Raw genomic sequence first — 57,487 nt, forward strand, 5'->3', positions numbered from 1 at the left:
CACAGCGTCCTCGCTGTGTCGCCTACCAGCCCCCCAAGGGACCGGCAGGACTTTCAAAGGAACCGCGTCCCAGCCATGCGGCTGGAGACGGGGTATTTTATAGTCTGGCGTTGACTTTTGGCACGCTGTTGAGTTCTCAAGGAACGGACGCTTCCTTCGTACTCACCCTTTCGGGCTTTCCTCCGGGCGCTTCCCTTCGGTGTTTCCAACCTTACCAGATCCGTTTTCCGTTCCGTTTCCGGTCCGAATCACTTTTCCGGCCCCCTGTTGGAGCGGGGTTTTGCCTTTCAGCTTTCGCTTTCCGGCGGTGTCCCCGACTTTATCAGACGCTTTCCGGCCGAGCTAATCGGCTTTCCGCTTTCCGATAAGGAATCGAGGTGCTCGGAGCGAATCCCGTTCGCACCCAGAGCGCTATAGACACTAACCGCTGCTTGGGAGCCTGTCCAGCTCCCCCGGCAACCGTTCGAATCTACCTCCCCACTCCTCCCGTGTCAACAGGTCTTGTGAGGCGAAGAGGACAGTACCAGGCTGACCTGGCCCTCCGCACATCGAGGCACCGCACGGGCACCTCAGGTGAACGCCGACGGCGGGCTGTCCAGGTCCTCCAGCTCGATGCCGGGTGCCGACAGGACCACGTCGCCGGCCAGGTTCACCGTGTGCTGCTCACCGGTCTCCAGGTCGCTGACCTGGTACTCGTCCACCTGAAGCGGGCCGTTGTCAGTGGCGTGTGCTGTCCTGCTCACCAGGGCCCACGACTGGTCGAGGGTCCGGGGGGCCAGGACGGGGGTGGTGAAGCCGACCAGCCGGATGCGTGTGGCGCCCGCGCCCGGCGTCAGGCGCAGGGCACGCGACAGCGCGACGTAGAACGCGGGGGACGCGCCTGTGAAGGCGCGCGCCTGGGGGACATTGCCCTCCGCGGCGTGCTCCCCGGACGGGTCCGTACGCACCCAGGTCACTCCGTCCAGGGCCGCGCCGCGCACCTGCCAGTCCGCGGCCTGGAGCTGCAGGCGGATGGGGCGGCCGAGGTCGTCGAGGGTGAGGTCGACGGAGCCGGCGTGTGCGCCGGCCGGAGTGGTGAGCTGCGAGACGTAGCGCCAGCCGGAGGGGCCGGTGGCGCAGTGGAAGTGCTCTTCACCGAGGGGGGTGTGGTCGTGCGGATCGTGGAGCGAGTAGCGGCCGCGGGGCATGGTGGGGTCCTCGACAGAACGGGGACAGGCCCCTGCCTTCCCGGCAGGGGCCTGCTACCGATCGCTGTTCGTGTTGCTCTTCGTGGTGCGGTTCGTCTTGCTGGTCGTGTTACTGGTCGTGCTGCATCGGTGTCAGTAGCGGTAGTGGTCCGGCTTGTACGGACCCTCCACCGGGACACCAATGTAGGCGGCCTGCTCCGGGCGGAGCGTGGTCAGCTTGACGCCCAGCGCGTCCAGGTGGAGCCGGGCGACCTTCTCGTCCAGCAGCTTCGGCAGGACGTAGACGTCGGTCGGGTAGGACTCGGGCTTCGTGAACAGCTCGATCTGGGCCAGGGTCTGGTCCGCGAACGAGTTCGACATCACGAACGACGGGTGGCCGGTCGCGTTGCCCAGGTTCAGCAGGCGGCCCTCGGACAGCACGATCAGGACCTTGCCGTCGGGGAAGGTCCAGGTGTGGACCTGGGGCTTGACCTCGTCCTTCACGATGCCGGGGATCTTCGCCAGGCCGGCCATGTCGATCTCGTTGTCGAAGTGGCCGATGTTGCCGACGATGGCCTGGTGCTTCATCTTGGCCATGTCCGAGGCCATGATGATGTCCTTGTTGCCCGTCGTGGTGACGAAGATGTCGGCGGTCTCGACGACCTCGTCCAGGGTGGTGACCTGGTAGCCGTCCATCGCCGCCTGCAGCGCGTTGATCGGGTCGATCTCGGTGATGATGACCCGGGCGCCCTGGCCGCGCAGCGACTCGGCGCAGCCCTTGCCCACGTCGCCGTAGCCGCACACGACCGCGACCTTGCCGCCGATCAGCACGTCCGTGGCGCGGTTGATGCCGTCGATCAGCGAGTGGCGGCAGCCGTACTTGTTGTCGAACTTCGACTTGGTCACCGCGTCGTTCACGTTGATCGCGGGGAAGAGGAGCGTGCCCTCGCGCTGCATCTCGTACAGGCGGTGGACGCCGGTGGTGGTCTCCTCCGTGACGCCGCGGATCTCGGACGCCAGCTGGGTCCACTTCTGCGGGTTCTCGGTGAGGGTGCGGTTCAGGACCTTGAGGATCTCGGCGTACTCCTCGCTGTCCGCCGTCGAGGGGTCGGGCGCGGAGCCCGCCTTCTCGAACTCGACGCCCTTGTGGACGAGGAGGGTGGCGTCACCGCCGTCGTCGAGGATCATGTTCGGGCCGCCGGTGGCGGTGCCCGGCCAGGTCAGGGCCTGCTCCGTGCACCACCAGTACTCCTCCAGGGTCTCGCCCTTCCAGGCGAAGACCGGCACGCCCTGCGGGTTCTCCGGGGTGCCGTTCGGGCCGACGGCGATGGCGGCGGCGGCGTGGTCCTGGGTGGAGAAGATGTTGCAGGAAGCCCAGCGGACCTGTGCGCCGAGCGCCACGAGGGTCTCGATCAGGACGGCCGTCTGGACCGTCATGTGCAGCGAGCCGGTGATGCGCGCACCCGCCAGCGGCTGCGCCTCCGCGTACTCCTTGCGGATCGCCATCAGACCGGGCATCTCGTGCTCGGCCAGCGTGATCTCCTTGCGGCCGAAGGCCGCCAGCGAGAGGTCCGCGACCTTGAAGTCCTGGCCGGGGGAAGTGGTGGTCATACGGGCTGCTCCTCTGTGAAGGGCGAGCGAGGGTGGACACGGCCGTGCATGCGGTCGGGCTGCCTGAGCAGCTGGACACACGAGACACACCGGTGCCCCGACCGCAGCGCAGTCCGTCGGAGGCCCTCTCTCCCTCGGCCGGTCCGTCGTGCGGGCCGCCCGACCGCCATCAGCAGCGACGTCTGGCTCGTCCACGAATCTACACCGGGGTGCCTGCCGAACCCCACCCCCACCGGCGCCCGATCCTCCGGAACGTCAGATTCCGTCGAACTCCCGGCTGCTGACCCTGGAATGTCCTTGTTTCCTGTGCAGGTCAGGTGTTGCAGGATGCGATCAGCGCGAGGACGCGGCAGGCCGCCGCGAGCGATCCGTTGTGAGGAGGCCCACGTGGCCAGTCCAGCCAGTGCAGCCGGCCGGGGGCTCAAGCTGCTCGCGGTGACCGCCTGTCCGACGGGGATCGCGCACACGTACATGGCGGCGGAGAAGCTGGCCGGGGCCGCGCGGGAGCTCGGGCACGCGATGAAGGTCGAGACGCAGGGGTCGATCGGGGCGGAGAACGTGCTGTCCGAGCGCGAGATCGCCGAAGCGGACGGCATCATCGTCGCCGCCGACAAGGACGTCGACCTCAGCCGCTTCGCGGGGAAGCGGGTGCTGTCGGTTGCCGTCGCGGAGGGCATCCACCATCCGGAGCGGCTGATCCGGGACGTGCTGAACGCGCCGGTGTACCGGGCGCGGGGAGCCGGCGGCGGGGGTGGGGGCGGCGGCGAGCTGTTCGGTGGTGCGGGCGGCGCCGGCGGCAAGGAGCGCGGCTCCGTCTACAAGGCGCTGATGAACGGCGTCTCGTACATGATCCCGTTCGTGGTCGTCGGCGGTCTGCTGATCGCCGTGTCACTCGCCCTGGGCGGGCGCACGACGCCGCAGGGGATCGTCTTCGACAGCTCGTTCTGGCAGTCCGTCAACGACATCGGCGTCATCGGCTTCACGCTGATGATCCCCGTCCTGTCCGGCTACATCGCCTACGCGATCGGCGACCGGCCGGCGCTCGTGCCGGGCATGGCCGGCGGATGGATCGCGAGCCATGGGGAGCTGTACGGCAGCAAGGCGGGGGCGGGGTTCATCGGGGCGATCGCCACGGGGTTCCTGGCGGGCTACCTGGTGGTGTGGATCAAGAAGGTCAGGGTGCCGGACTTCGTCCGGCCGGTCATGCCGGTCATCGTGATCCCGGTCGTGGCCACGACGTCGCTCGGCCTGTTCTTCGTCTACGTCATCGGCCGGCCGATCGCGTGGGTCTTCGAGCACCTCACCGGCTGGCTGGGCGGGCTGACCGGGACGAGCGCCGCCCTGCTCGGCGTCGTGCTCGGACTGATGATCGCCTTCGACATGGGCGGGCCGGTCAACAAGACGGCGTTCCTGTTCGGCGCGGGGCTGGTCTCGAAGAACCCGGAGATCATGGGCATGTGCGCGGCCGCGATCCCGGTGCCGCCGCTCGGGCAAGGGCTCGCGACGCTGCTGCGGCGGGGGCTGTTCGGCGCGCAGGAGCGGGAGACGGGGCTGGCGGCGCTGTTCATGGGGTGCTTCGGCATCACCGAGGGCGCCATCCCGTTCGCGGCGGCCCGTCCGGCGCGGGTCATTCCGGCGAACATGGCCGGCGGCGCGGTGGCCGGGGCGGTGGCCGGGCTGGCGGCGGTCTCGGACAGCGTGCCGCACGGGGGACCGGTGGTGGCGGCGCTGGGGGCGGTCGGCGGGGTGCCGATGTTCTTCGTCGCGATCGCCGTCGGAACGGTGGTGACGGCTCTGACGACCGTCACCTTGATGACGGTGGGGAGGCAGGCCTCCGTTGCGGTGCCGGGGGCAGCGGCTCCGGAGGCGAAGGCAGAGGCGGAGCCCGGGCCTGAGCCGGGGCCCGTAGAGGCCGCTTCGGCGCTCTCCGGGTATCTCACCGCCCGGACCGTGCGGCCGCGCCTCGCGGCGCGCGGAAAGGAGGCGGCGATCCGGGAGATGGCCGGGCTGCTCGCGGCGAGCGGTGCGGTGTCCGACGTGGACGGTCTGGTGGCGGCGGCGCTCGCGCGGGAGGAGCTGGGCACGACCGGTCTCGGGGAGGAGATCGCGATCCCGCACGCGAAGACGGATGCGGTGTCGGCGCCGGTCGTGGGCTTCGCCCGGTCGGACGAGGGGATCGAGTGGGGGGCGCTGGACGGGACGAAGGCCCGGCTGGTCTTCATGATCGCCGTGCCGGGTGCCGCCGCGGGCGACGAGCACCTGCGGATCCTGGCCATGCTGTCTCGGAAGCTGATGGATCCGGGGTTCCGGGAGCGGTTGCTGTCGGCCGAGGGGGAGGCGGAGGTGCTCGTGAGAGTGCTGCAGGAGGTGCGGTGACCGGGCCGGTCCGGCCCGGTCACCGCGCGCGGGCGGCCGGCGCTCAGCGCGGGCCCGGGCCGCCCGGGGTCGCTGCCGGGTCCTCTCCGGCTGCCGCGGCCTCCTCGCGGTAGACGTCCGGCTCCAGGTAGATGACGCGGGCGATCGGGACCGCCGCGCGGATCCTGGCCTCGGCCGCGTCGATCGCGTTCGCGATCTCGGTCGCCGTGTCGTCGTGCTGGACCGCGATCTTCGCCGCGACGAGGAGCTCCTCGGGGCCCAGGTGGAGGGTGCGCATGTGGATGACGCGGGTGACCGTCTCGCCGTCGACGGCCGCGGCGCGGATCTTCGCGACCTGCTCGGGTCCCGCCGCCTCGCCGAGCAGCAGCGACTTCGTCTCCGAGGCCAGGACGAGGGCGATCAGGACCAGCAGGGCGCCGATGCAGAGGGTGCCGATGCCGTCCCAGACGCCGTTGCCCGTGATGATGGCGAGGCCGACGCCGCCCAGGGCCAGGACGAGGCCGACGAGGGCGCCGAAGTCCTCCAGGAGCACGACGGGCAGCTCGGGGGCCTTGGCGGTGCGGACGAACTGGCGCCAGGACTGCTTGCCGCGCAGCTCGTTGGATTCCTTGACGGCTGTGCGGAAGGAGAAGCCCTCCGCGATGACCGCGAAGACGAGGACGCCCACGGGCCAGTACCAGTTGTCCAGCGCGTGCGGTTCCTTGATCTTCTCGTAGCCCTCGTAGAGCGCGAAGACGCCGCCGATGGTGAAGAGGACGATCGAGACGAGGAAGCCGTAGATGTAGCGCTCGCGGCCGTAGCCGAAGGGGTGTTCCTCGCTGGCCTTGCGCTGGGCCTTCTTGCCGCCGAGCAGGAGCAGCGCCTGGTTGCCGGAGTCGGCGACCGAGTGCACTCCTTCGGCGAGCATCGACGACGAGCCGCTGAACCCGAACGCGACGAACTTCGCCACGGCGATGGCCAGGTTGGCGCCGAGCGCCGCGACGATGGCCTTGGTTCCGCCTGATGCACTCATGTGTGCGGGGTGTCCCTTCCGCCCTGCTCTCCGCCCCGGTCCTCGCCGGACACCGGACCGCCGGGCTTTGCGCTTCCTTTACTGCTACGGCGGGTCATTGTTGCAGCCGCCGGGCGGGCGGGGGCTCAGACGGCGACCGTGGCGCGGAAGACCCGGGCGTCGTCACCGGCGAGCGCGACCGGCTCGGCTGCCCGTACGAAGGCGGACTCGCCCCGGCGCAGGCGCAGCTCCTCGCCGGTGTCCGTCCGGCGCAGGACGGCGGTGCCCGAGGTGCACAGGAGGATCTGGGGGGTGCCGGTGGGCAGGGCGGCCTCGGCGCCGGGCGCGAGGTCGAAGCGGGAGAGGCGGAACTCCTCGACGGGGGTTCCGTAGACCTCCTCGCCGCCGGGGTCGGCCTCCGGGCGCAGGACGGCGGGGGCGGTGCTCTCGAAGCGGACGACCTGCAGGAGTTCGGGGATGTCGACGTGCTTGGGCGTCAGGCCGCAGCGCAGCACGTTGTCCGAGTTCGCCATGATTTCGACGCCGAGGCCGTCGAGGTAGGCGTGCGGGACGCCGGCGCCCAGGTAGAGGGCTTCGCCGGGCTGGAGGCGCACGTGGTTGAGGAGCAGGGCGGCGATGACGCCGTGGTCGCCGGGGTAGTGCCGGGCGAGGGAGGCGCAGGCGGCGTACACCTCCCGGTGCGGGCCCTCCTGCGCGGCGAGGCGTTCGGCGGCGGCGGCCGTCTCGGTGACGGTGCGGGCCATGTCCGTGTGGTCGGCGGCGAGGACCGCCGTGAGGACCTCGCGCAGGGCGTCCGCCTCCGGTTTGGCGTGCAGGAGGTCGGCGTACGGCTTGAGGGAGTCGACGTCGAGCGCGGCGAGGATGCCGGCCGTCTCGTCGGGGGCGCGGAAGCCGCAGAGGCCCTCGAAGGAGGTGAGGGCGCACAGGAGTTCGGGCTTGTGGTTGGTGTCCTTGTAGTTGCGGTGGGGGGCGTCGAGAGGGACGCCGCGGGCCTCTTCCGCGGCGTGGCCGGCCTCGGCCCGGCTGAGGTCGGGGTGGACCTGGAGGGAGAGCGGGGACGCCGCCGCGAGGACCTTGAACAGGAAGGGCAGCCGGGGGCCGAAGCGCTCGACGGTCCGCGGGCCGAGCTCGCCCTCGGGGTCGGCGGCGATGACCTCGGACAGGGGGCGCAGGTCCGCTCCGTCGCCACCCCGGGCCACGCGGGAGGGGGCGCCGGGGTGGGCGCCCATCCACAGTTCGGCCTGCGGCTCACCGGTCGGGGCGGTGCCCAGCAGCTCGGGGATCGCGGTGGCGGAGCCCCAGGCGTAGGGGCGCACGGTGTTGACGAGGCGGTCCATGCAGGCGGTTTCCTGACTGTCGGGTGCGTACGGCGTCGGCGGCGTGACGGGGCGTGACGTGCCGTGACGGGTGCATCACGTGCGTCACGTGTGCGTCGTCTCTACGTCTACGGGGTCGAGGCGAGGGCCAGGTAGACGGCGGCGAAATCCGTGATGGCCAGCAGTTCGGCGGCGGTCTGCAGGGGGCTGTCGGCGTCCGTCGGCTCCAGCTCGCTGACGGGAGTCTCGCGCTGCAGGGCGAGTTCGCGGGCGGCGGGGGCGGGTGAGGTGACGCCCGGCTCCTGCTCGCGGAGCAGGACGACGCGGGCGTGCAGGGTCTCCGGCTCCTCCACGCGGTCACGGAAGAAGTCCTCCGGGTCGGCGCCGGCGGCGAAGTCGCCCGAGAGGAGGGTGCCGTGGGCGGTCAGGGCCTCCGGGAGCTCGGCGGCGAGGGCCGGGCGGCCGGCGAGGGCGGCGAGGACCGTCGCGAAGTGCCGGCCGGCCGCGGCGGCCAGCTCCCCGTCCGTCCAGATGAGGGGGACGGTGCCGGCCAGTTCGGCGGCCAGCGTCTTGGCGGGGTTGCTGTACGTGGCGATGGCCGGCCCGCAGCGCTCGGCGACCTGGTCGAGACGGTCGGCGAGGGCCTCGACGGCGGAGGGGTCGGCGGCGAGCAGCCCTATGCGGTCGGCGAGGACGAGCAGGGGCGTCAGCAGGGACCACAGCAGGCCCGGGCCCGCGGGCAGCGCGGGGCGCTCTCCGGCCGGCCGGTCCTCGCTGCCGACGGCGGGCTCGCCGCCCGCGCGGGCCTCGCTCGGCGACGTCGTCAGCGGGACGGCCAGGCCGCGGGCCTGGGCGGTGGCGTCGGCGAGCGGGGAACCGGCCGGGGTGACGCAGACGACGGAGCAGCCCCGGCGGTACGCCTGTTCCAGCAGGATCGCGAGGCCGGGCTCCGTGCCGTCCGGGCTGGCCACGAGCAGCAGGTCGAGGGGGCCGGTCCAGCCGGGGAGCGTCCAGCGCAGGGCGCCGGGGGCGGGGGCCACGCCGGTCGGCCGGATCAGGGTGACGGGGGCGCTGCCTCCGGCGAGCGCGGTGAGCAGGTCCGCCGTGCAGCCGGCGGCCGGGCCCGGCCCGGCGACGAGCACCGCGCGGGGGCGGCCGTCCGGGCGGAGCGCGGTGACGCCGGCTTCCGCGGCGTTGCGGGCGGCCGTGCGGACCCGGGCGCCCGACTCTGCGGCGCCGCGCAGGAGGCCGTGGAGGTCGGCGCGGGACAGGGCGTCGGGATCATCGAGGAGTGACTCGTCGAACACCGTGGATCAGCCTCCGGGTCGCCGTCGTGTACGCCGTGGTGTACGCCGTGCGGGGCGCCCTCCCGGCGGGGCCGGGGGACGGGTCGGGCGGTCGGGCGGGCGCCTGCGTCAGGCCGGGCGCCGGGCCTCGTCCACGAGCAGGACGGGGATGCCGTCCCGGACGGGATAGGCCAGGCCGCAGCCGTCGCCCTCGCACACCAGCTCGGGGGACTCCTCGGAGGCGGACTCGTCGCGCAGAGGCGCGTGGCACGCCGGGCAGGCGAGGATCTCCAGGAGACCGGCTTCGAGCGGCATGAGGGTTCCCTTCGGGATGTACGTCTCTGTGCGGCCAGAGTACCTTCGCGCTCCGCCGGGGGAAGCGCGGCATGCGGGGCGCGCGGGCGCGCGGCCCCTTCCGCCCGTGCGGGGCGCCGGCGTCGCAGCGGCCCCGGCCGCCCTGCCTGCCCGTGCCGGGCACCGGCGGGGCGGGATCCGGCCCGGGCCGGGACGGCACCGCCGGAAAGGCCGGATTTCGGTTGCTCGCCGTTGCGGCGGACTCAGGGGGCCGAAGCCGGCTCCGGCGCCTCTCGCCTCGGCGGCGCCCGCCGCGACGACGCGCACCGGCGGTGCGGGACCCGGCCCAGGCCGGGACGGCACCGCCGGAAAGGCCGGATCCGGTTGCTCGCCGTTGCGGCGGGTTCAGGGGGCCGAAACAGGCGTCCAGTCCTGTCGGCTCCGGCATCTCTCCCGCCGCCGCGGCGACCAGCCACGACGCCGCACACCGGCGATGCCGAACCCGGCACAGGCCCGGACGGCACCACCGGAAAGGCCGGATCCGGTTGCTCGCCGTTGCGGCGGGGTTCATGGGCCGAAGCCGCGTCCATTCCCGTCGGCGCACCGGCATCTCTCCCGCCGCCGCGGCGACCAGCCACGACGGCGCGCACCGGCGGTGCCGGACCCGGCACAGGCCCGGACGGCACCGCCGGAAAGGCCGGATCCGGTTGCTCGCCGTTGCGGCGGGTCGTGCGTCGCCTTGCCCGGAGGGCTTACGCGCGGACGATTGCCAGGACCTCGTCCCGTACGCGGGTCACCGTCTGCTCGTCGCGGGCTTCGACGTTCAGGCGGAGGAGCGGTTCCGTGTTGGAGGCGCGGAGGTTGAACCACCAGTCGGCGGTGGTGACGGTGAGGCCGTCGAGCTCGTCCAGCTCGACGCCCGGCAGCCCCTCGTACGCGGCGCGGACGGCGGCCGTCCGCCCGGCCTGGTCGGCGACGGTGCTGTTGATCTCGCCGGAGCCGGCGTACCGGTCGTACTCGGCGACCAGCTCGGACAGCGGGCCGCTCTGCCCGCCGAGCGCGGCGAGGACGTGCATGGCGGCGAGCATGCCCGTGTCGGCGTTCCAGAAGTCGCGGAAGTAGTAGTGCGCGGAGTGCTCGCCGCCGAAGATGGCGCCGGTGCGGGCCATCTCCTGCTTGATGAAGGAGTGGCCCACGCGCGTGCGCACGGGCGTGCCGCCGCACTCCTTGACGACCTCCGGCACGGACCACGACGTGATCAGGTTGTGGATGACCGTGCCGCCGGGGTGCTTGGCGAGCTCGCGCGCCGCGACGAGCGCGGTGATCGCGGACGGCGAGACGGGGTCGCCGTTGCCGTCGATGACGAAGCAGCGGTCGGCGTCGCCGTCGAAGGCGAGCCCGATGTCGGCGCCGGTCTCGCGCACGCGCGCCTGCAGGTCGACGAGGTTCTTGGGGTCGAGGGGGTTGGCCTCGTGGTTGGGGAAGGTGCCGTCCAGCTCGAAGTACATCGCGTTGAGGTCGATGGGCAGCCCGTCGAAGACGGTGGGCACGGTGTGCCCACCCATGCCGTTGCCCGCGTCGACGACGACCTTGAGCCGGCGGATGCCGCTGAGGTCGACGAGGGAGCGCAGGTGGGCGGCGTAGTCCTTGAGGACGTCGCGCCGGGTGACCGTGCCGGGGGCGGCCGCGGGCTCGGGGGCGCCGGCTTCGAGCCAGCCCTCGACGAGGGCGCGGATCTCGGCGAGGCCGGTGTCCTGCCCGACGGGGGCGGCGCCGGCCCGGCACATCTTGATGCCGTTGTACTGCGCGGGGTTGTGGCTGGCCGTGAACATCGCACCGGGCAGCCCGAGGTGACCGCTCGCGAAATAGAGCTGGTCGGTGGAGCAGAGGCCGATCTCGGTGACATCCACGCCACGAGCGGCCGCACCGCGGGCGAAGGCGCCCGCGAGGCCGGGCGACGAGGGGCGCATGTCGTGGCCGACCACGACGGCGCTCGCGCCCGTCACTTCGGCGAAGGCGGCGCCGAAGAGCTCCGCCATGGTCTCGTCCCACTGGTCCGGGACCACACCGCGTACGTCGTATGCCTTCACGATCTGCGACAGATCAGCCACAGCCAACGCCTTCCTGGGTCCGGTACGGGGAGACAAACCTACCGGGAGGCACTGACGGTCCGGTCCAGGGGCGGCCGCCCGGGGCGTCAGTTCGGCGCGACGGCGTTCGGGCGGGATGTCCGGCGGCCGCCGGGCGGGCGTCAGTTGTCGGGTGAGCGCAGGACCCTGAGGTGGCCGCGGCGGGCGACCTCCATGGGATCGGCCTCGCGGCCGCCGGCCCCGGGCGGGGGGCCGGGCTGGACGGCGCGCTCCTGCGGGCGGGCGGCCTCGCGCACGGCGTTGGCGAGCGCTTCGAGGTCGTCACCGCTGGGGCGGGCGGGGCCGCTGTCGAGGGCGAGCCGGACGACATCCCAGCCGCGGGGCGCGGTCAGGCGCTCGGAGTGCTCGGCGCACAGGTCGTAGCAGTGGGGTTCGGCGTAGGTGGCGAGCGGTCCGAGGACGGCGGTCGAGTCGGCATAGACGTACGTCAGCGTCGCGACGGCCGGGCGGCCGCACGCGGTGCGCGAACAGCGACGTACAGGGCTCACGACGTTGGACGGTACCGCACTCTTGAGCGGGCCGCGACGACTCACCCCCGGCTCACCCCTCCGTGTCGTCCTGGTTCGTCCTGTGGACGCCTGCTTCTCCCCACCCCGCTGACCTGCGCGGGGACTGGTGAACAGGGTCTCACCCAAGGGGGCGGGGCACGGCGGCGCCCCTCCCCGGAGCCGCGCAAGCAGACCGGACGGTCCGGTATCTGACCATAATTGATCACAGGGCTGGCCGGAATGTTCATCAGGCGACATTCCCGGGATGCACGACAGCCACGTCCTACGAGGCGGCCGACAGATACCCTCAAGAGTGATGGACAACCGCGTACCTCCTCCGGCCGGCGCCGGGGGTGTCCCCAGCCGATCCGGGCCGCGCCCCCGCCACCGCGACCGTCATGGACGCGGCATGCGCGGGCCGATCGCCCCGCCCCAAGTGCCGCTGTCGGTCAGCCGCGGCGAGGCGTTCACCGACCTCGTGCACGACTCCGCGGAGCGGCTGGAGCGGCGCTGGCCGCAGCTCGCCGCGGTGGACTTCGTGGTCCGCGAGGTGCCGGTGGCCAGGAGTGAGGCCGGGGGCGCGCTGAGCGACCCCGACGGGCTGGACGCCTTCGACTTCGACGGCGACTCCGTCCCTCTCGGCCGCTACGTGGCCGCCCACGGCGACGCCCCCGACCGGATCGTGATCTTCCGCCGCCCGGTGGAGATCCGCACCAAGGGCCGCGAGGAGCGCGCCCTGCTGGTGCACGAGGTCGTGGTCGAGCAGGTCGCCGAACTCCTCGGGCTCGCCCCGGAGTCGGTCGACCCCCGCTACGGCCAGGACTGAGCCGCCGCCCCCGTGGAGGCCGCCGGGACCGCCCGGCCCGCCGCCGTTCAGAGGTTCAGAGCTCGCAGAGCGAGCATCAGCGGTTGAGCATCGACAGGTCCTGCTCCGCCTCCGGCACCTCCACCGACGAACGGTCGTCCGCCAGCGGCTGGATCGTGAACATGGGCACCCCGTCCTTGGGCAGCGCCAGCGTCCGCGAGGCGTGCACCGGCCCGCCGGAGACCTTCTCCACGGTCACCGCGAACACCCCCTTGGCACCCGCCGGCTGCGGCGGCTCCACGGTCACGGTGGTGCCCGGCTTCACCGTGTACGTCTTCTCCGCCGGCTCACCGCCCTCGCTGCCCGCCGACGAGGTGACCTTCACCTGCGCCGCCTCCTTGCCGGGCGCGACCAGCGCGAGCGTGCTGCCCTTGGGGCGGTTGTCCGCCACCGTGGCCCGCCCGCCGAGCTGCCGCACGGCAGGGATGAACGCCGTCTCCTGCTTGTCGTCCTTGCCGCGGGTGACGCGCAGCGCGGCGACGACCGGAGCGCTCCTGCCGTCCGCGGTGAGCAGCAGCGAGCCCGCCTCGCCCTTGGCGACGTCCCCCAGGTCGACGGCGGCGGTCATGCCGCTGCGCACGTGCAGGGTCTCGTGGCCCGCCGGGGTGATCGTGCCGTTCGGCCCGGCGAAGCGCACCTTGAGGTCGGCGTCGTCGGAGCCGGGCGCGAAGACGACGAGCCGCGCGGACGTCGCGTCGCCGGGGATGCCGGGCAGGACGGCGTCGGCGGCCGGTTCGGCGGAGGCCGGAAGCCAGTCGCCGCCCTTCTTGTCGTCGGCCGCCTGCAGGCCCGCCCCCACCCGGCCCGAGCGGGCCGCCACGTGCAGCGTGACGTCCTCCGCGGGCTGGTCGGTCAGGGAGGACAGCAGCACCGGGACGGTGCCGCGCGGCGGGACGGTGACGCCCTCCCCCGCCCCGGACGCGATCCGGCCGTCCTTGCCGTAGAGCTCCAGGTCGACGACGGCCGCCGTGCTGTCGGGGTTGGTCAGGTGGACGTAGTCCTGGCGGCCCTTGGCGGTGCTCGCGCCCGGGAACCAGAAGGAGGTGTCCGGGGCCGTACAGGTCAGGCCGTGCAGCCCGCGGCCGCTGCCGGCCGCGACCACGGTGGTCTGCTGGACGGTCCAGCCGGGGGCGAGCGCGCCGTCGGCGCCGCCGATGAGGGCGGGGGCGTCGGAGCGGTTGGTGGTGGCCGTGGCGGGCTTGCCGGGCTCCTTCAGGGACAGCACCGAAGTGCCCGCGGGCGCGGGGGCCTTGCCGCCCTTCTCGTCCTCCTTCTTACCCTTCTCGTCCTTCTTGTCCTTGGCGCCCTTGCTGTCCTTGCCGTCGCCCTTGCTGCCGCCCTTGCCGTCGTCCTTCTTGTCGCTGCCTGCCTTGTCGCTGCCTGCCGCCGACAGCAGCTCGGCCGTGCCCTGCTTCGCAGTCGCGCCCTTCACCCCGCCGGCCGGAGTGAAGGCGGTGTACGCCGTCTCCCCCACGTCCGACGAAGTGGGCGCCGGGCACAGGGCCATGGAGCGCTGGACGGGCAGCCGGGCGGGCGCCTTCGCGGCCGTACGGGCGGCCGCGCTGCCGCCGCCCTCACCACCGGACGGCACGGCGAGGACTGCCGCTCCGCCCAGGGCCGCGAGCGCGGCGGTCGCGGCGAACAGGGACAGGGTGGTGCGCTTCACTGCTGCTCGCTCCCGTCGCGGTGGTTCCGGTCACCGCCGCCGTACGTCGTGTCGTGTGCTCCGCCGTAGGTGTACGGGTCGTACGCGCCCGTCTGCCCGTTCGCGTAGGGCTCCGCCGGGTACGGGTACGGGGCTTGTGGGTGGGCGCCGCCGTAGCCGGCGTCGTACGTGCCCTCCTGGCTTCCCTGATAGTGCTGTTCGCCGTACGTGCCGTAAGGCATCTCATGCCCGTACTGCTGCCCGTACTCCTGCCCTTGTTGCTGCACGTGCTGCTGCCCGTACGGATCGGCGTAGGGGTCGGCATACGCGTCGGCGTAGGGGGCCGCGTACGGGTCGGCATAGGCGTCGGCGACGGGCTCGGCCGGAGGGGCTTGCGGCGCCGGTGCGGCACCGGGCTGGGCGGCGGCCTCCGCCGCGGCCCGCAGCCTGCGCGCGCGGCGGCCCTCCCCGGCGGCGGCCTGAGCCGGCACGGAGGCGGGCGCGGGGACCGCCGCGGGTGCGTTCTCCGCCTCCGGGAGGTCGTCGTCGACCTGGCGCTTGCGGCCGGGCAGGGCGAGCACCACGAGGACGGCGGCGAGGAGGCCCTGCGTCCACAGCCACGCGGTGTGCGTGCCGGGCGCCTTGTACGTCAGCGCCAGCCTGCCGCCGGCCGCGGGCAGTTCGAACCCCTGGGCCCAGCCGTCGACGGTGGTGCGCTTGAGGGGGCGGCCGTCGAGCGTGGCCTGCCAGCCGGGGTCGGCCTTGTCGGCGATCCGCAGGATGCGGCCCGCGGGGCCCGCGGGGAGCTTCGCGTGCGCCTCGACGGGCCCGGCGGCGACCGGCACGGGGGCGGACTGCCCACCGCCGTCCTTGCCGCTCTCCTGCGCGCCGCTCCCCCGGGCCCCGGCGATGACGGTGACGCGCGCGACCTCGCGGTCCACGCGCCACAGGGAGGCGTGGTCCTGGCGGCTCAGCCGCGTCAGGCCGGGGGTGGTGTCCAGGGCGCGGCCCATGGCGGCGGGGGCGCTGTCGCGGACGAGGACGTAGCCGACGGCGTAGTCGGCGAGGAGGCGCGCCTGGTCGGCGCCGGAGCCCGCAACCAGGCCGGCGACGACGGAGCCGAGCTTCGGATCGGCTCCGGCGGCCGCGGCCGCCTCGGCGTCACCGAGGCGGGTGCCGGAGCCCCGCACGAGCGCGTAGGCGACGCGGCCGTCGTGTCCGTCGAGCACGAGGGTGCGGGCCTGGTCGCGGGTGGCCGCCTCCTCCGCCACGAAGGCCGGCACCTGCTCCGGGGAGCGCCGCCGCAGCGGGCCGTCCGCGCCGCCGGCCGCCCAGCCGGCGGCCGCGACGAGCGGGGCGGCGGCCGCGGCGACGGCGATGAGCACGGCCACGGGCTGCCGCCAGCCGAAGCTGAGCGCGGCCACGCGCGCACGCGCGCCTTCCGCGCCGACGACCGCGGCGGCGACGAGGGCGAGCCCGTAGAGGAGGGTGGCCGGCCCGGCCCACGCCGCGCGGGCGGAGAGGACGGCGGCCGCGAGGGCCGCCAGGGCGGTCACCCAGGCGCCGCGGACGGCCAGCTGCCGGTCGGGGCGCAGCAGGGCGGCGAGCGCGGCCAGGACGACGCCTGCGAGCAGCAGGCCGCCGACGGTCTTCGCTCCGCCGGGGTCGGCGGTGAGCAGGTACAGCGGGGAGGCCGTGCCGGGGGCCGCCCGGCCGGTGCCCGCCTCGGTCAGGAAGCGGCCCGGGTGCGCGAACAGGCCCAGGGACCAGGGGGCCAGGACGGCGACCGGGGTGAGGGTGACGGCGAGGAAGCGGGGGCCGTGGAGCATCAGCCGCGCCCGCCCGCCCTGGGCGCCGTGGAAGGCCAGGGCGCCCAGGCCCAGGACGACGGCGAGCGGCCACACCACCGGCGTGAAGGCGGTGGTGACGGTGAGCAGGAGGGCGTACGCCCAGGACGCGCGCCAGGTGGGGCGGGCGCCCGGGACGCGCAGGCCGGTGGCGGCGACGGCGGTGCGCGCCATGAGCGGCAGCAGGACGGCCAGGACGGCGGTGCCGATCCGGCCCGCGGCGAGGGCTCCGGTCGCGGCGGGCAGGAAGGCGTAGGCGACGGCGCCCCAGGCGCGCAGGAGCCGGGAGGAGACGAGCGGGCGGGAGGCGAAGTAGGCGGTGAGCCCGGCCAGCGGCACCGAGCAGACGAGCAGCAGGGTGAGGGTGAAGCCCGTGGAGCCGAGGAAGAGCGACGAGAAGGCGGCCAGGACCGCGAGGTAGGGCGGGGCGCTTCCGGTGCCGCCCACGCCGACGGGGTGCCAGGCGTCGGTGTACTGCGCCCAGAGGGCGGCGGCGCCGTCGGGGGCGGGCAGCAGGGCGCCGCCCGAGAGGCTGCCGCTGCCGAAGAGCTCGCGGCAGGCGATGACGGAGACGAGCAGCAGGAGCCCGAAGAGGACGGGGGCGGGCTTGCGCAGGACGCGCTTGAGGCGGGCGAACTGCTCGATCTCCAGGAAGTCGGCGTCCTCCCCGGTCGGCCCGGACTCGACGGCGCCGTGCCGGCCGGCGGCCGGCCCGTCGTCCCAGCGGCCGCCGATGCCGGCCGCCAGCTGCTCGGCGGTGGCCCGCAGGGTGGCGCCGGCCGGCGGGAACAGCGGTCTCAGGTCGCCGGGCGGGACGGCGGGGGCGCCGCGCTTCGCCCGGGCGGCGCGGATGCGGCCGGGCCGCAGGAGGACGCGGAAGAGGCCGGTGAGCTCGTCGAGCGCCTGCGCGGGGGCCTTGCCCAGGAGGTAGCCGGCGGTCCGCAGGAGAGTGCTGAGGAGGAGCCGCAGCAGGACGTAGGCGAGGGCCGGGCCGCGCGTGTTGGCGAGCAGGGTGTGTACGGCACCGGCCTTGTCGACGCGGTGCGGGTTGACCGGGCGGCGGCCCGCGCAGTCGACGGGGCGGCGCTCGCGGGAGGCGGCCTCGGCGTGCCGCAGGACGGCGTCGGGGGCGACGAGGACGCGGTGGCCGGCGGCGTGGGCGCGCCAGCACAGGTCGACGTCGTCGCGCATGAGGGGCAGCCGCGGGTCGAAGCCGCCGAGCTGCTCGAAGACGTCGCGGCGCACGAGCATGCCGGCGGTGGACACGGACAGCACGGTGCGCACCTGGTCGTGCTGGCCCTGGTCCTGTTCGCGGCGGTCGAGGCCGGTCCAGCGGCGGCCGCTGCGGGCGATGGAGACGCCGGCCTCCAGGAGCTGGCGGCGGTCGTACCAGCCGCGCAGCTTGGGGCCGACGACGGCGGCGCCGGGCTCGGAGTCGGCGACGCGCAGGAGCTCGTGGAGGGCGCCGGGCTCGGGCGCGCAGTCGTCGTGCAGGAGCCACAGCCACTGGACGGGTTCGAGGTCGGCGTCGCCGTGGCGGCGGCCGTCGCCGGGCTGGTCGTGGCCGTCCTCGCGCCAGGTGCGGCTGACGGGGTCCCAGCCGCTGGAGCGCTTGAGGTAGGGCAGCTCCTCGGGGTCCGGCGCGGCAACGGCGCGCAGGGCCTCGTCGACGGCGGTGCCGAAGCCGGCGCGGCGGGCGAGGTGCAGGACGCGGTCGGGGCCGAGGGCGTCGGCGAGGAGCTGGGCGGAGTCGTCGGTGCTGCCGGTGTCGGCGGCGACGGCGCTCTGCACGGGCCGCTCCTGGCCGAGCAGGCCGGACAGGGCGTCGGGGAGCCAGCGGGCGCCGTCGTGGCTGACGATCACGGCGGTGACGACGTGGCGCGGGAAGGCGGGCGGGACGGCGGGGTCGAACGTCGGCAGACGGTCGGGGGCGGCGGACGCGGACGCCCTGTTCGAGTGCGCCGCATTGCTGTGCACGGACATCGGGGTACGGGCCCTCCGGCCGGGGTCCGGGGCGAGCCCCGGGTGACTGCTGTGCTGGACTGCGCCGGCCGCGTGCGCCCGTCGGGGCGGCGGTGCGTCTCGGACGGGGCCCCACACTAACGGCTGCGCACACAGCGGTCCGCCTCGCGCCGGTGGCGCGGCGGGCGGACCGGACGTCCCGTACGCCGTGCGTACGCGAAGGGTGCGGCAGGGGTGTCGAGAGCCCTCCCGGCGGGGAGGGGCCGGCGGGAATTCCTGCGCCGATCCGGCGACAGGGAGCCAACACATGGCCACTGCTTTTAACTTTCGGTAACCACCACCCCAGCAATTCCCGCATAATTCGGCGAATCGCTGGCCCGGGAATTACCCGAACCCGATAAGACTGATTGCCCGCCCCTGGGATCCAGGGGGATACGCCGGACTCATCGTCCTATCGGAAGCTCATACCGCCGCCTTCTTGAGGCGGCGCCGCTCACGCTCGGACAGGCCGCCCCAGATGCCGAAGCGCTCGTCATTGGCAAGGGCATATTCAAGGCATTCCGAGCGGACTTCGCAGGCGAGGCAGACCTTCTTCGCCTCCCGCGTGGACCCGCCCTTCTCGGGGAAGAAGGACTCGGGATCGGTCTGAGCGCACAGCGCGCGCTCCTGCCAGCCGAGCTCCTCGTCCGCCTCCTCGACCAGCAGTTGCTGAAACAGCTCGGTCATGTGCGCCCCTCGTCTGTCATTTACGTCCCCGCATCGTCGCCTTCTCAAGTACGGCAGAACGACACGGGTGAAATTACAAGTGTGCCGATCCGGGCCAGTCAAGCCGAGATCTGCTATTGGGCCCCTTATTCACTCTGCGGAACCAAAGCCAAGCAGAAAGTGTCCAAAAGATTACAAGTCCGGACAGGCCCCTCTGCGCCGCTCCCACCGGGCCACGGCCGCCCCGTCCCCCTCTGCAAGGAGAGGACGTCACGCACGGCAATCCCGTTGCACCGTCCGGCCGAACGATGTTTGCGGCCCCGGTCGGAGCGCCACCTGTCCATGGTCACACCCCCGCAAACCTTGGAGCACCCACAGTTACCGGATGAGGTGAAACATTGCCCCCAAATGGGACATGCGGTTGACACAACGTGGCCGGGCCCGTCACCGTGGTGGGCATGCCAGTGAACGCCGCCCTCAGCCTGACCCGTAGCTACGGGTCCCGCTGCGCCGTGCAGGCTCGCTGTCGCTGTTCCAGCTGTTGATGCCGTCGACGCCCCAGAGCTCCGGCTGATCTCTCCGCGCCACCGCCGCACCCCGCATCCGCGCGCCGGAGCCCAGCGCGTCTTCGCGCCCGGGTACGCCCACGAGATCGTCAACGACTCCCTCGCGCCGGCCGTCAGCCTCCACGTGTACTCGCCCGGGCTGACCGAGATGCCCATGCGGGCGTCCCTCTCGGCGTCTCTCCCGGCGACCACGGCGGCGGGCGCAGCGGCCGGCGCGGCGCCGGGCACCGCGGCTCCGGCGCGCGTCCTCGGGGGTGTGCTGGCCGACTGAGGCGCCGTAGCGGCGGGCTGACAGACTGTCTGCCATGCCTACGCAGCGCATCGTCGTTCTGGCCGGCGGGATCGGGGGCGCCCGCTTCCTCCGCGGCCTCAAGTCAGCAGTCCCCGGCGCCGACATCACCGTCATCGGCAACACCGGCGACGACATCCACCTCTTCGGCCTCAAGGTCTGCCCCGACCTCGACACCGTGATGTACACGCTCGGCGGCGGCATCCACGAGGAGCAGGGCTGGGGCCGGGCCGGCGAGACCTTCGCCGTGAAGGAGGAGCTGGCGGCGTACGGCGTCGGGCCCGAGTGGTTCGGGCTCGGCGACCGCGACTTCGCCACGCACATCGTCCGCACGCAGATGCTCGCCGCCGGCTACCCGCTCAGCGCGGTCACCGAAGCGCTCTGCGAGCGCTGGCAGCCCGGGGTGCGGCTGCTGCCCATGAGCGACGACCGCGTCGAGACGCACGTCCTGATCGACGACCCCGACGGCGCCGAGGGCGCCCGCAAGGCCGTGCACTTCCAGGAGTACTGGGTGCGGCTGCGGGCCGGCGTGCCCGCGCACGCGATCGTCCCCGTGGGCGCCGACCAGGCCAAGCCGGCGCCCGGCGTCCTGGAGGCGATCGCCGCCGCCGACGTCATCCTCTTCCCGCCGTCCAACCCCGTCGTCAGCATCGGCACCGTGCTCGGCGTGCCCGGGATCCGCGAGGCCGTCGCCGGCGCCTCCGCGCCCGTCGTGGGCCTCTCCCCCATCGTCGGCGACGCGCCCGTGCGCGGCATGGCCGACAAGGTGCTCGCCGCCGTCGGCGTGGAGACCTCGGCCGCGGCCGTCGCCGCGCACTACGGTGCCGGGCTGCTCGACGGCTGGCTGGTCGACACCGTCGACGCCGGCGCGGTCGGGGAGGTCGAGGCCGCGGGCATCCGGTGCCGGGCCGTGCCGCTGATGATGACGGACACCGAGGCCACGGCCGCCATGGCCCGGGAGGCGCTGGCGCTGGCCGAGGAGGTGCGGGCGTGAGCGGGGCGCAGCGAGCGGCCGGCGGCGGGGCCCCCGGATACCGGGTGTGGGCCGTGCCCGGCATCCCGGAGGTGCAGGCCGGCGACGACCTGGTCAAGCTCCTCGCGGCGGCGGTCACGGGCGAGGGCCTGCCCGGGCTGGCCGACGGCGACGTCCTCCTCGTCACCTCGAAGATCGTCAGCAAGGCGGAGGGCCGGATCGTCCGGGCCGGTGACCGCGAGGCGGCGATCGACGCCGAGACCGTACGGGTCGTCGCCCGTCGCGGGAACCTGCGCATCGTCGAGAACCGGCAGGGGCTGGTGATGGCCGCCGCCGGCGTCGACGCGTCCAACACCGCCGCCGGGACGGTGCTGCTGCTGCCCGAGGACCCCGACGCCTCCGCCCGCGCGCTGCGCGCCGGGCTGCGGGAGGCGCTCGGCGTCGACGTGGGCGTCATCGTCACGGACACCTTCGGGCGGCCCTGGCGGAGCGGGCTGACGGATGTCGCCATCGGCGCGGCCGGGGTGCGGGTGCTGGACGATCTGCGGGGCGGCACCGACGCGTACGGCAATCCGCTGAGCGCGACCGTGGTGGCCACGGCGGACGAGCTGGCTGCCGCCGGTGATCTCGTCAAGGGGAAGGCGGCGGGGCTGCCGGTCGCGGTCGTGCGGGGGTTGCCGCATGTCGTGGGTGGCGACGGTGACGGTGACGGCGGCAACGCCGACGGTGCTCGGGCGCTTGTGCGGGCCGCCGCCGACGACATGTTCCGGCTCGGGACGTCCGAGGCCGTACGGGAAGCGGTGACGCTGCGGCGGACGGTGCGGGAGTTCACCGGTGAGCCGGTTGACGGTGCCGCCGTGCGGCGGGCCGTCGCCGCGGCCATCACCGCGCCCGCCCCGCATCACACGACGCCCTGGCGGTTCGTCCTGCTGGAGTCCGCGGAGACGCGGGTGCGGCTGCTCGACGCCATGCGGGAGGCGTGGATCGCGGACCTGCGGGGGGACGGGTTCAGCGAGGAGAGCATCGCCAAGCGGGTGCGGCGGGGGGACGTCCTCCGGAACGCGCCCTATCTGGTGGTGCCGTGCCTGGTGATGGACGGGTCGCACACGTACCGGGACGACCGCAGGAACGCCTCCGAGCGCGAGATGTTCGTCGTCGCGGCCGGGGCCGCCGTGCAGAACTTCCTCGTGGCGCTGGCCGGGGAGCGGCTCGGGTCGGCGTGGATCTCGTCGACGATGTTCTGCCGCGAGGTGGTGCGGGAGGTGCTGGAGCTGCCGGAGGGGTGGGATCCGATGGGGGCGGTGGCCGTGGGACACGCGGCGGCACCGCCGCGGGAGCGGCCGGCGCGGGTGGCTGACGCGTTCATCGCGGTGCGGTAGGGGTTGGGCGGGGGGGTCCCCGCCCCCCTCGTCAGAGGGCTCTGATGTCGTTCACCGAGAAGCGTTGTGCTCTGCGGGGCGGTCTCCTGCCGGTGAGCAGGATCAGGCGGCATGCCCTGTGGCGTTGGCCCTCGTACGGGGTCAGGAGGGCCAGCATTCCCTCGTCGTCCGTGCCTCTCACGCCCGTGAGGGCATAGCCGATGGTCTTCGGGAGGTGCAGGTCTCCGACCGTGACGGCGTCCGGGGAACCGTTGCTGCGCTGGAGCGTCTCGGCAGCCGTCCACGGGCCTATGCCCGGGACCGCCTGCAGCCGTCTCGACGCCTGCTCGTCGTCCATCGCGGCCGCCTCCTCCAGGCGTGCCGCCACGCGGGCCGCCCGGATGATCGTCGCCGAGCGTTTTCCGTCCACGCCCGCCCTGTGCCAGTCCCAGGACGGGATCGCCGCCCAGCCCTGCGGGCTCGGCATCACCCTCATGCGGGGCGCCGGGCCGGGGGCCGGTTCGCCGTGCTGCTGCAGGAGGAGGCGCCAGGCCCGGTAGGCCTCGTCGCTGGTGACCTTCTGTTCCAGGACCGAGGGGATCAGGGATTCCAGGACCAGGCCCGTACGGGCCAGCCTGAGGCCCGGGTGGCGGCGGTGCGCCTCGTGGACCAGGCGGTGGCGGGGCGTGAACGCGCCGGGGTCGTCGCCGGCGCCGAGCAGGGCCGGGAGCGTCTCCAGGAGCCGGTCCGCGCCCGGGCCCCACGCCTCGGCGTGGATGCGGCCGCCCTGGTCGGTCACGTGGAGCGTGCCCGGGCCCTCCGGCGTGCGGCTCGCCCGCCACACCGAGCCGTCCGGGCCGGTGCGGTAGGCCGGGTCACCCGGGCCCCGCGCGAGGATGCCCAGCGTCCGGCCCAGGTCATAGGGCGTCGGCGGGGTCCACGTGCGGGTCTTCTTCACCCTGTCAGGGTACGTTCCCGCTTTTCTGCCCTTATGCCGGGTTTCTGCCTGTTACTGATCCGGCCTGTTACTGGTCCGACGAGAACCGGATGGCGCCCGCCGCGATCTCCGCCCCGCACCAGATCCTCGCGCCCGCCCGCAGCTCGTTGTCCGCCCCGACGCGCGCCCGGTCACCGATCACCGCGCCGTCCAGCACCGTACGCGCCCCGATGCGCGCCCCCGCGCCCACGAGCGAGTCGCGGATCTGCGCACCGGCCTCGACGACCGCGCCGTCGAGGATCGTGGAGCCGTCCACCAGGGCGCCCGGCTCCACGCGCGCGCCCGCGCCGATGACCGTGCCGCCCGTCAGCTTGGCGTCGGACGCCACCTCGGCGGTGTCCAGGACCAGCCGGTCGCCGCAGCGGCCGGGGACCGCGGGCGAGGGGGCCCGGCCCAGGACGAGGTCGGCCGAGCCGCGGACGAAGGCCTGCGGCGTGCCGAGGTCCAGCCAGTACGTCGAGTCGACCATGCCCTGCAGGTGCGCGCCGGCCGCCAGCAGGCCCGGGAACGTCTCGCGCTCGACCGAGACCGGGCGGTCCGCCGGGATGGAGTCGATCACCGAGCGGTTGAAGACGTACGCGCCCGCGTTGATCTGGTCGGTGACGATCTCCTCCGGCGTCTGCGGCTTCTCCAGGAACGCCGTCACCCTGCCGGTCGCGTCGGTGGGCACCAGGCCGAACGCCCGGGGGTCCTCGACGCGCGTCAGGTGCAGGGAGACGTCCGCGCCCGCGGTGCGGTGGGTGCCGACCAGCGCCTCGATGTCGAGGCCCGTGAGGATGTCGCCGTTGAAGATCAGGACGGGGTCGTCCGGGCCGGAGTGCAGCCGGGAGGCGACGTTGCGGATGGCGCCGCCGGTGCCGAGCGGCTCCTCCTCGGTGACGTACTCCAGGTGCAGGCCGAGGGCGGAGCCGTCGCCGAAGTAGGGCTCGAAGACCTCCGCCAGGTAGGACGTGGCGAGCACGATGTGCTCCACGCCCGCCGCGCGGGCCCGTGCCAGCTGGTGGGTCAGGAAGGGGACGCCCGCCGCCGGGACCATGGGTTTCGGCGTGTTCACCGTGAGCGGACGCAGCCGGGTTCCCTTGCCGCCGACCAGGAGGATCGCTTCTGGCGAAGAAGACGTCTTAGTCAAGTCTCTGCTTCCTGCTGGGGCCGGGCCGTGATCGGCGGCCAGTGTATGCAGACGGGAGGGGGCCGCCGCGCCGGGTCAGCGCCCCTGGAGGCGGGCCGCGACGGACCGGGCGGTGCCGAGCTTGCGGTAGAGGCGGTCCCCGGGGCACTCGGTGGAGAAGCCGTCGCGGTGCCCGGAAATGACCTTGAGCCGGACTTTGGTGCCCTTCTTGTAGAGATTTCCGCCTCCCGACACCAGGCTCGTGGTGCCGGCGGGGTTGGCGCCGAAGAGCCCGAGCTTCCACGCGGTGAGGTCCGCCACCGCGTCGACCGCCGCGGTGGACGGATTGGTGGTTCCGTACGTTCCGAGAACGGCGATGCCCATGCTGTTGCTGTTGAAACCGAGCGTGTGGGCTCCCTTGACGGGCCTGGCCACGCCACCGGAGCGGCCCTCGTAGATCGTGCCGCACTTGTCGATGAGGAAGTTGTAGCCCAGGTCGCGCCATCCGCTGCTCACAACGTGGTAGCGGTAGATACCGCGGATGACGGACGCGGACTGTGAGCAGGAGTATCGGTTGCCGGATGCCGTGTGGTGGACGAAGGCCGCGCGGACGGCCCCCGTGTAGACGAAGCCGGACTCGCGCAGCGATTCGTCGGCGCCCCAGCCGGCGCGGGTGACGATGCGGGGCCGGGGGCCGACGTAACGACCGCCGTCGGCTGTGCCGGGGCGGTCGGAGTCCTCCGAGTCGTAGCCGTCGGGTGGATAGCCGCCCTCCTCGTCGTCGGTCTGCAGGTCGCCCACGCCCGTGTACTCGACGTCGCCCTCGGACTCCGGCTTGCCCAGGGCGGGGATCTCGGTGGCGCCCAGGGGGGCGAGCGGGACGTTGGCGGCCGAGGCGGCCAGCTCGTTCTCGCTGGGGACGGGCGGCGCCGCGGAGCGGGTGCGGTCCACGCCGGGGTCGACCAGTTCGAGGCGCAGCCCGCTGGGCAGGGACCCGGCGGGGGTGCGCCCGCTCGCGGCGTCGGCGCGGACGCGCACCTGGATGGCGTCGGAGGCGCCCACCCACAGGGGTGCGGTGGAGCCGCGCAGCCGGCCGGCGCGGGCCTCGGCGGAATCGGGGTCGGGGCGGTCGTCGTCGTGGGTGACGACCTCCTGCCAGTCCGCCCAGTCCCGGCTGCCGACCGGGCGGGTGCGCACCTGGGCGTGGCCGCGCAGCTCGGCGCCGGCGTCGTCCCAGACGATGCCGACCAGCGAGAAGGGCTTGACCTCCAGTTGCGGCAGGCCCTGTTCCGTGGAGGTGGGCTCGGGGCCGCCCGCGATGCGCTTCTTGTGGCGGAGCGGGACGAGCGGCAGCGACTGGGTGCTGCCGGGCACGGAACGCGCGGTGACGCCCGGGTCGTGGGTGGCGCTCGAACCCGATGAGCCCGATGAGGCGGACGAGGGGGCGGCGAGGAAGGGCAGGGTGAGGGCGGCGCAGGCGGTCACGGTCGAGGAGACAAGGATTCCACGCATACCGAAAATCTTGGACATAGCCCTATAAATCTGTCCATTCATCAGATGGCCACGGGGTTGCGCCGGGTGAGCTCCGGCACTCCTTCGGCGGCGTCCTTCCGGCTGACCGCCCGCCGCCCCGCCGCGTACGCTGGCGCCGATGAACGCCACCGATCGCACCCCCGCCGACCTGCTGCGATCCGCGCTCGCCGCGGATCCGGCCCGCCCGCTCGTGACCTTCTACGACGACGCCACCGGCGAGCGCGTGGAACTGTCCGTGGCCACCTTCGCCAATTGGGTGGCGAAGACCGCCAATCTGCTGCAGGGCGACCTCGCCGCCGAGCCCGGCGACCGGGTCGCCGTGCTGCTGCCCGCCCACTGGCAGACGGCCGTCTGGCTGCTGGCCTGCTCCTCCGTCGGCGTGCTGGCCGACGTCGGCGGCGACCCGGCCGCCGCGGACCTCGTCGTCACCGGCCCGGACACGCTGGAGGAGGCGCGTGCGTGCCCGGGCGAGCGCGTGGCGCTGGCCCTGCGCCCCCTGGGCGGCCGGTTCCCCCAGCCGCCCGCGGGCTTCGCCGACTACGCCGTCGAGGTGCCGAGCCAGGGCGACCGCTTCGCCCCGTACGCCCCGGTGGACCCGCAGGCCCCCGCGCTCGCCGTCGGCGGGCTGGAGCTGACGGGCGCCGGGCTGGTGGAGCGGGCGCGCACCGACGCCCTGCAGCACGGGCTGGGCGCGGGTTCCCGGATGCTGTCCGGGCTGCCCTACGACACCTGGGACGGGCTGTCCGCCGGACTGTTCGCGCCGCTGGCCGCGGGCGGGTCGGTGGTGCTGTGCCGCCACCTCGACCGGCTCTCGGGCGGCGGCCTGGAAAAGCGCCGGGAGAGTGAGCGCGTCACCGTGACGGCCCTCTGACGGCCCTCTCGCGCTGCCGCGCGGCGCCTCCCGGGCGATGATCGGACGTACGGACTTCAAGGTCTGCCGTACGGACCTCGAAGAGTCCGCAAGGACCTAAAGGCCGCAAGGCACCGAGGTCCGTACGACCGTCCCGGCCCCGAGGAGGACGCAGCGCAGCCGTGACCCACAGCCCAGGAAGGCCCGGCCCCCCGGCTTCGCCGTCCTGCTCCGCCTTCTTCGAGGAGCCGGACGAGCAGCCGCCCGCGCCCCGGCGGCGCCGCCGCTGGCTGCGCTGGCTGGCCCTGGGCACGGCCCTGGCGGTGCTGGCCGTGGTGGCCGTGGGCTGGTTCCTCTACGAGCGGCTGAACAGCAACATCACCACGGACACGGCGACGGCGGACGAGCTGCGCCGCTGGGAGAAGGAACGCCCCGTCGCCCTGGTGAAGGGCGCGCAGAACATCCTGATCATCGGCTCCGACACGCGCAGCGGCACCGGCAACGGCCAGTACGGCGAGGACAGCGGCACCCAGCGCTCGGACACCACGATCCTGCTGCACCTCGCCGCCGACCGGAAGAGCTCGACGGCCGTCAGCCTGCCGCGCGACCTGATGTCGGTGATCCCCCGCTGCCGGCGGCCGGACGGCACGGAGACGAACGAGCGCTTCGCGCAGTTCAACTGGGCGTACGAGCAGGCCGGCGCGGCGTGCACGATCCGCACCGTCGAGAAGCTCAGCGGCATCCGCATCGACCACCACCTGATCCTCGACTTCAACGGCTTCAAGCGGCTGGTGGACGCGGTCGACGGGGTCGAGCTGTGCCTCAAGCAGCCGGTCGACGACCAGGAGGCGAAGCTGAAGCTGCCCGCCGGCCGGCAGACCCTCCACGGCGAGCAGGCCCTCGGCTACGTACGGGCGCGCTACAGCCTCGGCGGCGGCAGCGACACCGAGCGGATGGGCCGGCAGCAGCAGTTCCTGGGCGCCCTGTTCAAGGAGATGAAGAGCGACGGGGTGCTGCTCAACCCCACCCGGCTCTACCCGGTGCTGGACGCGGCCACGTCCTCCATCACGACGGATGCCGGGCTCGACTCGCTGCGGAAGATGTACGACCTGGTGCGCACCGTGCGGACCGTCCCGAGCGACCGGGCGCAGTTCCTGACCGTGCCGCGCCGCCCGTACCCGTACAACCCCAACCGGGACGAACTGGTGCAGCCCGACGCCGACCAGCTCTTCAAGCAGCTGCGCGAGGACCGGCCGGTGACGGTGAGCGGGAACGTCCGGGCGGCGGAGAACAAGCCGGGCGAGCGCAGGCCGGGGGCCGGCAAACCCGGGACCGAGGAGGGGCCTGACGGCACGGAGGGTCCTACGGGGACGGGGAGCCAGGAGGGGCCCGGCAGCCCGCAGGGGCCCACGGGAACCGGAAGCACGGGGGGAACCGGGGGGCCTGCATGGACGCCGGGGGCCGGGGGGACGGCCGCTCCGGGCGCTCCCCGCGCACCGCGCGGGACCGGCGGGCAGAACGCCACGGCCGTGCCTCCCGGCGGTCGTCTCCCGGCAAACGCGAGCGCACCGGCCTCCTCCGCCGGTTCGCCGGCGCCGAACGGTCCCCCCACCTACGAAGGGACCACGGCCGCACGCGGCATCTGCGGATGAATCCCGCAAAACGCTCGAACGGGATTCCCGTCCCGGGCGAAGGGATTGAGCGGATTGCCCAGTTGTAGGGGAGTGGAATTTGTCACCGGCGTCGCTCGACGCTGAACTGGGCGGATAGTGTGAGCGATCCGGTGCGCACGGCCGGGCTGACCGCGCACTGCACAGACGACGTGACCGAGCGCCTCGGGGGGGTAGGCGCCGCGTGGCACCGACGGAGGATTCAAGCGACCGTGGACGCGCAAGGCCGTGGGCGGGCGGGCGGTATCGACCCCGCCGACCAGTGGGTCTTCGACCCCAAGACCGGCAGCTACGAGCTGCGCCTCGACCATGCCGACGGGGCGGAGCCGGCCCCGGGGCGGGGCCCGGCCCCCTCGGCCCTGACCGATCCCGGCAGCTCCGCCAGTTCCTTCGTGCCCTCCTCGAAGGCCTCCCCGAGCCCGGCCCCGCGCCCCGGGGCGAAGGGGGCGAAGCCCGGCGGGCGCGGTGACGTGCCCGGTCAGCGCGCCACCGGCCGCCGCGGCACCGCCGTGGCGAAACCCGGGGCCAAAGCCGGCGGCAGGACCGCTCCGGCCAAGGCCGCCGCGGTGGGCAGGCGCAAGCCCAAGCCGAAGAAGTCCACGAAGAAGAAGGTCCTGCTGTGGACCGGCGGCACGCTGGCGTTCGTCCTCGTCGGCGGCTCGCTGGGCGCGTACCTCCTCTACGAGCACTTCAACAACAACCTCAACAAGGTGGACGTCGGCATCAACAACGGCGCCGTCACCAAAGGCCCCGTCAACATCCTGGTCATCGGCACCGACAAGCGTGACGGCGAGGGCAACAAGGGCTACGGCGACGAGGGCAGCGTCGGCCACGCCGACACCACCCTCCTCTTCCACGTCTCCGAGGACCGGTCGAACGCCACCGCGCTCTCCATCCCGCGCGACATGATCACCGACATCCCGGAGTGCACCACCAAGAAGGACGGGAAGACCAAGACCATTCCCGCCTCGAAGGGCGTCCGCTTCAACGAGAGCCTGGGCCAGGAGGACCGCGACCCCGGCTGCACCTGGCGGACCGTCGAGCAGCTCACGGGCCTGAAGGTCACTCACTTCATGATGGCCGACTTCAACGCCGTCAAGAAGATGTCGTCCGCGGTCGGCGGCGTCGAAGTGTGCCTGGGCAAGGACATCGACGACCCCAAGTCGCACCTCAAGCTGAGCAAGGGCCGGCACAAGATCGAGGGCGAGGACGCCCTCGCGTTCGTCCGCACCCGGCACAGCGTGGGCTTCGAGAGCGACCTGGACCGCATCAAGCTCCAGCAGCAGTTCCTGAGCTCGATGATCCGCGAGATGAAGTCCGACGACACCTTCACCAACCCCAAGAAGCTCTACAACCTGGGTGACGCCGCGACGAAGTCACTGACCGTCGACTCCGGCATCGGCTCCGTCAGCGACCTGACCCGGCTGGCGAAGGACCTCAGCCGGGTGAACCTCAAGAACATCACCTTCGCGACCGTCCCCGTCATCGACAACCCCGCCGAGGGCAAGGTCCACAAGACGGTCGTCCTCGACAAGGCGAAGGCCGAGCCGCTGTTCGCGATGGTCCGTCAGGACGTGTCCCTCACCGAGGTGAAGGCGAAGGAGAAGAAGGAGCAGGAGCAGGCCGACGCCAAGCAGGCCGCCCTGCTGCAGGGCCCGCGTTCGGCACCGGCGGCCGTCCGGGTCAAGGTGTTCAACGGCAGCGGCCGGATGGGCGCGGCCCAGGAAGCCGTCACCTGGATGCAGAACAGCAAGGGCATGCCCCGCGCCGCGAACGGCGGCAACGCCGCCGGCGGCAAGAAGGTCGACAAGACCGTCCTGGAGTTCGCCCCGGCCCAGGCCGACCAGGCGCGCCGCCTCGCCGACGTCATGGGCCTCGAAGCGAGCGCCCTCAAGCAGAGCGAAGGGGCCGCCGCCCCGGCCGAGATGACCCTCACCCTGGGCTCGGACTTCAAGGCGGCGGGCACCCCGATCCACGTCGAGGCGCCCGCGAAGGCCCCGGAGGACATCCAGCGGGTCGAAGCGGACGACAAGAACATCTGCGCCAAGTGAACCCAGGCACCGCCCAGATGCATCTCACTATCGGACGGCCGGTCTGTTGAACCGCAGGCCGGCCCTGCAGCGCGCCCGGACCGGCGTGCACCACCGATCGACGAGACAACACCACACCCCTGCCCTTCGGGCCGGACGCACCATTTAGGGGAGGCCTGATGCGGCAGAGCAGCGCGCGTGGGCAGCAGACGCGCAAGAGCGTGCCGGGGCCGCGTGAGAAGGACGGCGACGGCGCACCGGCCGAGGAGGCCGAGCCGTCGGAGGAGGCCGGAAGAGGCGCGGAGGCCCCGCAGGGCGCGAAGCCGCCGCTCGGGCGGCGGGCCCGTGCCGCCCGAATAGCCCGCTGGGCCGCGCTCTGCCTCGCGGTCCTCGTCCTCGGCACCTCCGCCGCGGGCTGGTTCTACTACCAGCACCTCAACGGCAACCTGAAGAAGGACCCGCTCAACCTGGGCGACAAGCGGCTCGACCGCAGCGCCGCCAACGCCGCGGGCCAGCGCCCGCTGAACATCCTCCTCCTCGGCTCCGACAGCCGTAACTCGCCGGAGAACGTCGCCCTCGGCGGCGCCCGCGAGGACGCCGGCCGCAAGCCGCTCGCCGACGTGCAGATGCTCGTCCACGTCTCCGCCGACCGCAGCAACATGTCGGTCGTCAGCGTCCCGCGCGACACCCGGGTCACGATCCCCAAGTGCACCGACCCCGACGACGGGACGGTCTACAAGGAGACGAACCGGCAGATCATCAACACCAGCCTGATGAACGGCGGCCCCGGCTGCACCGTCGCCGCCTGGGAAGAGCTCACCGGCATCCCCATCGACCACTTCATGATGATCGACTTCTCGGGCGTGGTGAGCATGGCCGACGCCGTCGGCGGCGTCCCGGTCTGCGTGGACAACAACGTCTACGACAAGGACTCCGGCCTGCGCATGGAGAAGGGCACCCACAACGTCAAGGGCGAGCAGGCCCTGCAGTGGCTGCGCACGCGCCACGGCTTCGAGGACGGCAGCGACATCGGCCGCACCCACGCCCAGCACATGTACATGAACGCGATGGTCCGCCAGCTCAAGTCCGGCACCAAGCTGAGCGACCCGGACAAGCTCACCGACCTCGCCGAGGCCGCCACCAAGGCGCTCACCGTCGACAAGGACCTCGGCTCGGTCAAGAAGCTCTACGACCTCGCCGACGACATCAAGCGCGTGCCGTCCGGCCGGATCACCATGACCACCATGCCGTGGGTGTCCGACCCGTGGGACCCGGACGCCCACGTCATCCCCAAGCCGGGCGACGCGGAGAAGCTGTTCTCGCTCGTCCGGCGCGACATCGCGCTCGACGGGAAGGACGACCCGAAGAAGGACGCCAAGGGCCCGGCCCCGTCCGGCCCGGCCTCCCCCAAGGGCTCCATCGCGGTGACGGTCTTCAACGGCACCGGCACCGCCACCCAGCCCGTGGTCACCGGCCGCGGCTCCGAGATCGCCGCGGCGCTCGTCAAGCAGGGCTTCACCAAGGCCACCTCGGACTCGACGCCGCGCGCGCAGGCCGACACGACGCTCAGCTACGCGAAGACCTCCCAGCGCGCCGACGCCGAGGCCCTGGCCAAGGCCCTCGGGCTGCCGGAGCGGGCGGTGCGGATGTCCACGGCGGTCGACGGGCTGACGCTGGTGATCGGCGGGGACTGGCGCACGGGGACGACGTATCCGAAGGACGACGACGCCGCGGCGGACGGCAAGGGCGCGAAGGGCGAGAAGCCCGCAAAGGGTGAGAAGGGCGAGAAGGCCGGTCCGGGTGACAAGGCCGCCAAGCCCGGTGACGACGACAAGCCCAAGGACGACAAGGCCAAGAAGGAGGCCGACAACAAGGCCCCCGAAAGCTCGGACCCGCTCAACGGCAACGACACCACCGCCTGCATGAAGGTGAACTCGCTGAATCGTTTCTGAGCGGGTGTTCTGAGCATGTGTAAGGGGCGGGCGCCATGGCGCCCGCCCCTTACCCAGCACGACACAGCGATGCGGGTCAGCCCGCCCGCACCGGCTCCCGCCGGCTCGCGATGACCTTCTTCGCCAGCGACCGCGGGCTGGTCAGGAAGCCGAACCCCCACGACATGTGCATCGTGGCCAGCGCCACCGGGATCTGCGCCCGCGCCTTCAGCGGCAGCCCCTTGCCCGCGGGCACCGAACCGGCGGTGATCGCCGCCAGGTAGCCGGCGGGCACGACCAGGCCCCACGGGGTGACCGCGGCGCCCACCACGAGACCCGCGGCGATGGCCACGACGGCGGTCGGCGCGGCGAGGTAGCGCAGGTTGATCGAGCCCTGGTGGTAGCGGGCCACGACGTGGCGCCAGCGGCCGTAGTCCTTGTACTGCTTGGCCAGCGCCTTCACGCTCGGGCGCGGCCGGTAGGAGACCTTCAGCTCCGGCGAGAACCAGATCAGCCCGCCCGCCTCACGGATCCGGAAGTTCAGCTCCCAGTCCTGGGCGCGGATGAACTCCTCGTTGTACCCGCCCTGCTGCTCCAGCGCCTCGCGCCGGAAGACGCCCAGGTAGACGGTCTCGGCCGGGGCGGCGGCGCCGCCGGTGTGGAAGGCGGCGTTGCCGACGCCGATCTTCGACGTCATCGCCGCGGCGACGGCCTGCTCCCAGGCGTTCTCCCCTTCGGCGTGCATGATGCCGCCGACGTTCTGCGCGCCGGTCTCGTCGAGCAGGCGCACGGCCGTCGCGATGTAGTTCGGCGACAGCATGCCGTGACCGTCCACGCGCACCACGATCGGGTGACGGGACGCCTTGATCGCGGCGTTGAGGGCGGCGGGCGTCCGGCCGGTGGGGTTCGGCACGGTGTGGACCCGGGGGTCTTCTCGTACGAGCTCGGCGGCGATCTCGTCCGTGCGGTCCGTGGACGGGCCGAGGGCGATCACCACCTCCAGCTCGCCGGCGTAGTCCTGCTCCAGGATGTGCCGCACCGAGGTGCGCAGGTGCCGCTCCTCGTTGAGCACCGGCATGATCACGGAAACGGCGGGCGGCTGCTGTTCGGACATGGTTCCTCGGGGATACGGGGTCCCCCCGGACGGATGGGGGAAACCGACGGAGTCGTCCGTCACGTTACCGCTAACGGGGGAACGGACGCTCCCGCGCGGGTGGCAGCGGGCGCCTGGACGGCGTGGTCACATGGACCACTGATCGTATTGACCTACGTTTGCTCTCCCCGTTCCGGACCGTGGAGGGCCGCCATGACCGCACCGGACCCGAGCCCCGCCTCGCCGCGGGCCCGCCACAGCGCGCCCCGCCGGCCGCGCTGGGGGCTGCGCCTCGCCGTGTGCGGCGCGGCGGTCGTCCTGGCGGCGAGCGGCCTGGGGCACGCGGTCGTCACGGGGATCGACCACCGCATCGAGCGGGTGGACCCCTTCCGCGGCCTGTCGAACCGGCCGCCCGTCGTGGCCAGCAAGGGCATGAACATCCTGCTCGTGGGCACCGACGCCCGCGACCGGATCGACCCCTCGGAGCGGCGCCGCTACCACCTGGGCGGCGCGGCCTGCCACTGCACGGACACGGTGATGCTGCTGCACCTGTCCGCCGCCCGCGACCGGGTCTCCGTGATCAGCCTGCCGCGCGACAGCTACGCCGAGATCCCCGCGCACGTGGACCGGGCGGGCCGGCCGCGCCCCGCCCACCCGCAGAAGCTGAACGCCGCCTACGCCGAGGGCGGCCCCGGGCTCACCGTGCGGACCGTGGAGCAGCTCACCGGCGTGCACGTCGACCACTACCTGGAGGTCGACTTCATCAGCTTCATGCGGACCGTCGACGTGGTGGGCGGGGTGCAGGTCTGCTCGGCGCGCCCGCTGAAGGACCCGTACAGCGGGCTCGACCTGCCGTCGGGCACCAGCACCCTCAACGGCGGGCAGGCCCTGCAGTACGTGCGCTCACGCCATCTCGACGGGGCCTCCGACCTGGGGCGGATGCAGCGGCAGCAGCGCTTCCTCGCCGCGCTGCTGCACACGGCCACGGACGGCGGGGCGCTGCTGAACCCCGTGAAGTTCCAGCAGGTCGCCGCCACGCTGCTGGACTCGGTGCGGGCGGACCGGGGCTTCGACGGGGAGACGCTGATCGGGCTCGGCCGGGCGATGAAGAACCTCTCGCCGGCGTCGGCGGAGTTCGTCTCGGTGCCGGTGGTCTCCGCGAACTATCCCGTGCCGCGGGTCGGCTCGACGGTGAAGTGGGACGACGCCGCGGCCGGGCGGCTCTTCGCGTCCGTACGGGAGGACCGGCCGCTCGCGGCCCGGCCGCAGCGGCAGGCGCACGACGCGAAGCCGCCGGTGCCCGCGCCGTCGCCCTCGCCGTCCCCGTCGGCCGCGCCGTCACCGCCCGTGACGGCGCCGGGGCAGATCCGCATCCAGGTCTACAACGGCTCCGGCCGGCGGGGGCTCGCCCGCGAGACGGACCGCGCGCTGCGGGCCATGGGCTTCGCCACGACCGGGCTGCCCGCGGACGCGCCGGGGCCCGCGCTGCGGCACACGGTGATCCAGTACGACCCGCGCTGGGACCACGCGGTCCGCACGCTGGCGTCGGCCCTGCCGGACGCGGAGCTGCGGCCCGTGGCGGGGCAGGGCCCGCTGATGAAGGTGACGGTGGGCACGGACTTCAGGTCGGTGGCCCCGGCGGAGCCCGGAGGCCCGGTGAAGCCGCAGGCTCCGCGGGGGCAGCGCCCGGGGGCGGTGTCCGGGGACAAGGTCCTGTGCCCGGAGAAGAGCCTCGTCTAGCTCCGGTCCCGCCGGGGCCCGAGCCGTCAGTCCTCGATGCCCTCCGCGGCCCGCGCGTCCCGCAGCTCCTTGATCGCCCGGCGGCGCGCGAGCCGGTGCGTCCGGCGGATCTGAGCCTCCTGGTAGCGGCGCCGGTCCTTCTCCGTCTCGGGGATCACCGGCGGCACGGGCCGCGGCTTGCCGTTCTCGTCGACGGCCGCGAAGACGAGGTACGCGCTGCCGACCTGGACCGCCGGCGTCGACTCGTTCCAGCGCTCGGCCAGGACGCGGACACCGACCTCCATGGAGGACCGCCCGGTCCAGTTGACCTGCGCCTTCACATGCACGAGGTCACCCACCCGGACCGGCTCCAGGAAGGCCATCTCGTCCATGGAGGCGGTGACCGCAGGGCCGCCGGAGTGCCGGCCGGCGACGGCGCCGGCGACGTCGTCCACCAGCTTCATGATCACGCCGCCGTGGACGGTGCCGAGCAGATTGGTGTCGCTGCCCGTCATGATGTGCGAGAGCGTCGTACGGGCGGCGGAGGTCGGCTTGCCCGCTATTTCCTGCTCCGGGCTCCGGTCCTGAATGGTCATGTCCACCACTGTATGCCGGGTGCGTGCGGGGCGGAGGATTGCATCAGCTCTGCAACAGGGGTGCCCCGAACCCGTAGCCGACCGGCCGGTCCGTTCACCCAGAGGGCACACTTCCTGCATGAGCGATTGGCCCGGAGGGCGGAGCGAGGAGCGGCGGCGGCAGGCGTACGGGCGCGGCAGCACGGGCGCCGAGCCCGAGGGCGCGCGCGCCATGCCGCACGTACGGCGTCCCGTGCCGCCGCAGCAGTACAGCCCGCCCCAGGGGTACGACGGGACGCCGGTCGCCGGCGGCCGGCGCGTCGTCGGCCAGGGCCGCCCCGGCGACGGTGACGGATACAACACCGGACAGGTCTACGGCCGCGGCGCCCCGAACGGACCGGGCGGTCCGGGCGGCCCCGCGGGCCCCGGCGGCGCCGGCCGCGCCCCGCGCGCCACCCGCCCGAACTGGCGCAAGCGCATCACGGTCGGGCTGGTGACCCTCGTCGCCGTGCTGCTCGTGGTCTCGGTCGGCACGTACTTCTGGGCCGACTCCAAGCTGCGCACCGAAGTGGACCTGAGCAAGGTCAAGGACCGGCCGGAGGCCGGCGAGGGCACCAACTACCTGATCGTCGGTTCCGACAGCCGCGAGGGCCTGTCCGACGAGGACAAGAAGGAGCTCCACACGGGGTCGGCGGACGGCAAGCGCACCGACTCGATGATGATCCTGCACACCGGCGACAACGGCACCACGATGCTGAGCCTGCCGCGCGACTCGTGGGTCACCATCCCCGCCTTCACGGGGCAGAAGTCCGGCAAGCGGTTCGCGAAGTCCACCCACAAGCTCAACCAGGCGTACTCGGACGGCGGCGCGGAGCTGCTCGCCCAGACGATCGAGTTCAACACGGGCCTGCGCATCGACCACTACGCGGAGATCGGCTTCGGCGGCTTCCGCAACCTGGTCGACGCGCTGGGCGGCGTCGAGATGTGCCTGGACAAGCCGCTGAAGGACCGGGACTCGGGCGCGGACTTCAAGGCGGGCTGCCAGGAGCTCAACGGCGCCCAGTCGCTGGCGTTCGTCCGCCAGCGCCACCAGGAGGCCGACCAGGACCTCGGCCGCATGCGCAACCAGCAGAAGTTCCTGAACACGCTCGCGAAGCAGGCCGCGTCGCCCTCGACCGTCCTCAACCCGTTCCGCCTCTACCCGGTGATCGGCTCGGGGCTCGACACGCTCATCGTCGACAAGGACATGGGGCTGTTCGACCTGATGGACATGTTCTGGGCGATGAAGGGCGTCACGGGCGGCGACGGCAAGCAGATGACCGTGCCGATCGCCAACCCGAACCTGCCCACGCCCAGCGACGGCGTGGCCGTGAAGTGGGACATGGCCAAGGCCAACCAGCTCTTCGGCCAGCTGAAGAAGGACCAGAAGGTCACCGTCTCCGACAAGTGACGTCCGGCGCGTCGGGCGCGTGCGCGTGCGGCGCGTGCGCGTCCGGCGCTCTTCCGTGCCCCGCGGGCCCGGCCACGGCTCAGGCCGGCTGGTCTGCTCAGGCCGACTGGTCGGGCCCCGTCGCGTGGATCACCGCGAACGGCGCGCCCTGCGGGTCCTGCACGACGGCCATCCGGCCCGCCATCATGTCGAACGGCGGCTTGAGGACGCTGCCGCCGGCCCGCACGAGCGCGTCGACCGTGCTGTCCGCGTCGTCCACCGCGAAGTACGTCAGCCAGTGCGAGGGCACGTCCTCGGGCAGGCCCTCGATGCTCGCGAGCCCCTGCAGACCGCCGACCATGCGGCCGTCCACCTCCAGCGAGAAGTAGCCGGTGGCCCCTTCCATGGGGGCCGCCTTGATGCCGAGCGCCTTGGCGTAGAAGCCGGAGGCGGTGGCGGTGTCGCTGGTGTTGAGCTCGTTCCAGATCACGGCACCGGGCTCGTTGACGACCTTCGCGCCCGCGAAGTCACGCGCCTGCCAGAGCCCGAAGACGGCGCCCGTGGGATCGGAGGCCACCGCCATCCGGCCGAGCGACATGACGTCCATGGCCGGCATCATCACCGTGCCGCCGTTGCTGACGATCCGGGACTGCGTGGCGTCCGCGTCGGCGCTCGCCAGATAGGTGGTCCAGACGGCCGGCGGCATAGGGTCCGGCTTGCTGCCGTCCGGGTTCATCGCCGCCATGATCCCGGCGACCGGCTTGCCGTTCAGCTCGCAGACCGCGTACCCGCCGGTCTCCGGCGGACCGACCTCGCCCTGCCAGCCGAACAGGTCACGGTAGAAGTCGAGCGCCGCCTGCTGGTCGGGAACCATGAGGTCCACCCAGCAGGGGGTGCCGGGGGCGTACGGGCCGGTGACGTCGGGCATGACGGGGCCTCCAGGCGGCGGGCGGTCGAGAACGTCCTCACCCAGCATCGCCCCCGGGGGCGCGGCCCCGCCAGTGACGTACGGCCGTACGGGCACGTAGGCCCGGTACGGCCGAGTCGTACGGACCGCCCGGAGACGGCCCGCCCGCGGGCTTACTTCGGCAGGTTGCGCGCCATCACGATGCGCTGGACCTGGTTCGTGCCCTCGTAGATCTGGGTGATCTTCGCGTCGCGCATCATCCGCTCGACCGGGTAGTCCCGGGTGTAGCCGTAGCCGCCGAGGAGCTGGACGGCGTCCGTGGTGACCTCCATGGCGACGTCCGAGGCGAAGCACTTGGCGGCCGCGCCCTGGAAGGTGAGGTCGGCGTCGCCGCGCTCGGACTTGGCGGCGGCCGCGTACGTGAGCTGGCGCGCGGCCTCGATCTTCATCGCCATGTCGGCGAGCATGAACTGGACGCCCTGGAAGTCGGCGATCGGCTTGCCGAACTGCTTGCGCTCCTGGACGTAGCCCTTGGCGTAGTCGAGGGCGCCCTGGGCGACACCGAGGGCCTGGGCGGCGATGGTGATGCGGGTGTGGTCCAGGGTCTTCATCGCGGTCGCGAAGCCCGTGCCCTCCGCACCGATCATGCGGTCGGCGGGGATGCGGACGTTGTCGAGGTAGACCTCGCGGGTCGGGGAGCCCTTGATGCCGAGCTTCTTCTCCGGGGCGCCGAAGGACACGCCCTCGTCGCCCTTCTCGACGACGAAGGCCGAGATGCCCTTGGAGCGCTTCTCCGGGTCGGTCACGGCCATGACCGTGTAGTACTCGGAGACGCCGGCGTTGGTGATCCAGCGCTTGACGCCGTTGAGGACGTAGAAGTCGCCGTCGCGCACGGCGCGGGTCTTCATGCCGGCCGCGTCCGAGCCGGCGTCGGGCTCGCTGAGGCAGTACGAGAACATCGCGTCGCCCTTGGCGAGCGGGCCCATGTACTTCTTCTTCAGCTCCTCGGAGCCGGAGAGGATCACCGGCAGCGAGCCGAGCTTGTTGACGGCGGGGATCAGCGAGGACGACACGCAGACGCGGGCGACCTCCTCGATGACGATCACCGTGGCGAGGGCGTCGGCACCCGCGCCGCCGTACTCCTCGGGGACGTGCACCGCGTGCAGGTCGGTGGCGACGAGGGCGTCCAGGGCCTCCTGCGGGAAGCGGGCCTCCTCGTCCACCGCGGCGGCGTGCGGGGCGATCTTCTCCTCGGCGAGCTGGCGCACGACCTTGCGCAGCTCGTCGTGCTCCTCGGACGGCCGGTAGAGGTCGAAGTCCGTGTTTCCCGCCAAGGCGTACTCCCCTGAGAGTTAACTACCGTTTAGTAACCCAGATTCTAGGGGCGGCTCCCGGAGACGGACTACGTGAGCTTGCCGACAGCCCGGCGCCGTACGCGCCGCGGCCCTCCGTCACCCCGCTCCTTCCCTGCTCGCGGCCCGACTATGCTCGGGCACCGCAGTCCCGCCCGTCAGCACATGGAGCACGCATGGCCCCCAGGATCACCGTGATCGGCACCGGCTACCTCGGCGCCACGCATGCCGCGGCCATGGCCGAGCTCGGCTTCGAGGTCCTGGGCCTGGACGTGGACCCCGGCAAGATCGAGATGCTCGGGCGCGGCAAGGTCCCCATGTACGAGCCGGGGCTGGAGGAGCTGCTCGGCAAGCACGTCGCCGGGCTGGAGGGCTCGACCGGGCGGCTGCGCTTCACGACCTCCTGGGAGGAGGCCGGCGAGTTCGGCGACGTCCACTTCATCTGCGTGAACACCCCGCAGAAGCACGGCGAGTACGCGTGCGACATGTCCTACGTCGACGCCGCCGTCGCCTCCCTCGCCGCCGTGCTGCACCGGCCCGCGCTCGTCGTCGGCAAGTCCACCGTCCCCGTCGGCAGCGCCGCCCGGCTCGCCCGGCTCCTCACCGAGCTCGCCCCGGCCGGCGAGGAGGTCGAGCTCGCCTGGAACCCCGAGTTCCTGCGCGAGGGCTTCGCCGTCCAGGACACGCTGCACCCCGACCGCATCGTCGTCGGCGTCGCCGGCGAGCGGGGCGAGAAGCTGCTGCGCGAGGTGTACGCACGGCCGATCGGGGAAGGCACGCCGTTCGTCGTCGCCGACTACCCGACCGCCGAGCTGGTCAAGACCGCCGCGAACTCCTTCCTCGCCACGAAGATCTCCTTCATCAACGCCATGGCCGAGGTGTGCGAGGCCGCCGACGGCGACGTCGTGAAGCTGGCCGAGGCCATCGGTCACGACGACCGCATCGGCAAGAAGTTCCTGCGCGCCGGCGTCGGCTTCGGCGGCGGCTGCCTGCCGAAGGACATCCGCGCCTTCATGGCGCGCGCGGGCGAGCTGGGCGCGGACCAGGCGCTGACCTTCCTGCGCGAGGTCGACTCCATCAACATGCGCCGCCGCGCGCACATGGTGGAGCTGGCCCGTGAGGCGGTCGGCGGCAGCTTCCTCGGACAGCGGGTCGCCGTCCTCGGCGCGACGTTCAAGCCGGACTCGGACGACGTCCGCGACTCCCCCGCGCTCAACGTCGCCGGGCAGATCCACCTGCAGGGCGGCCAGGTCACGGTCTACGACCCGAAGGGCATGGAGAACGCCCAGCGCCTCTTCCCGACCCTCGCCTACGCGCCGAGCGCGCTGGAGGCGTGCCGGGGGGCGCGGGTGGTGCTGCACCTGACGGAGTGGGGCGAGTTCCGGGCGCTCGACCCGGCGGCGATCGGCGAGGTCGTCGCGGAACGCCACCTCATCGACGGCCGCAACGCGCTTGACGCTGCCGCTTGGCGGGGGGCGGGCTGGACGTTCCGCGCGATGGGCCGCCCTCGCGCGTGACGGCGTTTTCCGGTCCGTACGGGCTGAGCGGGGTCCGGCACCGCCGGGGTGCGCGGCGGTGGCTGATCACCGTCGCGGCGGACATGTGAGGCGCGGCCTCACAGCGCCCTGCGCAGGGGCGCGGCCCCGGCCTGAAAGGTGCCGGCACCTTTCATCCCGCCGCGGCGGCGGATTTTGTGAGGCGCGGTCTCACAGCACGGCCTCAAGGCGCCGGCGCCTTTCTCCCGCCGCAGCGGTGACCAGCCACGACGCTTCGTGACCGGCGGTGCCGAGCCGGGCTGAGCCCGGGGCGGCACCGCCGGACCGCGCCGCGTGGCTGATCGCCGTCGCGGCGGATATGTGAGGCGCGGCCTCACAAGCGTCGCCGCCCGCGGCGGACGGGTGAGGCCCGGCCTCACAGCACCTGCGTCGCCGCCCGCGGCGGATGGGTGAGGCTTCGCCTTACGAGCCCGGCGCGGACGGGCCGTCCAGGGTGTCGATCGTGGCGATCGACGGGCCCCGTCTCGCGGAGACGTCCCGCGCGACGGCCTCCGCGTCCCGCAGGACGCGGACCGCGTTCTTCCACGTCAGCTTGGCGAGGTCCGCGTCGGACCACCCGCGTCGCAGGAGTTCGGCGATCAGGTTGGGGTAGCCGGAGACGTCGGCCAGGTCGGCCGGGGTGAAGGCCGTGCCGTCGAAGTCGCCGCCGATGCCGATGTGGTCGACGCCGGCGACCTCCCGCATGTGGTCGAGGTGGTCGGCGACCGTCGACGCCGTGGCGAGCGGCCGCGGCCGCTCCGCCTCGAACGCGCGGTGCAGCTCCATCGCCCGCGGCGAGGTGTCGAGGTGGTGCAGCCCGTGCGCGCGCAGGTTCTCGTCGGCGGCCTTCGTCCAGGCGACGGCCTCCGGCAGGATGAACTTGGGGACGAACGTGGCCATGGCCACGCCCCCGTTCGCGGCGAGCGCGCCGAGCACGTCGTCCGGCACGTTGCGCGGGTGGTCGCAGACCGCCCGCGCCGACGAGTGCGAGAAGATCACCGGCGCCTCGCTGACCCGCAGCGCGTCCCGCATCGTGCCGGCGGAGACGTGCGAGAGGTCGACGAGCATGCCGGCGCGGTTCATCTCGCGCACGACCTCCTCGCCGAAGCGGGTCAGCCCGCCCGCCGCGGGGACGTCCGTCGCGGAGTCGGCCCACGGGACGTTGTCGTTGTGGGTGAGGGTCATGTAGCGCACGCCGAGCCGGTGCAGCGCCCGCAGCGTGGCCAGGGAGCAGTTGATGCTGTGCCCGCCCTCGGCGCCCATGAGGGAGGCGATGCGCCCTTCGGCGCGGGCCGCCTCCATGTCGTCGGCGGTGAGGGCGAGCCGCAGGTCGCCGGGGTAGCGGTCGGTCAGCTGCCGTACGACGTCGATCTGCTCGAGCGTGGCGCTGACGGCCGCGTCCCCGGTCAGGTCGGTGCGGACGTACACCGACCAGAACTGGGCCCCGACCCCGCCCGCCCGCAGCCGCGGCAGGTCGGTGTGCAGGCCGGAGCCCCGCTGATCGGCCGCGATGTCGCGCCGGTCGAGGTCGTAGCGGACCTGCTCGCGCAGCGCCCAGGGCAGGTCGTTGTGGCCATCGGCGACGGGGTGGGCGGCGAGGAGCTCGCGGGCGCGTGCCAGCAGCTGCTCCGTCACCGCCGCTCCCCCGCTCACTTGCCGAACCCGAAGCCGCCCGCGCCCTGCACCTTCGCGCGCAGCCGCCTGCCCTTCTCCGTCGCCTGCTCGTTCAGCTCTTCCTGGAAGTGCTGCATACGGGCCAGCAGGTCGGCGTCGTGCGCGGCGAGCATGCGGACGGCCAGCAGGCCGGCGTTGCGGGCGCCGGCGACGGAGACCGTGGCGACCGGCACGCCGGCGGGCATCTGGACGATGGACAGCAGGGAGTCCATGCCGTCCAGGTACTTCAGCGGCACGGGCACGCCGATCACCGGCAGGGGGGTGACGGAGGCCAGCATGCCGGGCAGGTGGGCGGCGCCGCCCGCGCCCGCGATGATCGCCTTGAGGCCGCGGCCGGCGGCCTGCTCCCCGTACGCCACCATCTCCCGCGGCATCCGGTGCGCGGAGACGACGTCGACCTCGTAGGGGACCTCGAACTCGTCCAGGGCCTTGGCGGCGGCCTCCATGACGGGCCAGTCGGAGTCGGAGCCCATGACGATGCCGACGACGGGGCCGCCGGCGATGGAACCAGTCATTCGGTGATCGTTCCTCGCAGATATCCGGCGGCGTGGCTCGCGCGCTCGCGCACATCCGCCAGATCGTCGCCGTAGGTGTTGACGTGACCGACCTTCCGGCCGGGCTTGACGTCCTTGCCGTACATATGGATCTTCAGGCCCGGGTCGCGTGCCATGCAATGGAGGTACGCGGAATACATGTCGGGGTAGTCGCCGCCGAGCACGTTGGCCATGACGGTCCACTTGGCGCGCGGGCGGGGGTCGCCGAGCGGCAGGTCGAGCACGGCCCGTACGTGGTTGGCGAACTGCGAGGTGACCGCGCCGTCCTGGGTCCAGTGGCCGGAGTTGTGCGGGCGCATCGCGAGCTCGTTGACGAGGATGCGGCCGTCGGCGGTCTCGAAGAGCTCCACGGCGAGGTGGCCGACGACGCCGAGCTCCTTGGCGATCTTCAGGGCGAGCTCCTGGGCCCGCGCGGAGAGCTCCGGGGAGAGGCCGGGCGCGGGGGCGATGACCGTGTCGCACACGCCGTCGACCTGGATGGACTCGACGACGGGGTACGAGACGGCCTGGCCGTGCGGGGAGCGGACGACGTTCGCCGCGAGCTCGCGGGCGAAGGCGACCTTCTCCTCGGCGAGGACGGGCACGCCGGCGCGGAAGGGCTCGCTCGCCTCTTCGGCGCTGCGGACGATCCACACCCCCTTTCCGTCGTATCCGCCGCGCACCGTCTTCAGGACGACGGGGAATCCGTCGCCCTCGGCGGCGAAGCGCTCCACATCGGCGGGATCCTCGACGATGCGGTGCCGCGGGCACGGCACCCCGATCGCGTCGAGCTTCGCCCGCATCACGCCCTTGTCCTGGGCGTGCACCAATGCGTCGGGCCCGGGGCGGACGGGGATGCCGTCCGCCTCCAGGGCCCGGAGGTGCTCGGTGGGAACGTGCTCGTGATCGAAGGTGATCACGTCACACCCTTGTGCGAACGCACGAAGGGTGTCCAGGTCGCGGTAGTCGCCGATGACGACATCGCTGACGACCTGGGCCGCCGAGTCCTGCGGAGTATCGCTGAGCAGCTTGAACCTGATGCCGAGGGGGATGCCCGCCTCGTGGGTCATACGGGCGAGCTGGCCGCCGCCGACCATGCCGACTACCGGGAACGTCACGCCCCCAGGGTATCCGTACGAGCGAACAGCCCCGGACCCCGTTCGGAGGATCATCCGAAAAGGCGGCGTCTGACCCGTTGGCCGATATGACTCCCGTTCGTCTCACGTTCACCGACTCCGTCCGTCGGCGGCGGAACCCGCTCGCTAGCATGAAAGCCTGCCCCACGCCCCACGACGCCCATTCAACGGAGCCTGACGATCCCATGAGTCAACGGCGCGCAGTGCGTTCCCGGCTGGAGCGGCTGGCCCGCGAAATCGCGAAGTTCGGCGCGGTCGGGGCCATCGGGTTCGTGGTCAACTTCCTGGTCTTCAACATCTGCGTCCACGGCTTCCACCTCGCGGTGGTGCGCTCGGGCGTGATCGCGACGGCCGTGGCCATCGCGACGAACTACGTCGGCAACCGCTACTGGACCTACCGCGACTGCGACCGCAGCCGGCGCAGCCGCGAGATGAGCCTGTTCCTGCTGTTCAGCGGCGCCGGGCTCGTCATCGAGAACGGCATCCTGGCCCTCTCGCACTACGGCTTCGGCCTGGCGTCCCCGCTCGCGGACAACATCGCGAAGAACGTGATCGGGCTGGGGATAGGGACGGTCTTCCGCTTCTGGTCCTACCGCACGTGGGTCTTCCGCGCGCAGGCGGTAGAGACTGCGGAATCGTTCCTTGCGAGCACCGATGCGGCGGAAGCGCGCGTGGAAGCGCGCAAGTAACGGCACGTACGGGGTCCCGCCCGGCGGCAAGCGAGCGCTACGCGCCCGGCTCCTCCGCTTCGCGGCTGAGGAAGAGGGCGAAGATCGGGGGGTTGGCCTGGAGGAGCTCCAGGCGGCCGCCGTCCGCCTCCGCGAGGTCCCGGGCGACGGCGAGCCCCAGGCCCGTGGAGTTCCGCCCGCTCACGGTGCGCTCGAAGACCCGCGCTCCCAGGTCCGGCGGTACGCCCGGCCCCTCGTCCGTGACCTCCACGACCGCCTGGTTGCCGGTGACGCGCGTCCGCAGGGCGACCGTGCCGTCGCCGTGCATCAGCGAGTTCTCGATGAGCGTGGCGAGGACCTGGCTGACCGCGCCCGGCGTGCCCACGGCCCGCAGCCCCTGCTTGCCCGAGCGCACGATGGCGCGGCCCTCGCTGCGCGAGGCGGGCCGCCACTCCTCGATCTGCTGCTTGATGACCTCGTCCAGGTCGAAGGTGACGGCCGAGCTGGACTTGGGGTCGCGGGAATTGGTCAGCAGCCGCTGGACGACGTCGGTCAGCCGCTCGACCTGGGCGAGGGCGATCGTCGCCTCCTCCTTGACCGTCTCCGGCTCGTCGGTGAGCGTGATCTCCTCCAGCCGCATGGAGAGCGCCGTCAGGGGCGTGCGCAGCTGGTGCGAGGCGTCCGCGGCGAGCCGCCGCTCGGCGGTGAGCATCCGCGCGATCCGCTCGGCGCTGTGGTCCAGGACGTCGGCGACCCGGTCCAGCTCGGGCACCCCGTAGCGGCGGTGCCGCGGCCTGGGGTCGCCGGAGCCCAGCCGCTCGGCGGTCTCGGCGAGATCCGTGAGCGGCGCCGTGAGCCGGTTGGCCTGCCGTACGGCGAGGAAGACGGCGGCGACCACGGCGAGCAGCGCCACCGCGAGGATCACCAGCAGCGTGCGGCCCACCTCGCGGCTGACCGCGGAGCGGGACTCCTCGACGCGGATGATCTCGCCCTGCTCGCCCTTCTGCGTGCTGGCGATGACGCCGCCCTCGGGCCGCTCCCCGATCTCGATCGGCGCGCGCCCGGGGATCTCGATCCGGGCGTACCGGTTCTCGGTGATCTGCTCGCTGAGCACCTCGGACTCGACCCGCTCGCCCCCGAGCAGCCGGCCGTCGACGATGCTGACGAGCCGTACGACCTCGCCCTGCACGCTCTCCTGGGCGCTGCTCTCGATCGTGCGGGTCTCGACGATGACGAGCGAGATGCCGAAGACGGCGATCACGACGAGAACGACGGCGAGCGTGGAATTGATCAGTCGGCGGCGCACGGGTTGCCCTCCGGGCGGGGTGGTACGAACACTGGGCCCGGCCGGGCGGACCGCTCGGGCCGCCCGGCGGCCGGGCTCAGCTCTTCTCGAAGCGGAACCCGACGCCCCGCACGGTGGCGATGTAGCGGGGGTTGGCCGCGTCGTCGCCGAGCTTCTTGCGCAGCCAGGAGATGTGCATGTCGAGGGTCTTGGTGGAGGACCACCACGTGGTGTCCCAGACCTCGCGCATCAGCTGGTCGCGGGTGACCACGCGGCCCGCGTCCCGGACGAGCACCCGCAGCAGGTCGAACTCCTTGGCCGTCAGCTGCAGTTCCTCCTCGCCCATCCAGGCGCGGTGCGACTCGACGTCGATCCGCACGCCGTGCGTGGCGGGCGGCTGCTGGTGGGCCTCGGCGGTGCCGCGCCGCAGCAGGGCCCGGACGCGGGCCAGGAGTTCGGCGAGCCGGAAGGGCTTGGTGACGTAGTCGTCGGCACCGGCGTCCAGGCCGACGACGGTGTCCACCTCGTCGGCGCGCGCGGTGAGCACCAGGACCGGGAAGCCGTGACCCTCGGTGCGCAGCCGGCGGCAGACCTCCAAACCGTCCATGCCGGGCAGCCCGAGGTCGAGGACGAGCAGGTCCACCCCTCCCTTGAGGCCGGCGTCCAGCGCCGCGGGACCGTCTTCTCGTACCTCCACCTCATACCCCTCGCGGCGCAGCGCGCGTGCGAGCGGCTCCGAGATGGACGCGTCATCCTCGGCGAGCAGTACTCGGGTCATGCAGTGATGGTAGTCCGCGCAGCCCACGTCAGAGGCTTCCCGAGGGCTACCCGCGGCAACCCTTGACAGCCCGGTACAGACCTTTGAAGGCGAACGAACGGTTCCCCGAACCACTGTGATCCGCGTCTCAACTGCTTCCATTTGCGGGCAGGGTCTGACGTATGGTGACCAGACGTCTGTAGCTACAAGGGGGCCCTTCGGATCGTTCTCGGCGCGCCGAAGGCCTCTGTTGTGCGCAGGACTGGACACCCCAGTCTTGTTACACAGTGAATGACCTGGCGGCCGGGCCGTCGCGCGAAGGTGCGCGAAGGTGTGGATCCCGGTCACGGCCGTCCCGCCGCTTCCTTGGAGGAGGGAGCGAACCCCTGGGCGTGGGGCGGACGGTGCGGTGACCGGTGCCGGCCAACCCCCACCCGGGCGCGTAGGAGCTGCACCCGCGCGTCCCGAGCACACAAGGATCGACATGGCCTCCAGCCTGACGAAGGGCGCGGCCGAGCAGGAGAAGACCTCTCCCGTCTCCGGCGGCAAGACCCTCCTCGGCCACCCCCTCGGCCTGGCCCCCCTCTTCCTGACGGAGATGTGGGAGCGCTTCAGCTATTACGGCATGCGCGCCCTTCTCGTCCTCTACCTGATCGCGGGTGGCCCGGACGCCAAGCCCGGCAGCCAGGGCGGTGGCCTGGCGATGCCCGAGGCCAGCTCGGTCGCCATCTACGGCGTCTACGCGGGCATGGTCTACCTGCTCGCCATGCCCGGCGGCTGGTTCGGCGACCGGATCTGGGGTCCGCGCAAGACGGTCGCCATCGCGGCGACCATCATCATGACCGGTCACCTGTGCCTGGCCATCCCCGGCAAGCCGCCCTTCTTCGTCGGTCTGGCACTGGTCGCGATCGGCTCCGGCCTGCTGAAGTCCAACATCTCCACGATGGTCGGCCACCTCTACGACGGCCCGCAGGACCCGCGCCGCAACGGTGGCTTCACGATCTTCTACATCGGTGTCAACCTCGGCGCCGGCCTCGCGCCGATCGTCATCGGCACCCTCGGCCAGACGGTCAGCTGGCACCTGGGCTTCGCGATCGCCGCGATCGGCATGGGCCTCGGCCTGATCATCTTCCTGCTGGGCACCCGCTACCTGAGCCCGGAGAGCAGCGTCGTCCCGAAGCCGCTGCCGGCGGACGAGCGCAAGTCCATCCTGATGAAGGCCCTGCTGTGGTTCGGCATCGCCGCCGTCTTCTACGGCGTCGTCGCGGGCACCGGCCACTTCACGCAGAAGTGGGCCACCGTCCCGCTCGCCCTGCTCGGTGTGGCCATCCCGGCCGCGGTCCTGTTCCGCATCAAGCGCGACAAGGAACTGACCTCGGACGAGCAGACCAAGGTCACCGGCTACATCTGGTTCTTCATCGCCGCCGCCGTGTTCTGGATGATCTTCGAGCAGGCGGGCTCGACGCTGTCGACCTTCGCCGAGAAGAGGACCTCGGACACCGTCTTCGGCTGGCAGATCCCGTCCACGCTGTTCCAGTCGATCAACCCCATCTGGGTCATGGCCATCGCCCCGGTCATCGCCTGGCTGTGGCTGTGGCTGGCCCGCCGCGGCAGCGAGCCGAGCTCCACGGTGAAGTTCTCGTTCGCCATGCTCCTCATCGGCGCGTCGTTCTTCATCTTCGCGATCCCGATGTCGACGGCCTCGGAGGGCTCGAAGGCCGGCCCCATGTGGCTGGTGATGATCTACATGATCCAGACCATCGGTGAGCTCTGCCTCTCCCCGGTCGGCCTGTCGCTCACCACCAAGATGGCGCCGGCGAAGTACGCCAGCCAGATGATGGGCGTGTGGTTCCTCGCGGTCACCGCGGGCAACTGCACCACGACCCTGCTGCGCGAGGTCGGCGGCCTCGACCTCAACGGCATCGGCGTGATCCTCGGCCAGGCCACCGCCGCGGTCCTGGCGGCCGTCGCGGTGTGGATGTACCGCAAGAAGATCGAAGCCCTCATGGGCGACGTCCGCTGAGAACACGCAAAAGGGCCCCCGGATCCGCCGGGGGCCCTTTTGCATGGACTCAGTCGGGCGGCGGGAGGGTACCGGGAACGAACCAGGGAAGACCGCGATCCCCGTCCCCAGCCGGAGGCCGGGGCCGCACCCGGTCGACAACAAGCATTCCCACCCGGAAAAGCCCCACGACGACCACACACCCCAGCAGCACCCAGAAGAGAACAACCCCCCAGGGCCGGCCGACGTCCCAGGGCTCGGTGACGAGGACCTTCTCCCCGTACTTCAGCGAGACCTCGTAGGGCCCATGAGCACCGGCAGCCAGCTCGACATCAAAGACAACACGAGCCCGCTGTCCCGCGGGGACGGTCCCGTGCCACTTCCGCTCCTCCCACGCGGGAGCGAGCACACCCCGGGCGGTCCCGACGCGGAAGACGGGATCCTTCACGGCCCCGGAGCCGAGATTGCCGACGGTCACGACGAGCCGCCGCTCGGGCGGTGCCCCGAACCACGTGAGAAGCCCGCTGGAGCCTTCCAGCCGTGCGGTCAGCACGCCGAGCCGGGAGCCGTCGGGCACGGGCCGGACGGGGTGCCCGGATACCACCAGCGGAGTGTCCACAGCCTGGGCATCGCCCATGACAGTGGCGACGTGCACCACACAAGGACAAGGCGAGGGCGGCGCGGCCACCGCAAGCTCCCTCCGGAAGCGTCCGTCACTGTCCGTAGTGACCGTCCGCCCGTCCGCGTTGGCGCAATCGTTGGTGCCCCCCACCATGTTCTGCCCGCAGACGAGCAGGGTCAGCAGCGCACCGGGGCGCCATCCCTCACCCGTCACCACCACCGTGCCGCCCTTCCCCACGTCCGACCGATCGAGGGAGAGCGTGGGGCCGCCAGCGGCAGCAGCAATACCGGCTGCCGGCCAGAGCAGGAGGACGGCCAGCAGAAGAACGACCAGGGAGGCGCCGGGGCCGCAGGGGCAGGGTCCTGGACGCTGACGTGTATTTGTGGCGCCAAGTGCCGGGTGCGTCTGCGCAGGGGGGTGGGGCGCCGTAAATATACGGTCCAGGACCCTGCCCCGGAGGCCCCGGCGCCGGCCCACGACGCGCCGCACCAGCACCACCGCACCTCCCGAAGCGAGCGCACCCGCACCCAGCACCGGCACCACCCACCGCCACGGCGTGTACGAAGCCGCCCCGCTCGCCCGCACCCCGCCCTGCGCCGTAGCGGCCGTAGCCGTGACCCGTACCGTCACCGAGTCCAGCCGCGGCGCGTCCGCCCACCGCTCCTCCCGCTGCACCGAGCGCCCCGGCGGCAAAGCGGCCGAGCCGTCACCGACGGTCCGGCGGAGAACCGTGCCGAAGACCCCGTCGGCACGGATGGCGAGCCGCGGGGCCAGCGCGACGTTGCCGCGGTTGACGACCGCGTACCGGATGACCGCCCCGCGCCCGTCCGCCGCCCCGCTCACCCGTACGCGCTCGACGGCGAGCGCGGGCAGCGCGGGCGCCCCGCCGACCCGTACCGCGAGCGGCACCCGCACCTCCCGCCCCTCTCCCGCGACGACCACGGCCCCGGAACGGTCGCCGGACGCGACGCCGCCGGGGACGGTCACGGTCAGCGGGACGTCGGCGCGCGTACGCGCGGGCACGCGTACCTGCCGTTCGGCGAGGGAGATCCACGACCCGGCGGCCCGGAGCTCGAAGGAGCGGGCCCGGTCGGCGGGGTTGACGAGGGCCAGCTTGTCGGCGAGGACGGCGCCGGGGGCGCCCTCCAGGTAGAACGACGTCCTGTCGTCCGGCCCGGGCGCGGCCGTACCGGCGGGGGCGGGCGCGGCGGACCAGGCGGCGGGCCGGTCGTCGGCAGCAGCGGCGGTGACCGCCGGGGTGACGGAGGCGCACAGAAGCACCGAGGCCAGAGCCGTCACCGTCAGCAGGCGAAGGGGCAAAGCGGCTCCATCAGCGGGCGCCGGCGCGGCGACGGCGGGTCAGCCAGAGCGTGCCGGCGATGCCGGTGAGCAGGACGGTGCCGCCGAGGGTGCCGAGGGCGACGGCGGAGTCGGCGGGCCCGGTCTGCGGGAGCTGACCGCCGCCGGTGGCGGAGGATCCGCCGGTGGAGGCGGAACCGCCGGTAGACGACGAGCCACCCGTAGCGGAGGACCCACCCGTGGAGGAAGAACCACCGGACCCGGACGACCCACCAGAGCCGGACGACCCACCGGACCCGGAGGAACCACCGGACCCGGAGGAACCACCCGACCCCGACCCCCCGTCCCCCTTGATCTCCAGCGTCAGCGACGGCTTCGGATTGTTCGTGGGCGTGCAGGTCGTGGTCGTCCCGAGCGCCGAGATGGTGAGCGTGGAGGCGGTGAAGGTGACGCTGCCGCTCTTCTTCGGGGTGTACGTGCCGGAGAGGTCACTGATCTTGATCGGCGTGTTGGCGGGTATCGGCTCCGCGTTGGCGGGCCCGGAGACGGCGACCGTGCCGCTGTCCGCCCCGCCGAGCTTGATGACGGCGCTCGGCTTCATCGCGCCCTTGCCGAGCTCGATGGGGCTGGAGGAGACGCCCTTCTCGAAGGACATGGTCAGCTTGTACGAACTGCCGTCCGCGACGCCCTTGATGTCGATGGGCGAGACGGCGCTCTTGTCGCCGATGGGGGTCTTGCAGGCGTAGGCGACGTCGACGGTGACGGCGTGCGCGGCCGGGGCGCCGGCCAGGACGGCCCCGCCGGCGAGGGTCGCGGCGAGTGCGAGTGCGCGGCGCGGGATGTGGGACACCTCTGGTTCCCCTCTCGTCCGGTTCTCGTCCGGTGCCGCAGCCGGAAAACTGCTCCGGAAGCTGAAACCGCTCCGGAAGCTACTGACGGCACATCAGATCGGGCGCAGACAGTACGCCGGGGACCTTGAGGAAGGAAGAGAAGAGAGAAAGAAGCCGGACAAGAAAGCGACAGAAGATGCAGCAGGGGCGCGCGAGAGAGGATGCAGCCGGGGCGAGCGAGAGAAGACGCAGCCGGGGCGAGCGAGGAGCCCGGCCTACCCGGGCGCGGCCAGCTCCGCCCACACCGTCTTCCCGGCCCCGCTCTCGTTCCGCACGACCCCCCAGTCCAGGCAGAGACGCTGCACGATGAACATACCGTGGCCGCCGGGCCGCCCGGCCCGGTGCGGGGTGCGCGGGGCGGGGGTGCCGGCGCCGAGGTCGACGACCTCCAGGCGCAGCACCTTGCCGGCGCAGCTGACGCGCAGCTCCTCCGGTCCGTCGGCGTGCAGGCAGGCGTTGGTGACGAGCTCGGAGACGACGAGGAGGACGTCTTCCGCCGCGGCGCGGTGGTCGGCGCCGGTGGCGGGCAGCCAGCCCCAGTCGTAGAGCGCCTGCCGGGTGAAGTCACGGGACATGGGCACGGCGCCGCTGACCCCGACGAGGTGCAGCCGCCGTACGACGCCGGGGGAACCGGCCGCGCCGGACGTGCCGGACGAGGCGGCGCCGTCCGCCCCCGGACCGGGGTCGCCCGGCGGAGGGCACGGCCGGGTGGTGCTCATCAGCGCTTCACCTCACCGATTCACCGATTCAGAACGGAACGTAACGAACGTAGGGACGGAACGAACTCGACGGAGCAGATTCAGCAGACTCCTGCCCGACCGATTCGTGAGAACACCCACTTCTTCGGCATCGATCCTGTGATGCATACAACTGCGGGGCGCGGATCCGGACCCGGCCGGCATAACGTTTGAATAACACACAGGAGGGCGCGCAGCGGGGGACGGCGCCGGGCTCAGCCGGCGAGCGCCGCGTCGAGCGTGTCGTGCACGGTGAAGACGGCTTCCGCGCCGGTGATCTCGAAGACGCGGGCGACGACGGGCTGCATCGCGGCGAGGTGGATCCCGCCACCGCCGGCCTCGGCCTGCAGCCGGGCGCCGAGGAGGACGTTGAGACCGGTGGAGTCGCAGAACTCCAGTCCGGAGCAGTCCAGAACGACTCGTACGGCACCGTCGGCGATGGCCGCTTCGAGCGGCTCCCGGAGCACGTCCGCCGTGTGGTGATCGAGCTCGCCCACCGGCGTCACGATCGCGCTCGACCCGTCCCGCCGGACGGCTACATTCAGCCGGCCCCTCGCGCTGCCGACCATCCCGCGATCCATGCGCATCCCTTCTCGGTGTGCCTGCCTGGCGCTCCGAGAACACTACGCCTTCCCTACGGCCTCCGGAAGCGGAAGGTCCGGCATTATGCACATATCCGGACATCACGCACTTGCGAGGCGAGGGCGAGGGCAGGTAGGGCTAGTAGGACGACATCCACCACGGACGGCTTTGGAGGCGCCGCTCACCGCAGCACGACGCGACGGCATCGGCAGCCATATGCCGAGAATGATGGAGGAGACCATGTCACCCCGGCTCGACGAAACGCATACGGAAGCGCGTACGGAAGCCCGTACGGACGCCCGTACGGCGTCGTCGACACCCCCGCCCGAGTACGACGGCACCGGCGAGTCCGGCTTCGGCCCCACGCCCCCCGGCGAGATGGCCCCGCACGACGCCCGGGCCCTGTCCAAGACGCTCTTCGCCCGCCTGGAAGCGCTCGAAGAGGGCACGCACGAATACGCCTACGTACGCAACACCCTGGTCGAGCTGAACCTCGCGCTCGTACGGTTCGCCGCCGCCAGGTTCCGCTCCCGCAGCGAGCCGATGGAGGACATCGTCCAGGTCGGCACGATCGGCCTCATCAAGGCCATCGACCGCTTCGAGCTCAGCAGGGGCGTCGAGTTCCCGACGTTCGCGATGCCGACGATCATCGGCGAGATCAAGCGGTTCTTCCGCGACACCAGCTGGTCCGTGCGCGTGCCGCGCCGGCTCCAGGAGCTCCGCCTCGACCTGGCCAAGGCCGGCGACGAACTCGCCCAGACCCTGGACCGCGCCCCCACCGTCGGCGAACTCGCCGAACGTCTCGGGCTGTCCGAGGACGAGGTCGTCGAGGGCATGGCCGCGAGCAACGCCTACTCGGCGAGCTCCCTGGACGCCGCGGCCCACGCCCAGGACGAGGAGGCCGAGAGCACGCTCGCCGCGCGCATCGGCTACGAGGACCACGACCTGGAGGGCATCGAGTACGTCGCCTCCCTCAAGCCGATGATCGCCGAACTCCCGCACCGGGACCGGAAGATCCTGTCCCTGCGGTTCGTGGCGAACATGACCCAGTCGGAGATCGGCGAGGAACTGGGCATCTCCCAGATGCACGTCTCCCGCCTCCTGTCCCGCACGCTCCGCCGCCTCCGAAGAGGGCTGCTCACTGAGGAGTGACGCCGAGGCCTTCGGCCTCGCCCGTCCTTGCCGCGTGCCGCACGGGAACTCCCGTGCGGCACGCGGCTTTTCGATGCCCGGCCCGGCCGGGGGCGCAGGGCGTACGCTCGGTTCCATGCCCATGGGTGCCACGATCGGTCAGCGGCTCCAGGACGTGCGCAAGCGGCGGGGACTCAGTCAGCGGGAGCTCGCCGCTGCGTCCGGCGTCTCGCTCTCGCTGATCCGCAAGCTCGAACAAGGCGAGCGGAACGACACCCGCTTGGAGACGGCCCGGCAGCTCGCCGTCGCGCTGGGCGTGCCCACCAGCTCCCTCCTCGCGGAGCCGGAGGGAAGAGGTGAGCCCCCGGCCGCGGACCGGTGGGAGGACGTCCGGCAGGCGCTCGCCTCCGGGACGGGTGCGTGTGGGCCAGAAGAGCCGCCCACGGTCGCCGGAGTTCTCAGCACCCTTGATGCGGCCGTCCCCCTCTTCTCCGGTGACCGGTACGCCGAACTGAGCACGCTCCTGCCGCCGCTCATCCGCGACGCGGAGACGCTGGCCGCGGCGGGCCGCGAGGGCAGGGCCGTGCGCGCCCGCGTCCTGCAGCTCACCGGGTGGCTGCTGACCCAGACACGGCAGTTCGCCGCGGCGCGCTCCGCCCTCGACCGGTCCCTGGCGGATGCACCGGACCAGCTCCACGGGGCCGCCACCGTGAGCACCCAGTGCTGGCTTCTGCTGCGCCAAGGCCGGCTGGCCGCCGCGCGCGAGCTCGCGACCAGCTGGGCCGACGAGGTGGAGCCGCGCATGTCCCGGGCCACCGTCGCCGAGCTGAGCGCGTGGGGGTGGCTGCTCCTGCGCCTCTCCGCCGCGTCCGTCAGGGACAACCGGCCCGGCGAGGCGGAGGACTCCCTGAGGCTGGCGCACGCCGCGGCGGTGGCCATGGGCCGGGAGTTCGCCCCGGACAAGGACTTCCTGCGCGCCTTCGGGCCCGTGACCGTCACCCTCAAGCGCGCCGAGAACGCGATGATCGCCGACCGGCCGGACGTCGTCCTGCAGCTCGCCGAGCGCGTGCCCGTACGCGGCATGCGCCCCACGTCCAACAACCGCAACCGCCACCTCCTGGACGTGGCCGAAGCCCACGTGCGCTCGCGCCAGTACGCGGAGGCGGTCGACGTCCTCCAGGGCATCCGCGCCACGGCTCCCCAGTGGCTGCCCAACCAGCGCTACGCGCACGACATCCTCGGCCGCGTGATCAGCCGGAGGCGCACCCTCACACCTGGAATGCGGTCCCTGGCCGACGCGATCGGCGTCCCGTTGTAACGCGGGGTGGCACTTCCCGCGGCCGCCGCCGCAGAGTGCCATTGCCCGGCAAAACGCCTGGTCCGTAGCGTCATGTGCCATGCAGACGAACGAAAACCCAGCGGTGCTCAAGGTCGGAACGATGGTGCTGGACACGCGGCGCGATCGCGTAGGGGAAGTCATGGACGCGAGCCCGTCGCGGGTGTTTCTGCGGGCGTTCGGCGGGGGGCGGGAGTGGATCGCCTCGCCCGAGGAGCTGGAGCCCGTCGGCGTGGCTGAAGAGCTGCGGGCGCGCGTGGCCGAGGTGAACGCCGCGCGGCGGGGCCGCTGAGCCCCCGTGCGCACCCCCGTGCCGGGCGGCCGGCGCGGCCGGGTGCGCGAGGCCACGACGGCCGACCCGTTGACTAGAGCTATTCAGCCACCCAAGATGTGCAGTGTTCTATTCAGAGCAGGGCAGAGCAGCGAGAGCAGCCGCCAGGGAGGCAGGGCCCCATGTCCGGACCGCGACCCGTACGAGCGCCGCGAGGCAACCAGCTGAGCACGCTGGGGTGGCAGCAGGAGGCCGCCCTGCGCATGCTGCAGAACAACCTCGACCCCGAGGTGGCCGAGCACCCCGACAAGCTCGTCGTCTACGGCGGCACGGGCAAGGCCGCCCGCGACTGGCGCTCCTTCGACGCCATGGTCCGCACGCTGCAGACGCTCAAGCAGGACGAGACCATGCTCGTCCAGTCCGGCCGCCCGGTCGGCGTCATGCAGACGCACGAGTGGGCGCCGCGCGTCCTGCTCGCCAACTCCAACCTCGTCGGCGACTGGGCCAACTGGGAGGAGTTCCGCCGCCTGGAGCACCTCGGCCTGACCATGTACGGCCAGATGACCGCCGGCTCGTGGATCTACATCGGCACGCAGGGCATCCTGCAGGGCACGTACGAGACGTTCGCCGCCGTCGCCGCGAAGAAGTTCGGCGGGACGCTCGCCGGGACGATCACCCTGACCGCCGGCCTCGGCGGCATGGGCGGCGCCCAGCCGCTGGCCGTCACCATGAACGACGGCGTCGCGATCTGCATCGACTGCGACCCGCGCGCCATCGAGCGCCGCATCGAGCACCGCTACCTGGACGTGAAGGCCGACTCCCTCGACCACGCCCTCCAGCTGGCCGTCGAGGCGCGCGACGCCCGCCGCCCGCTGTCCATCGGCGTCCTCGGCAATGCCGCCGAGCTCGTGCCGCAGCTCCTCGCGATGAACGCCCCGATCGACATCGTCACCGACCAGACGTCCGCCCACGACCCGCTGGCCTACCTGCCGGTCGGCGTCTCCTTCGACGAGATGGCCGCCTACGCGGCCGAGAAGCCCGCCGACTTCACGACCCGCGCGCGCGAGTCGATGGCGCGGCACGTCGAGGCCATGGTCGGCTTCCAGGACGCGGGCGCCGAGGTGTTCGACTACGGCAACTCCATCCGCGGCGAGGCGCAGCTCGCGGGCTACGCGCGCGCCTTCGACTTCCCCGGCTTCGTCCCGGCGTACATCCGTCCCCTCTTCTGCGAGGGCAAGGGCCCCTTCCGCTGGGCGGCCCTCTCCGGCGACCCCAAGGACATCGCGGCCACCGACCGCGCGATCCTCGACCTCTTCCCGGAGAACGAGTCCCTGGCCCGCTGGATCAAGATGGCCGGGGAGCGCGTCCACTTCCAGGGCCTGCCGGCGCGCATCTGCTGGCTCGGCTACGGCGAGCGGGACCGCGCGGGCGAGCGCTTCAACGACATGGTCGCGAGCGGCGAGCTGTCCGCGCCGGTCGTCATCGGGCGCGACCACCTCGACTGCGGGTCCGTGGCCTCCCCGTACCGCGAGACGGAGGCCATGCTGGACGGCTCCGACGCGATCGCGGACTGGCCGCTGCTCAACGCCATGGTCAACGTCGCCTCCGGCGCGTCGTGGGTCTCCCTCCACCACGGCGGCGGCGTCGGCATGGGCCGCTCCATCCACGCGGGCCAGGTGACCGTGGCCGACGGCACGGCGCTGGCCGGTGAGAAGATCCGCCGCGTGCTGACGAACGACCCGGGGATGGGTGTGATCCGGCACGTGGACGCGGGTTACGACATTGCGGAGTCGGTCGCGGACGACCGGGGTGTCCGCATCCCGATGCGGGAGGGTGATTCCGCGTGAGCAGCCCCGGCCCGGCCCACGGCGGGGCGAGCTTTCATGAGATGTGGCGCGACCTCGGGGCCATCGGGCGGGACAAGGA

45 protein-coding genes and 1 pseudogene (1 of these 46 cut by a window edge) are annotated in these 57,487 nt (G+C 72.6%); 19 read left to right on the forward strand and 27 right to left on the reverse strand.

The genetic code is table 11. The features are described 5' to 3' along the window. Positions 1 to 569 precede the first annotated feature (569 nt). Complete coding sequence (locus tag ACSNOH_RS04470; RefSeq protein WP_436719855.1) at positions 570 to 1,187, reverse strand: hypothetical protein; 618 nt, start codon at positions 1,185 to 1,187, stop codon at positions 570 to 572. A 132-nt stretch (positions 1,188 to 1,319) separates the two neighbouring features. Then, a complete protein-coding gene (gene ahcY / locus ACSNOH_RS04475) occupies positions 1,320 to 2,777 on the reverse strand; it encodes an adenosylhomocysteinase (RefSeq protein ID WP_436719856.1) in 1,458 nt (485 codons plus the stop codon). 387 nt (positions 2,778 to 3,164) lie between these two features. Here ahcY and ACSNOH_RS04480 point away from each other — a divergent pair, with 387 nt between their 5' ends. Beyond that, positions 3,165 to 5,153 carry a fructose-specific PTS transporter subunit EIIC gene (locus tag ACSNOH_RS04480; RefSeq protein WP_436719857.1) on the forward strand — a complete coding sequence of 663 codons (1,989 nt, stop codon included), beginning with the start codon at positions 3,165 to 3,167 and terminating at the stop codon, positions 5,151 to 5,153. 43 nt (positions 5,154 to 5,196) lie between these two features. Here ACSNOH_RS04480 and ACSNOH_RS04485 read toward each other — a convergent pair whose 3' ends face one another. The 6 genes from ACSNOH_RS04485 to ACSNOH_RS04510 form a co-directional block, all read right to left on the reverse strand. Beyond that, the gene (locus tag ACSNOH_RS04485) at positions 5,197 to 6,165 is read right to left on the reverse strand and encodes a cation diffusion facilitator family transporter (protein WP_436719858.1); all 969 of its coding nucleotides are present in this window, start codon (positions 6,163 to 6,165) and stop codon (positions 5,197 to 5,199) included. Positions 6,166 to 6,290: 125 nt separating this feature from the next. Beyond that, complete coding sequence (manA, locus tag ACSNOH_RS04490) at positions 6,291 to 7,502, reverse strand: mannose-6-phosphate isomerase, class I (protein ID WP_436719859.1); 1,212 nt, start codon at positions 7,500 to 7,502, stop codon at positions 6,291 to 6,293. 107 nt (positions 7,503 to 7,609) lie between these two features. Continuing rightward, a complete protein-coding gene (locus ACSNOH_RS04495) occupies positions 7,610 to 8,788 on the reverse strand; it encodes an SIS domain-containing protein (protein WP_436719860.1) in 1,179 nt (392 codons plus the stop codon). Between the two features lie 108 nt (positions 8,789 to 8,896). Next, the gene (locus ACSNOH_RS04500) at positions 8,897 to 9,082 is read right to left on the reverse strand and encodes a Trm112 family protein (protein ID WP_106677533.1); all 186 of its coding nucleotides are present in this window, start codon (positions 9,080 to 9,082) and stop codon (positions 8,897 to 8,899) included. A 731-nt stretch (positions 9,083 to 9,813) separates the two neighbouring features. Beyond that, positions 9,814 to 11,172 carry a phosphomannomutase/phosphoglucomutase gene (locus ACSNOH_RS04505; protein WP_436719861.1) on the reverse strand — a complete coding sequence of 453 codons (1,359 nt, stop codon included), beginning with the start codon at positions 11,170 to 11,172 and terminating at the stop codon, positions 9,814 to 9,816. Positions 11,173 to 11,312: 140 nt separating this feature from the next. After that, entirely contained in the window at positions 11,313 to 11,744 is a 432-nt protein-coding gene (locus tag ACSNOH_RS04510) for a DUF3499 domain-containing protein (protein WP_436719862.1), read from the reverse strand. Between the two features lie 271 nt (positions 11,745 to 12,015). On the opposite strand from ACSNOH_RS04510, the gene ACSNOH_RS04515 reads away from it, so the two are divergent. Next, the gene (locus ACSNOH_RS04515) at positions 12,016 to 12,525 is read left to right on the forward strand and encodes a metallopeptidase family protein (protein ID WP_436719863.1); all 510 of its coding nucleotides are present in this window, start codon (positions 12,016 to 12,018) and stop codon (positions 12,523 to 12,525) included. A gap of 76 nt (positions 12,526 to 12,601) precedes the next feature. On the opposite strand, the gene ACSNOH_RS04520 is transcribed toward ACSNOH_RS04515, so the two are convergent. The 3 genes from ACSNOH_RS04520 to ACSNOH_RS04530 all read right to left on the reverse strand — a co-directional run bounded on the left by ACSNOH_RS04520 (position 12,602) and on the right by ACSNOH_RS04530 (position 18,744). Further along, a complete protein-coding gene (locus ACSNOH_RS04520) occupies positions 12,602 to 14,230 on the reverse strand; it encodes a DUF5719 family protein (RefSeq protein ID WP_436719864.1) in 1,629 nt (542 codons plus the stop codon). Then, positions 14,227 to 18,039, reverse strand: coding sequence for a glycosyltransferase family 2 protein (locus ACSNOH_RS04525; protein ID WP_436719865.1), 3,813 nt, complete (start codon positions 18,037 to 18,039; stop codon positions 14,227 to 14,229). The genes ACSNOH_RS04520 and ACSNOH_RS04525 overlap by 4 nt, the downstream gene beginning before the upstream one ends. A gap of 441 nt (positions 18,040 to 18,480) precedes the next feature. Further along, a complete protein-coding gene (locus ACSNOH_RS04530; protein WP_004952403.1) occupies positions 18,481 to 18,744 on the reverse strand; it encodes a WhiB family transcriptional regulator in 264 nt (87 codons plus the stop codon). A gap of 588 nt (positions 18,745 to 19,332) precedes the next feature. On the opposite strand from ACSNOH_RS04530, the pseudogene ACSNOH_RS04535 reads away from it, so the two are divergent. The 3 genes and pseudogenes from ACSNOH_RS04535 to ACSNOH_RS04545 all read left to right on the forward strand — a co-directional run. Next, a pseudogene (locus tag ACSNOH_RS04535) lies at positions 19,333 to 19,560 on the forward strand (hypothetical protein); the annotation flags it as partial. Positions 19,561 to 19,594: 34 nt separating this feature from the next. Continuing rightward, positions 19,595 to 20,572: a 2-phospho-L-lactate transferase gene (cofD, locus tag ACSNOH_RS04540; protein ID WP_436719866.1), complete on the forward strand. Its 978-nt coding sequence runs from the start codon at positions 19,595 to 19,597 to the stop codon at positions 20,570 to 20,572. Continuing rightward, positions 20,569 to 21,930 (forward strand): coenzyme F420-0:L-glutamate ligase, encoded by a 1,362-nt coding sequence (locus ACSNOH_RS04545; protein ID WP_436719867.1) that lies wholly within the window; start codon positions 20,569 to 20,571, stop codon positions 21,928 to 21,930. Before cofD ends, ACSNOH_RS04545 begins: the two co-directional genes overlap by 4 nt. A 31-nt stretch (positions 21,931 to 21,961) precedes the next feature. Here ACSNOH_RS04545 and ACSNOH_RS04550 read toward each other — a convergent pair whose 3' ends face one another. The 3 genes from ACSNOH_RS04550 to ACSNOH_RS04560 all read right to left on the reverse strand — a co-directional run bounded on the left by ACSNOH_RS04550 (position 21,962) and on the right by ACSNOH_RS04560 (position 25,526). Then, entirely contained in the window at positions 21,962 to 22,867 is a 906-nt protein-coding gene (locus ACSNOH_RS04550) for a DNA-3-methyladenine glycosylase family protein (RefSeq protein ID WP_436719868.1), read from the reverse strand. Positions 22,868 to 22,934: 67 nt separating this feature from the next. After that, positions 22,935 to 24,035: a sugar phosphate nucleotidyltransferase gene (locus ACSNOH_RS04555; RefSeq protein WP_436719869.1), complete on the reverse strand. Its 1,101-nt coding sequence runs from the start codon at positions 24,033 to 24,035 to the stop codon at positions 22,935 to 22,937. A gap of 75 nt (positions 24,036 to 24,110) precedes the next feature. Continuing rightward, a complete protein-coding gene (locus tag ACSNOH_RS04560) occupies positions 24,111 to 25,526 on the reverse strand; it encodes an N-acetylmuramoyl-L-alanine amidase (protein WP_436719870.1) in 1,416 nt (471 codons plus the stop codon). A gap of 139 nt (positions 25,527 to 25,665) precedes the next feature. On the opposite strand from ACSNOH_RS04560, the gene ACSNOH_RS04565 reads away from it, so the two are divergent. The 4 genes from ACSNOH_RS04565 (at position 25,666) to ACSNOH_RS04580 (ending at position 32,049) form a co-directional block, all read left to right on the forward strand. Continuing rightward, a complete protein-coding gene (locus ACSNOH_RS04565; RefSeq protein ID WP_436719871.1) occupies positions 25,666 to 26,418 on the forward strand; it encodes a TIGR03089 family protein in 753 nt (250 codons plus the stop codon). Between the two features lie 161 nt (positions 26,419 to 26,579). Continuing rightward, complete coding sequence (locus ACSNOH_RS04570) at positions 26,580 to 28,049, forward strand: LCP family protein (protein ID WP_436719872.1); 1,470 nt, start codon at positions 26,580 to 26,582, stop codon at positions 28,047 to 28,049. Between the two features lie 230 nt (positions 28,050 to 28,279). Further along, positions 28,280 to 30,118 (forward strand): LCP family protein, encoded by a 1,839-nt coding sequence (locus ACSNOH_RS04575; protein WP_436719873.1) that lies wholly within the window; start codon positions 28,280 to 28,282, stop codon positions 30,116 to 30,118. A gap of 158 nt (positions 30,119 to 30,276) precedes the next feature. Then, positions 30,277 to 32,049 carry an LCP family protein gene (locus ACSNOH_RS04580; RefSeq protein ID WP_436719874.1) on the forward strand — a complete coding sequence of 591 codons (1,773 nt, stop codon included), beginning with the start codon at positions 30,277 to 30,279 and terminating at the stop codon, positions 32,047 to 32,049. 76 nt (positions 32,050 to 32,125) lie between these two features. On the opposite strand, the gene ACSNOH_RS04585 is transcribed toward ACSNOH_RS04580, so the two are convergent. Beyond that, positions 32,126 to 33,142 (reverse strand): glycosyltransferase family 2 protein, encoded by a 1,017-nt coding sequence (locus tag ACSNOH_RS04585; protein ID WP_436719875.1) that lies wholly within the window; start codon positions 33,140 to 33,142, stop codon positions 32,126 to 32,128. Positions 33,143 to 33,334: 192 nt separating this feature from the next. On the opposite strand from ACSNOH_RS04585, the gene ACSNOH_RS04590 reads away from it, so the two are divergent. Then, positions 33,335 to 34,861, forward strand: a complete 1,527-nt coding sequence (locus ACSNOH_RS04590) for an LCP family protein (RefSeq protein WP_436719876.1) — start codon at positions 33,335 to 33,337, stop codon at positions 34,859 to 34,861. 26 nt (positions 34,862 to 34,887) lie between these two features. On the opposite strand, the gene ACSNOH_RS04595 is transcribed toward ACSNOH_RS04590, so the two are convergent. Beyond that, entirely contained in the window at positions 34,888 to 35,436 is a 549-nt protein-coding gene (locus tag ACSNOH_RS04595) for an acyl-CoA thioesterase (RefSeq protein ID WP_436719877.1), read from the reverse strand. Positions 35,437 to 35,554: 118 nt separating this feature from the next. Between ACSNOH_RS04595 and ACSNOH_RS04600 the strand changes: the two genes are divergently transcribed. Further along, a complete protein-coding gene (locus tag ACSNOH_RS04600; RefSeq protein ID WP_436719878.1) occupies positions 35,555 to 36,865 on the forward strand; it encodes an LCP family protein in 1,311 nt (436 codons plus the stop codon). Positions 36,866 to 36,962: 97 nt separating this feature from the next. Here ACSNOH_RS04600 and ACSNOH_RS04605 read toward each other — a convergent pair whose 3' ends face one another. Together ACSNOH_RS04605 and ACSNOH_RS04610 are read right to left on the reverse strand one after the other, a co-directional pair. Next, entirely contained in the window at positions 36,963 to 37,772 is an 810-nt protein-coding gene (locus ACSNOH_RS04605) for a VOC family protein (protein ID WP_436719879.1), read from the reverse strand. A 152-nt stretch (positions 37,773 to 37,924) separates the two neighbouring features. Continuing rightward, the gene (locus ACSNOH_RS04610; RefSeq protein ID WP_436719880.1) at positions 37,925 to 39,085 is read right to left on the reverse strand and encodes an acyl-CoA dehydrogenase; all 1,161 of its coding nucleotides are present in this window, start codon (positions 39,083 to 39,085) and stop codon (positions 37,925 to 37,927) included. 194 nt (positions 39,086 to 39,279) lie between these two features. On the opposite strand from ACSNOH_RS04610, the gene ACSNOH_RS04615 reads away from it, so the two are divergent. Further along, positions 39,280 to 40,620 (forward strand): UDP-glucose dehydrogenase family protein, encoded by a 1,341-nt coding sequence (locus ACSNOH_RS04615; RefSeq protein WP_436719881.1) that lies wholly within the window; start codon positions 39,280 to 39,282, stop codon positions 40,618 to 40,620. Positions 40,621 to 41,061: 441 nt separating this feature from the next. Here ACSNOH_RS04615 and ACSNOH_RS04620 read toward each other — a convergent pair whose 3' ends face one another. The 3 genes from ACSNOH_RS04620 to ACSNOH_RS04630 are packed head-to-tail and all read right to left on the reverse strand — an operon-like array spanning position 41,062 to position 43,963. Beyond that, positions 41,062 to 42,273: a dipeptidase gene (locus ACSNOH_RS04620; RefSeq protein WP_436719882.1), complete on the reverse strand. Its 1,212-nt coding sequence runs from the start codon at positions 42,271 to 42,273 to the stop codon at positions 41,062 to 41,064. A gap of 14 nt (positions 42,274 to 42,287) precedes the next feature. Continuing rightward, positions 42,288 to 42,827, reverse strand: a complete 540-nt coding sequence (gene purE / locus ACSNOH_RS04625; RefSeq protein ID WP_436719883.1) for a 5-(carboxyamino)imidazole ribonucleotide mutase — start codon at positions 42,825 to 42,827, stop codon at positions 42,288 to 42,290. After that, the gene (locus tag ACSNOH_RS04630; RefSeq protein ID WP_436719884.1) at positions 42,824 to 43,963 is read right to left on the reverse strand and encodes a 5-(carboxyamino)imidazole ribonucleotide synthase; all 1,140 of its coding nucleotides are present in this window, start codon (positions 43,961 to 43,963) and stop codon (positions 42,824 to 42,826) included. Before ACSNOH_RS04630 ends, purE begins: the two co-directional genes overlap by 4 nt. A gap of 203 nt (positions 43,964 to 44,166) precedes the next feature. Here ACSNOH_RS04630 and ACSNOH_RS04635 point away from each other — a divergent pair, with 203 nt between their 5' ends. Next, positions 44,167 to 44,670 (forward strand): GtrA family protein, encoded by a 504-nt coding sequence (locus ACSNOH_RS04635; protein WP_436719885.1) that lies wholly within the window; start codon positions 44,167 to 44,169, stop codon positions 44,668 to 44,670. A gap of 37 nt (positions 44,671 to 44,707) precedes the next feature. Here ACSNOH_RS04635 and ACSNOH_RS04640 read toward each other — a convergent pair whose 3' ends face one another. Both ACSNOH_RS04640 and ACSNOH_RS04645 read right to left on the reverse strand, forming a co-directional pair. Beyond that, on the reverse strand, positions 44,708 to 45,955 hold the full coding sequence (locus ACSNOH_RS04640) for an ATP-binding protein (protein ID WP_436719886.1): 1,248 nt from the start codon (positions 45,953 to 45,955) through the stop codon (positions 44,708 to 44,710). A 76-nt stretch (positions 45,956 to 46,031) separates the two neighbouring features. Next, positions 46,032 to 46,712, reverse strand: a complete 681-nt coding sequence (locus ACSNOH_RS04645; protein WP_436719887.1) for a response regulator transcription factor — start codon at positions 46,710 to 46,712, stop codon at positions 46,032 to 46,034. Between the two features lie 463 nt (positions 46,713 to 47,175). On the opposite strand from ACSNOH_RS04645, the gene ACSNOH_RS04650 reads away from it, so the two are divergent. Beyond that, positions 47,176 to 48,714 carry a peptide MFS transporter gene (locus ACSNOH_RS04650; RefSeq protein WP_436719888.1) on the forward strand — a complete coding sequence of 513 codons (1,539 nt, stop codon included), beginning with the start codon at positions 47,176 to 47,178 and terminating at the stop codon, positions 48,712 to 48,714. Positions 48,715 to 48,763: 49 nt separating this feature from the next. Here the strand turns inward: ACSNOH_RS04650 and ACSNOH_RS04655 are convergent, their stop codons facing one another. The 4 genes from ACSNOH_RS04655 to ACSNOH_RS04670 form a co-directional block, all read right to left on the reverse strand. After that, entirely contained in the window at positions 48,764 to 49,648 is an 885-nt protein-coding gene (locus ACSNOH_RS04655) for a neocarzinostatin apoprotein domain-containing protein (RefSeq protein ID WP_436719906.1), read from the reverse strand. Positions 49,649 to 50,645: 997 nt separating this feature from the next. Further along, on the reverse strand, positions 50,646 to 51,464 hold the full coding sequence (locus ACSNOH_RS04660) for an LPXTG cell wall anchor domain-containing protein (RefSeq protein ID WP_436719889.1): 819 nt from the start codon (positions 51,462 to 51,464) through the stop codon (positions 50,646 to 50,648). 255 nt (positions 51,465 to 51,719) lie between these two features. Further along, on the reverse strand, positions 51,720 to 52,223 hold the full coding sequence (locus ACSNOH_RS04665; protein WP_436719890.1) for an ATP-binding protein: 504 nt from the start codon (positions 52,221 to 52,223) through the stop codon (positions 51,720 to 51,722). Positions 52,224 to 52,456: 233 nt separating this feature from the next. Beyond that, entirely contained in the window at positions 52,457 to 52,822 is a 366-nt protein-coding gene (locus ACSNOH_RS04670; RefSeq protein ID WP_436719891.1) for an STAS domain-containing protein, read from the reverse strand. 229 nt (positions 52,823 to 53,051) lie between these two features. On the opposite strand from ACSNOH_RS04670, the gene ACSNOH_RS04675 reads away from it, so the two are divergent. From ACSNOH_RS04675 to ACSNOH_RS04695, 5 genes are all read left to right on the forward strand, one after another. Beyond that, positions 53,052 to 53,975, forward strand: coding sequence for an RNA polymerase sigma factor SigF (locus ACSNOH_RS04675; protein WP_436719907.1), 924 nt, complete (start codon positions 53,052 to 53,054; stop codon positions 53,973 to 53,975). A gap of 121 nt (positions 53,976 to 54,096) precedes the next feature. Further along, positions 54,097 to 55,272 (forward strand): helix-turn-helix domain-containing protein, encoded by a 1,176-nt coding sequence (locus tag ACSNOH_RS04680; RefSeq protein ID WP_436719908.1) that lies wholly within the window; start codon positions 54,097 to 54,099, stop codon positions 55,270 to 55,272. A gap of 79 nt (positions 55,273 to 55,351) precedes the next feature. Beyond that, on the forward strand, positions 55,352 to 55,582 hold the full coding sequence (locus ACSNOH_RS04685; protein WP_436719892.1) for a hypothetical protein: 231 nt from the start codon (positions 55,352 to 55,354) through the stop codon (positions 55,580 to 55,582). 161 nt (positions 55,583 to 55,743) lie between these two features. Further along, on the forward strand, positions 55,744 to 57,408 hold the full coding sequence (gene hutU, locus ACSNOH_RS04690) for a urocanate hydratase (protein ID WP_436719893.1): 1,665 nt from the start codon (positions 55,744 to 55,746) through the stop codon (positions 57,406 to 57,408). Between the two features lie 41 nt (positions 57,409 to 57,449). After that, a protein-coding gene (locus ACSNOH_RS04695) for an allantoate amidohydrolase (protein WP_436719909.1) crosses the window boundary here: on the forward strand, positions 57,450 to 57,487 show its 5' end (the start). It continues 1,162 nt past the right edge of the window; the window shows 38 of its 1,200 coding nt (coding positions 1–38); its start codon is at positions 57,450 to 57,452; the stop codon falls past the right edge of the window.

Origin of the sequence: Streptomyces sp. URMC 127 (assembly GCF_051386535.1) — a bacterium.
Lineage (GTDB): Bacteria > Actinomycetota > Actinomycetes > Streptomycetales > Streptomycetaceae > Streptomyces.

What these genes read in the sequence shown, in the direction of transcription:
- ahcY (WP_436719856.1), bottom strand. Translation starts at nt 2,777, where the DNA reads ATGACCACCACTTCCCCCGGCCAGGACTTCAAGGTCGCGGACCTCTCG.
- ACSNOH_RS04565 (WP_436719871.1), top strand. Translation starts at nt 25,666, where the DNA reads ATGAACGCCACCGATCGCACCCCCGCCGACCTGCTGCGATCCGCGCTC.
- ACSNOH_RS04485 (WP_436719858.1), bottom strand. Translation starts at nt 6,165, where the DNA reads ATGAGTGCATCAGGCGGAACCAAGGCCATCGTCGCGGCGCTCGGCGCC.
- ACSNOH_RS04675 (WP_436719907.1), top strand. Translation starts at nt 53,052, where the DNA reads ATGGAGGAGACCATGTCACCCCGGCTCGACGAAACGCATACGGAAGCG.
- ACSNOH_RS04670 (WP_436719891.1), bottom strand. Translation starts at nt 52,822, where the DNA reads ATGGATCGCGGGATGGTCGGCAGCGCGAGGGGCCGGCTGAATGTAGCC.
- ACSNOH_RS04650 (WP_436719888.1), top strand. Translation starts at nt 47,176, where the DNA reads ATGGCCTCCAGCCTGACGAAGGGCGCGGCCGAGCAGGAGAAGACCTCT.
- ACSNOH_RS04515 (WP_436719863.1), top strand. Translation starts at nt 12,016, where the DNA reads ATGGACAACCGCGTACCTCCTCCGGCCGGCGCCGGGGGTGTCCCCAGC.
- ACSNOH_RS04645 (WP_436719887.1), bottom strand. Translation starts at nt 46,712, where the DNA reads ATGACCCGAGTACTGCTCGCCGAGGATGACGCGTCCATCTCGGAGCCG.
- ACSNOH_RS04500 (WP_106677533.1), bottom strand. Translation starts at nt 9,082, where the DNA reads ATGCCGCTCGAAGCCGGTCTCCTGGAGATCCTCGCCTGCCCGGCGTGC.
- ACSNOH_RS04580 (WP_436719874.1), top strand. Translation starts at nt 30,277, where the DNA reads ATGCGGCAGAGCAGCGCGCGTGGGCAGCAGACGCGCAAGAGCGTGCCG.
- ACSNOH_RS04590 (WP_436719876.1), top strand. Translation starts at nt 33,335, where the DNA reads ATGACCGCACCGGACCCGAGCCCCGCCTCGCCGCGGGCCCGCCACAGC.
- ACSNOH_RS04635 (WP_436719885.1), top strand. Translation starts at nt 44,167, where the DNA reads ATGAGTCAACGGCGCGCAGTGCGTTCCCGGCTGGAGCGGCTGGCCCGC.
- ACSNOH_RS04680 (WP_436719908.1), top strand. Translation starts at nt 54,097, where the DNA reads ATGGGTGCCACGATCGGTCAGCGGCTCCAGGACGTGCGCAAGCGGCGG.
- ACSNOH_RS04585 (WP_436719875.1), bottom strand. Translation starts at nt 33,142, where the DNA reads ATGTCCGAACAGCAGCCGCCCGCCGTTTCCGTGATCATGCCGGTGCTC.
- ACSNOH_RS04665 (WP_436719890.1), bottom strand. Translation starts at nt 52,223, where the DNA reads ATGAGCACCACCCGGCCGTGCCCTCCGCCGGGCGACCCCGGTCCGGGG.
- ACSNOH_RS04560 (WP_436719870.1), bottom strand. Translation starts at nt 25,526, where the DNA reads ATGCGTGGAATCCTTGTCTCCTCGACCGTGACCGCCTGCGCCGCCCTC.
- ACSNOH_RS04615 (WP_436719881.1), top strand. Translation starts at nt 39,280, where the DNA reads ATGGCCCCCAGGATCACCGTGATCGGCACCGGCTACCTCGGCGCCACG.
- ACSNOH_RS04470 (WP_436719855.1), bottom strand. Translation starts at nt 1,187, where the DNA reads ATGCCCCGCGGCCGCTACTCGCTCCACGATCCGCACGACCACACCCCC.
- manA (WP_436719859.1), bottom strand. Translation starts at nt 7,502, where the DNA reads ATGGACCGCCTCGTCAACACCGTGCGCCCCTACGCCTGGGGCTCCGCC.
- ACSNOH_RS04685 (WP_436719892.1), top strand. Translation starts at nt 55,352, where the DNA reads ATGCAGACGAACGAAAACCCAGCGGTGCTCAAGGTCGGAACGATGGTG.
- cofD (WP_436719866.1), top strand. Translation starts at nt 19,595, where the DNA reads ATGCCTACGCAGCGCATCGTCGTTCTGGCCGGCGGGATCGGGGGCGCC.
- ACSNOH_RS04530 (WP_004952403.1), bottom strand. Translation starts at nt 18,744, where the DNA reads ATGACCGAGCTGTTTCAGCAACTGCTGGTCGAGGAGGCGGACGAGGAG.
- purE (WP_436719883.1), bottom strand. Translation starts at nt 42,827, where the DNA reads ATGACTGGTTCCATCGCCGGCGGCCCCGTCGTCGGCATCGTCATGGGC.
- ACSNOH_RS04525 (WP_436719865.1), bottom strand. Translation starts at nt 18,039, where the DNA reads ATGTCCGTGCACAGCAATGCGGCGCACTCGAACAGGGCGTCCGCGTCC.
- hutU (WP_436719893.1), top strand. Translation starts at nt 55,744, where the DNA reads ATGTCCGGACCGCGACCCGTACGAGCGCCGCGAGGCAACCAGCTGAGC.
- ACSNOH_RS04605 (WP_436719879.1), bottom strand. Translation starts at nt 37,772, where the DNA reads ATGCCCGACGTCACCGGCCCGTACGCCCCCGGCACCCCCTGCTGGGTG.
- ACSNOH_RS04600 (WP_436719878.1), top strand. Translation starts at nt 35,555, where the DNA reads ATGAGCGATTGGCCCGGAGGGCGGAGCGAGGAGCGGCGGCGGCAGGCG.
- ACSNOH_RS04595 (WP_436719877.1), bottom strand. Translation starts at nt 35,436, where the DNA reads ATGACCATTCAGGACCGGAGCCCGGAGCAGGAAATAGCGGGCAAGCCG.